The organism is Klebsiella sp. M5al, assembly GCF_002090195.1.
Taxonomy (GTDB): Bacteria; Pseudomonadota; Gammaproteobacteria; order Enterobacterales; family Enterobacteriaceae; genus Klebsiella; species Klebsiella grimontii.
Genome location: NZ_CP020657.1, coordinates 1786514 through 1843558, shown reverse-complemented (window position 1 = coordinate 1843558; position 57045 = coordinate 1786514). Strand labels below are relative to the sequence as shown.

Annotated in this window: 54 protein-coding genes, 5 tRNA genes, 1 other RNA gene and 2 pseudogenes (1 of these 62 running past the window's edge); 27 read left to right on the top strand and 35 right to left on the bottom strand. The window is 55.8% G+C overall.

Annotated features, from left to right (window positions below):
- From BWI76_RS08745 to hutI, 6 genes are all read right to left on the bottom strand, one after another.
- Positions 1–551 carry the 5' end (the start) of an amino acid permease gene (locus BWI76_RS08745; RefSeq protein WP_049086687.1) on the bottom strand. 829 nt of this gene lie to the left of the window's left edge, so only the first 551 of its 1380 coding nucleotides appear in the window; it begins with the start codon at positions 549–551; its stop codon lies beyond the left edge, outside the window.
- Between the two features lie 100 nt (positions 552–651).
- Entirely contained in the window at positions 652–2175 is a 1524-nt protein-coding gene (gene hutH, locus BWI76_RS08740; protein WP_024360149.1) for a histidine ammonia-lyase, read from the bottom strand.
- Entirely contained in the window at positions 2172–3860 is a 1689-nt protein-coding gene (gene hutU, locus BWI76_RS28425) for a urocanate hydratase (protein ID WP_004134946.1), read from the bottom strand. The genes hutH and hutU overlap by 4 nt, the downstream gene beginning before the upstream one ends.
- Positions 3861–4003: 143 nt before the next feature.
- Positions 4004–4729, bottom strand: a complete 726-nt coding sequence (locus BWI76_RS08730; protein ID WP_004134948.1) for a histidine utilization repressor — start codon at positions 4727–4729, stop codon at positions 4004–4006.
- A gap of 53 nt (positions 4730–4782) precedes the next feature.
- Positions 4783–5739, bottom strand: a complete 957-nt coding sequence (gene hutG / locus BWI76_RS08725; RefSeq protein ID WP_049086684.1) for a formimidoylglutamase — start codon at positions 5737–5739, stop codon at positions 4783–4785.
- Complete coding sequence (gene hutI / locus BWI76_RS08720) at positions 5736–6953, bottom strand: imidazolonepropionase (protein WP_004134958.1); 1218 nt, start codon at positions 6951–6953, stop codon at positions 5736–5738. The genes hutG and hutI overlap by 4 nt, the downstream gene beginning before the upstream one ends.
- Positions 6954–7183: 230 nt before the next feature.
- Between hutI and BWI76_RS08715 the strand changes: the two genes are divergently transcribed.
- The 3 genes from BWI76_RS08715 to BWI76_RS08705 all read left to right on the top strand — a co-directional run bounded on the left by BWI76_RS08715 (position 7184) and on the right by BWI76_RS08705 (position 9714).
- Positions 7184–8467 (top strand): putative acyl-CoA thioester hydrolase, encoded by a 1284-nt coding sequence (locus BWI76_RS08715; protein ID WP_004134959.1) that lies wholly within the window; start codon positions 7184–7186, stop codon positions 8465–8467.
- Between the two features lie 415 nt (positions 8468–8882).
- A complete protein-coding gene (locus BWI76_RS08710) occupies positions 8883–9101 on the top strand; it encodes a hypothetical protein (protein ID WP_004134960.1) in 219 nt (72 codons plus the stop codon).
- A gap of 58 nt (positions 9102–9159) precedes the next feature.
- Positions 9160–9714 (top strand): LuxR C-terminal-related transcriptional regulator, encoded by a 555-nt coding sequence (locus tag BWI76_RS08705; protein WP_004134961.1) that lies wholly within the window; start codon positions 9160–9162, stop codon positions 9712–9714.
- A gap of 94 nt (positions 9715–9808) precedes the next feature.
- Here BWI76_RS08705 and BWI76_RS08700 read toward each other — a convergent pair whose 3' ends face one another.
- Positions 9809–10540, bottom strand: coding sequence for a MerR family transcriptional regulator (locus BWI76_RS08700; RefSeq protein WP_004134962.1), 732 nt, complete (start codon positions 10538–10540; stop codon positions 9809–9811).
- A gap of 186 nt (positions 10541–10726) precedes the next feature.
- Complete coding sequence (locus BWI76_RS08695; RefSeq protein WP_004134964.1) at positions 10727–11950, bottom strand: diguanylate phosphodiesterase; 1224 nt, start codon at positions 11948–11950, stop codon at positions 10727–10729.
- 343 nt (positions 11951–12293) lie between these two features.
- Between BWI76_RS08695 and ycgZ the strand changes: the two genes are divergently transcribed.
- From ycgZ to BWI76_RS08680, 3 genes are all read left to right on the top strand, one after another.
- Positions 12294–12539 (top strand): regulatory protein YcgZ, encoded by a 246-nt coding sequence (ycgZ, locus tag BWI76_RS08690; RefSeq protein ID WP_004134967.1) that lies wholly within the window; start codon positions 12294–12296, stop codon positions 12537–12539.
- Between the two features lie 118 nt (positions 12540–12657).
- The gene (locus BWI76_RS08685) at positions 12658–12981 is read left to right on the top strand and encodes a hypothetical protein (protein WP_004134969.1); all 324 of its coding nucleotides are present in this window, start codon (positions 12658–12660) and stop codon (positions 12979–12981) included.
- A gap of 54 nt (positions 12982–13035) precedes the next feature.
- Positions 13036–13302, top strand: a complete 267-nt coding sequence (locus BWI76_RS08680) for a biofilm development regulator YmgB/AriR family protein (protein WP_004134971.1) — start codon at positions 13036–13038, stop codon at positions 13300–13302.
- 233 nt (positions 13303–13535) lie between these two features.
- Here the strand turns inward: BWI76_RS08680 and BWI76_RS08675 are convergent, their stop codons facing one another.
- A complete protein-coding gene (locus BWI76_RS08675) occupies positions 13536–15005 on the bottom strand; it encodes a PLP-dependent aminotransferase family protein (RefSeq protein WP_049090104.1) in 1470 nt (489 codons plus the stop codon).
- A gap of 134 nt (positions 15006–15139) precedes the next feature.
- Between BWI76_RS08675 and BWI76_RS08670 the strand changes: the two genes are divergently transcribed.
- The gene (locus tag BWI76_RS08670; RefSeq protein ID WP_004134978.1) at positions 15140–15616 is read left to right on the top strand and encodes a GNAT family N-acetyltransferase; all 477 of its coding nucleotides are present in this window, start codon (positions 15140–15142) and stop codon (positions 15614–15616) included.
- Between the two features lie 60 nt (positions 15617–15676).
- On the opposite strand, the gene pgl is transcribed toward BWI76_RS08670, so the two are convergent.
- A complete protein-coding gene (gene pgl, locus BWI76_RS08665; RefSeq protein WP_049090105.1) occupies positions 15677–16672 on the bottom strand; it encodes a 6-phosphogluconolactonase in 996 nt (331 codons plus the stop codon).
- Between the two features lie 221 nt (positions 16673–16893).
- Here pgl and BWI76_RS08660 point away from each other — a divergent pair, with 221 nt between their 5' ends.
- A complete protein-coding gene (locus tag BWI76_RS08660) occupies positions 16894–17712 on the top strand; it encodes a pyridoxal phosphatase (protein ID WP_004134981.1) in 819 nt (272 codons plus the stop codon).
- On the opposite strand, the gene modC is transcribed toward BWI76_RS08660, so the two are convergent.
- The 4 genes from modC to BWI76_RS08640 all read right to left on the bottom strand — a co-directional run bounded on the left by modC (position 17713) and on the right by BWI76_RS08640 (position 20529).
- Positions 17713–18771, bottom strand: coding sequence for a molybdenum ABC transporter ATP-binding protein ModC (gene modC / locus BWI76_RS08655; RefSeq protein WP_004134983.1), 1059 nt, complete (start codon positions 18769–18771; stop codon positions 17713–17715).
- Positions 18772–18773: 2 nt separating this feature from the next.
- Entirely contained in the window at positions 18774–19463 is a 690-nt protein-coding gene (gene modB / locus BWI76_RS08650; protein ID WP_004134985.1) for a molybdate ABC transporter permease subunit, read from the bottom strand.
- Positions 19463–20236 (bottom strand): molybdate ABC transporter substrate-binding protein, encoded by a 774-nt coding sequence (gene modA, locus BWI76_RS08645; RefSeq protein ID WP_024360159.1) that lies wholly within the window; start codon positions 20234–20236, stop codon positions 19463–19465. Before modA ends, modB begins: the two co-directional genes overlap by 1 nt.
- Positions 20237–20379: 143 nt before the next feature.
- The gene (locus BWI76_RS08640) at positions 20380–20529 is read right to left on the bottom strand and encodes an AcrZ family multidrug efflux pump-associated protein (protein WP_004134988.1); all 150 of its coding nucleotides are present in this window, start codon (positions 20527–20529) and stop codon (positions 20380–20382) included.
- A 153-nt stretch (positions 20530–20682) separates the two neighbouring features.
- Between BWI76_RS08640 and modE the strand changes: the two genes are divergently transcribed.
- The 7 genes and pseudogenes from modE (at position 20683) to gpmA (ending at position 28556) form a co-directional block, all read left to right on the top strand.
- The gene (modE, locus tag BWI76_RS08635) at positions 20683–21471 is read left to right on the top strand and encodes a molybdenum-dependent transcriptional regulator (protein ID WP_004134991.1); all 789 of its coding nucleotides are present in this window, start codon (positions 20683–20685) and stop codon (positions 21469–21471) included.
- A 67-nt stretch (positions 21472–21538) separates the two neighbouring features.
- Positions 21539–23014 (top strand): molybdate ABC transporter ATP-binding protein ModF, encoded by a 1476-nt coding sequence (gene modF, locus BWI76_RS08630; RefSeq protein WP_004134993.1) that lies wholly within the window; start codon positions 21539–21541, stop codon positions 23012–23014.
- Positions 23015–23219: 205 nt separating this feature from the next.
- Positions 23220–24231, top strand: a pseudogene (gene galE, locus BWI76_RS08625) (UDP-glucose 4-epimerase GalE).
- Positions 24232–24240: 9 nt separating this feature from the next.
- Entirely contained in the window at positions 24241–25287 is a 1047-nt protein-coding gene (gene galT / locus BWI76_RS08620) for a galactose-1-phosphate uridylyltransferase (protein WP_004130601.1), read from the top strand.
- A 2-nt stretch (positions 25288–25289) separates the two neighbouring features.
- A complete protein-coding gene (gene galK, locus BWI76_RS08615; protein WP_049090108.1) occupies positions 25290–26438 on the top strand; it encodes a galactokinase in 1149 nt (382 codons plus the stop codon).
- On the top strand, positions 26432–27475 hold the full coding sequence (gene galM, locus BWI76_RS08610; RefSeq protein WP_004134996.1) for a galactose-1-epimerase: 1044 nt from the start codon (positions 26432–26434) through the stop codon (positions 27473–27475). Before galK ends, galM begins: the two co-directional genes overlap by 7 nt.
- Positions 27476–27803: 328 nt before the next feature.
- Entirely contained in the window at positions 27804–28556 is a 753-nt protein-coding gene (gpmA, locus tag BWI76_RS08605) for a 2,3-diphosphoglycerate-dependent phosphoglycerate mutase (RefSeq protein WP_004100351.1), read from the top strand.
- A gap of 68 nt (positions 28557–28624) precedes the next feature.
- On the opposite strand, the gene aroG is transcribed toward gpmA, so the two are convergent.
- Positions 28625–29677 carry a 3-deoxy-7-phosphoheptulonate synthase AroG gene (gene aroG / locus BWI76_RS08600; RefSeq protein WP_004134998.1) on the bottom strand — a complete coding sequence of 351 codons (1053 nt, stop codon included), beginning with the start codon at positions 29675–29677 and terminating at the stop codon, positions 28625–28627.
- A 315-nt stretch (positions 29678–29992) separates the two neighbouring features.
- Here aroG and BWI76_RS08595 point away from each other — a divergent pair, with 315 nt between their 5' ends.
- Together BWI76_RS08595 and zitB are read left to right on the top strand one after the other, a co-directional pair.
- Positions 29993–30364 (top strand): YbgS-like family protein, encoded by a 372-nt coding sequence (locus tag BWI76_RS08595; RefSeq protein ID WP_004135000.1) that lies wholly within the window; start codon positions 29993–29995, stop codon positions 30362–30364.
- Between the two features lie 118 nt (positions 30365–30482).
- A complete protein-coding gene (zitB, locus tag BWI76_RS08590) occupies positions 30483–31427 on the top strand; it encodes a CDF family zinc transporter ZitB (protein WP_004135002.1) in 945 nt (314 codons plus the stop codon).
- On the opposite strand, the gene pnuC is transcribed toward zitB, so the two are convergent.
- The 19 genes from pnuC to cydA form a co-directional block, all read right to left on the bottom strand.
- The gene (gene pnuC / locus BWI76_RS08585) at positions 31424–32143 is read right to left on the bottom strand and encodes a nicotinamide riboside transporter PnuC (protein ID WP_049086250.1); all 720 of its coding nucleotides are present in this window, start codon (positions 32141–32143) and stop codon (positions 31424–31426) included. The two genes, zitB and pnuC, sit on opposite strands and share 4 nt — an antisense overlap.
- 35 nt (positions 32144–32178) lie before the next feature.
- A complete protein-coding gene (nadA, locus tag BWI76_RS08580; protein ID WP_004135004.1) occupies positions 32179–33222 on the bottom strand; it encodes a quinolinate synthase NadA in 1044 nt (347 codons plus the stop codon).
- 301 nt (positions 33223–33523) lie between these two features.
- Positions 33524–33649: non-coding RNA, RtT sRNA (locus tag BWI76_RS08575), on the bottom strand.
- A gap of 29 nt (positions 33650–33678) precedes the next feature.
- Positions 33679–33754: transfer RNA gene (locus tag BWI76_RS08570), tRNA-Lys, on the bottom strand.
- Between the two features lie 35 nt (positions 33755–33789).
- Positions 33790–33865, bottom strand: a tRNA-Lys gene (locus BWI76_RS08565).
- A gap of 144 nt (positions 33866–34009) precedes the next feature.
- Positions 34010–34085, bottom strand: a tRNA-Lys gene (locus BWI76_RS08560).
- 3 nt (positions 34086–34088) lie between these two features.
- Positions 34089–34164: transfer RNA gene (locus BWI76_RS08555), tRNA-Val, on the bottom strand.
- A 26-nt stretch (positions 34165–34190) separates the two neighbouring features.
- A tRNA-Lys gene (locus BWI76_RS08550) sits at positions 34191–34266 on the bottom strand.
- A gap of 162 nt (positions 34267–34428) precedes the next feature.
- Entirely contained in the window at positions 34429–35214 is a 786-nt protein-coding gene (cpoB, locus tag BWI76_RS08545; protein ID WP_004133399.1) for a cell division protein CpoB, read from the bottom strand.
- Positions 35215–35223: 9 nt separating this feature from the next.
- Complete coding sequence (gene pal, locus BWI76_RS08540; protein ID WP_004100337.1) at positions 35224–35748, bottom strand: peptidoglycan-associated lipoprotein Pal; 525 nt, start codon at positions 35746–35748, stop codon at positions 35224–35226.
- Between the two features lie 34 nt (positions 35749–35782).
- On the bottom strand, positions 35783–37075 hold the full coding sequence (tolB, locus tag BWI76_RS08535) for a Tol-Pal system beta propeller repeat protein TolB (RefSeq protein ID WP_004133400.1): 1293 nt from the start codon (positions 37073–37075) through the stop codon (positions 35783–35785).
- A gap of 128 nt (positions 37076–37203) precedes the next feature.
- The gene (gene tolA, locus BWI76_RS08530) at positions 37204–38541 is read right to left on the bottom strand and encodes a cell envelope integrity protein TolA (RefSeq protein WP_004133402.1); all 1338 of its coding nucleotides are present in this window, start codon (positions 38539–38541) and stop codon (positions 37204–37206) included.
- A 105-nt stretch (positions 38542–38646) separates the two neighbouring features.
- Positions 38647–39075: a colicin uptake protein TolR gene (tolR, locus tag BWI76_RS08525; RefSeq protein WP_004130580.1), complete on the bottom strand. Its 429-nt coding sequence runs from the start codon at positions 39073–39075 to the stop codon at positions 38647–38649.
- 3 nt (positions 39076–39078) lie between these two features.
- Entirely contained in the window at positions 39079–39771 is a 693-nt protein-coding gene (gene tolQ, locus BWI76_RS08520) for a Tol-Pal system protein TolQ (protein ID WP_004100332.1), read from the bottom strand.
- Positions 39768–40172 (bottom strand): tol-pal system-associated acyl-CoA thioesterase, encoded by a 405-nt coding sequence (gene ybgC / locus BWI76_RS08515; protein WP_004133404.1) that lies wholly within the window; start codon positions 40170–40172, stop codon positions 39768–39770. Before ybgC ends, tolQ begins: the two co-directional genes overlap by 4 nt.
- A 149-nt stretch (positions 40173–40321) precedes the next feature.
- On the bottom strand, positions 40322–40612 hold the full coding sequence (gene ybgE / locus BWI76_RS08510; RefSeq protein ID WP_004100327.1) for a cyd operon protein YbgE: 291 nt from the start codon (positions 40610–40612) through the stop codon (positions 40322–40324).
- On the bottom strand, positions 40612–40725 hold the full coding sequence (gene cydX / locus BWI76_RS08505) for a cytochrome bd-I oxidase subunit CydX (RefSeq protein ID WP_004100325.1): 114 nt from the start codon (positions 40723–40725) through the stop codon (positions 40612–40614). The genes ybgE and cydX overlap by 1 nt, the downstream gene beginning before the upstream one ends.
- A gap of 15 nt (positions 40726–40740) precedes the next feature.
- On the bottom strand, positions 40741–41880 hold the full coding sequence (cydB, locus tag BWI76_RS08500; RefSeq protein WP_004133408.1) for a cytochrome d ubiquinol oxidase subunit II: 1140 nt from the start codon (positions 41878–41880) through the stop codon (positions 40741–40743).
- 15 nt (positions 41881–41895) lie between these two features.
- Positions 41896–43464: a cytochrome ubiquinol oxidase subunit I gene (gene cydA, locus BWI76_RS08495; protein ID WP_004133409.1), complete on the bottom strand. Its 1569-nt coding sequence runs from the start codon at positions 43462–43464 to the stop codon at positions 41896–41898.
- Positions 43465–44679: 1215 nt separating this feature from the next.
- On the opposite strand from cydA, the gene glmS reads away from it, so the two are divergent.
- The 10 genes and pseudogenes from glmS to cobO all read left to right on the top strand — a co-directional run bounded on the left by glmS (position 44680) and on the right by cobO (position 55737).
- Entirely contained in the window at positions 44680–45129 is a 450-nt protein-coding gene (gene glmS, locus BWI76_RS08490) for a methylaspartate mutase subunit S (RefSeq protein WP_049087170.1), read from the top strand.
- Positions 45129–46517 (top strand): methylaspartate mutase accessory protein GlmL, encoded by a 1389-nt coding sequence (gene glmL / locus BWI76_RS08485; protein ID WP_049087169.1) that lies wholly within the window; start codon positions 45129–45131, stop codon positions 46515–46517. The genes glmS and glmL overlap by 1 nt, the downstream gene beginning before the upstream one ends.
- A gap of 16 nt (positions 46518–46533) precedes the next feature.
- Positions 46534–47979, top strand: a complete 1446-nt coding sequence (locus tag BWI76_RS08480; RefSeq protein ID WP_024358777.1) for a methylaspartate mutase subunit E — start codon at positions 46534–46536, stop codon at positions 47977–47979.
- Complete coding sequence (locus tag BWI76_RS08475) at positions 47979–49220, top strand: methylaspartate ammonia-lyase (protein ID WP_024358778.1); 1242 nt, start codon at positions 47979–47981, stop codon at positions 49218–49220. The genes BWI76_RS08480 and BWI76_RS08475 overlap by 1 nt, the downstream gene beginning before the upstream one ends.
- A 3-nt stretch (positions 49221–49223) precedes the next feature.
- Positions 49224–50594: an acyclic terpene utilization AtuA family protein gene (locus BWI76_RS08470; protein WP_024358779.1), complete on the top strand. Its 1371-nt coding sequence runs from the start codon at positions 49224–49226 to the stop codon at positions 50592–50594.
- Positions 50591–50908, top strand: a complete 318-nt coding sequence (locus BWI76_RS08465) for a DUF4387 domain-containing protein (RefSeq protein WP_004133422.1) — start codon at positions 50591–50593, stop codon at positions 50906–50908. Before BWI76_RS08470 ends, BWI76_RS08465 begins: the two co-directional genes overlap by 4 nt.
- A 169-nt stretch (positions 50909–51077) precedes the next feature.
- Positions 51078–52356: pseudogene (locus BWI76_RS08460) on the top strand (dicarboxylate/amino acid:cation symporter); the annotation flags it as partial.
- 103 nt (positions 52357–52459) lie between these two features.
- Positions 52460–53461 (top strand): glutaminase A, encoded by a 1002-nt coding sequence (gene glsA / locus BWI76_RS08455; protein ID WP_004133425.1) that lies wholly within the window; start codon positions 52460–52462, stop codon positions 53459–53461.
- An 11-nt stretch (positions 53462–53472) separates the two neighbouring features.
- Positions 53473–55125, top strand: a complete 1653-nt coding sequence (locus BWI76_RS08450; protein ID WP_004133427.1) for a class I fumarate hydratase — start codon at positions 53473–53475, stop codon at positions 55123–55125.
- 9 nt (positions 55126–55134) lie between these two features.
- Positions 55135–55737: a cob(I)yrinic acid a,c-diamide adenosyltransferase gene (gene cobO / locus BWI76_RS08445; protein WP_004133429.1), complete on the top strand. Its 603-nt coding sequence runs from the start codon at positions 55135–55137 to the stop codon at positions 55735–55737.
- A 185-nt stretch (positions 55738–55922) separates the two neighbouring features.
- On the opposite strand, the gene BWI76_RS08440 is transcribed toward cobO, so the two are convergent.
- Positions 55923–56825: a LysR family transcriptional regulator gene (locus BWI76_RS08440; protein ID WP_004133431.1), complete on the bottom strand. Its 903-nt coding sequence runs from the start codon at positions 56823–56825 to the stop codon at positions 55923–55925.
- Between the last annotated feature and the right edge of the window lie 220 nt (positions 56826–57045).

Below are 57045 nucleotides of genomic sequence, written 5' to 3'. Positions count from 1 at the left end.
GTTGCCGGGAAAGCGTTACCGAACCCGAAGAAAATAATACTGCCGCCCGCCACAATCATGGCGATAATCGCCACCACTTTAATCAACGACAGCCAGAACTCCATCTCGCCAAAAACGCGCACGCTGCACAGGTTCATGGCGCCGATAAAAAAGATAATGCTCAGCACCCAGATCCAGCGCGGAACATCGGGATACCACAGCCCCATATAGATGCCGAAAGCGGTAACGTCCGCGAGGGCGACGATCACCATTTCAAAAGTGTAGGTCCAACCGGTGATAAACCCCGCCAGCGGGCCAAGATACTGGCGCGCGTAGCTGCTGAAGGAGCCGGAAACGGGGTTACGCACCGCCATTTCCCCCAGCGCGCGCATCACGATAAACACCGCCGCGCCGCCGATCAGATAGGCCAGCAGTACCGCCGGACCCGCGGCTTTGATCGCCGATGCCGAGCCGTAAAATAGCCCGGTACCGATGGCGGAGCCGAGCGCGATAAAACGAATGTGCCGGGCGTTCAGCCCGCGCAGCAGGTGTGGCTTGTTTTGTTGTTGCATATGCAAGTGTCCTGATAGTTTTTATACGACGACAAATATGCGTGTAGGGCGGCCGGGAAGAAGCGATCTTCCCGGCGCGGGTACAGAGAACAGCGATGGTTTAGAGCACGGCGGGCAGCAGCCGCGTCAGATGACGCGCCGCCAGAAGCGCAATGGCGTTTTCGATATCCGGGGCGAAGAAACGATCCTCGGTGTAATGGGTGACCCGTTCGCGCAGCAGGTGCCGCGCCTCTTCCAGCAGCGGGCTACTGGTCAGGCCTTCGCGCATATCCAGCCCCTGTACGGAAGCCAGCCACTCAACGGCCAGCACACCGCGGGTATTTTCCGCCATCGCCCACAGGCGACGCCCGGCGGCTGGCGCCATGGAAACGTGGTCCTCCTGGTTGGCGGAGGTCGGCAGACTGTCCACGCTGTGCGGATGCGACAGCGCTTTGTTCTCGCTGGCCAGCGCCGCCGCCGTCACCTGGGCAATCATAAAGCCGGAGTTGACGCCGCCGTTTTTCACGAGGAACGGCGGCAGCTGCGACATATGGCTGTCCATCATCAGGGCGATGCGGCGCTCGGAGAGCGAGCCGATCTCGGCAATCGCCAGCGCGATATTATCCGCCGCCATCGCCACCGGTTCGGCGTGGAAGTTACCGCCGGAAATCACGTCATTCTCGCTGGCAAATACCAGCGGGTTGTCGGATACCGCGTTGGCTTCCACCAGCAGCACCTCCGCCGCCTGGCGAAGCTGGGTCAGGCAGGCCCCCATCACCTGCGGCTGACAGCGCAGAGAATACGGGTCCTGCACCTTGGTGCAGTTATGGTGCGACTGGGAAATAGCGCTGTCGTCGGTCAGCAGATGGCGATAGAGCGCCGCGGCGTCAATCTGCCCGCGCTGGCCGCGCGCTTCATGAATGCGCGGGTCAAACGGCCGGCGCGACCCGAGCGCCGCCTCGGTGGTTAACGCCCCGCAGACCACCGCGGAAGAGAATAGATCTTCGGCTTCGAACAGGCCGCGCAGGGCAAACGCCGTCGAGGCCTGGGTGCCGTTGAGCAGCGCCAACCCCTCTTTCGCCGCCAGAGTAATCGGCTCAAGCCCCGCCTGACGCAGCGCTTCCGTCGCCGGCAGCCACTCCCCGCCGCGCACCCGCGCTTTCCCTTCGCCAAGCAGGGTTAAGGACATATGCGCCAGCGGCGCGAGATCGCCGGACGCGCCGACCGATCCCTTCGCTGGGATCCACGGCGTCACGCCCGCGTTGACCAGGCCAATCAGCGCCTGGATCACGCTCAGGCGAATCCCGGAAAAACCGCGCGACAGGCTGTTAATTTTCAGCACCATAATCAGACGCGCGAGGTCGTCATCCAGCGGTTCGCCTACTCCCGCCGCGTGCGACAGCACCAGCGAGCGCTGCAGGTTTTCCAGGTCTTCGGTAGAGATGCGGGTTTGCGCCAGCAGGCCAAAACCGGTGTTGATGCCGTAGGCGGTGCGGCCTTCCGCCAGAATGGCGTTAACGCAGGCGACGCTGTCATCAATCGCCGCGAACGCGCTTTCGTCGAGGGCGAGCTTTAGCGGCTGACTGTAGACGTCGCGCAGCTGCGACAGGCTGAGTTGACCCGGAATCAGTGTTAAAGCGTTCATTTAGCGTGCCCCTGCGTTGCTGCCACCATCGGAAGATTCAAACCTTGTTCTGTCGCGCACTCAATCGCGATATCGTAACCCGCATCGGCATGGCGCATCACGCCGGTCGCCGGATCGTTGTGCAGCACCCGGGCGATACGCGCCGCCGCTTCATCGGTACCGTCGCAGACGATAACCATGCCGGAGTGCTGCGAAAAGCCCATCCCTACCCCGCCGCCGTGGTGCAGCGACACCCAGGTCGCGCCGCTGGCGGTGTTAAGCAAAGCGTTGAGCAGCGGCCAGTCGGAAACGGCGTCGGAACCATCGCGCATCGCTTCCGTTTCGCGGTTCGGGCTGGCGACGGAGCCGGAGTCAAGGTGGTCGCGGCCAATGACAATAGGCGCGGAGAGTTCGCCGCTGCGCACCATTTCGTTAAACGCCAGCCCCAGCTTCTGCCGCCACTCGAGGCCTACCCAGCAGATACGCGCCGGTAGTCCCTGGAAGCTGATACGCTCGCGCGCCATATCCAGCCAGTGGTGCAGGTGCTTATCGTCTTTAACGATCTCTTTCACTTTAGCGTCGGTTTTATAGATGTCCTGCGGGTCGCCGGACAGGGCCACCCAGCGGAACGGGCCGATGCCGCGGCAGAACAGCGGGCGGATATAGGCGGGTACAAAACCGGGGAAAGCAAACGCGTTGTCAACGCCCATCTCCTGGGCCATCTGGCGAATGTTATTCCCGTAGTCAAACGTCGGTACGCCCATGTCGTGGAAAGCCAGCATCGCCTGAACGTGGTCAGCCATTGAGCGCTTCGCCGCCAGGATAGTGCCCCGCGGGTCCGACTCGGCTTTAGCCTGGTACTCTTCCCAGTTCCAGCCTTTCGGCAAATAGCCGTGCAGCGGGTCGTGGGCGCTGGTCTGATCGGTCACCATATCCGGGCGCACGCCGCGCTTGACCATTTCCGGCACGATGTCGGCCGCGTTGCCGCACAGGGCGATCGAGATCGCCCGGCCTTCGGCGGTGTATTTTTTGATGCGCGCCAGGGCGTCATCCAGCGACGTCGCCTGTTCGTCAACGTAGCGGGTACGCAGGCGGAAATCGATACGGCTCTGCTGGCATTCAATATTCAGCGAGCAGGCGCCCGCTAAGGTCGCGGCCAGCGGCTGCGCGCCGCCCATGCCGCCCAGACCTGCTGTTAATACCCAGCGCCCCTTCAGGCTGCCCTGGTAGTGCTGGCGCCCGGCTTCAACGAAGGTTTCATAGGTGCCCTGCACGATGCCCTGGCTGCCGATATAGATCCAGCTGCCGGCGGTCATCTGACCGTACATCGCCAGCCCTTTAGCATCCAGTTCGTTAAAGTGTTCCCAGGTTGCCCAGTGCGGCACCAGGTTGGAGTTGGCGATCAGCACCCGCGGCGAATTTTCATGGGTTTTGAATACGCCCACCGGCTTACCGGACTGCACCAGCAGGGTTTCGTCGCTCTCCAGGTTTTTCAGCGCCTTCACGATGGCGTCGTAGCATTCCCAGTTGCGCGCCGCGCGCCCGATACCGCCGTACACCACCAGCTCATGCGGGTTTTCGGCGACATCCGGATCGAGGTTATTCATGAGCATACGCAGCGGAGCTTCGGTCAGCCAGCTCTTCGCATTTAGCGTCGTGCCACGCGGTGCACGGACGTCCTGCTGGCGGTATTTGCTTTGCGACATCGGGGGTTTCTCCTGACAATTAACGTTGTGTACGTAGATACATATACTTGTCTATACAAGCATGCGCAAGCCAGGATTTAACACAAATGATACATTTTTGTTATATTGCGTCAGCAATCACGTTTTGCCGACGCGCAGGAAGATCAGGAAGCAAAATGGCCCTGCAGACGGTAGCGGCTGCCGGGGAAAAGCAGACGCGCGTGGGAGACGATATGGGTAGTGGACCAGGTGCGGCGGCGGATCAGCAGACAGGGGTCGTGCGCGTGAATGTGCAACAGCGCGCACTCCTCAGCCGTTGCCTGCACCGCCTCGACAATATGCTCCCCTTCGGTCAGCGGGGCGATGAGCGACAGGTAGTCGTGGGGCGTGGTGGCGGTATAGTCCTGACGCAGATAGTCCGGCACCACGGCGGCGTTGACGCAGCGGTCCTCAATCTGTACCGGGACGTCGTTTTCAAAATGCACCATTAGCGAATGGAAAATCCGCGTACCGGCGGCCACGTTCAGCGCCGCGGCCTGAATCAGGTCGGCCTGCGTTTCCTCCAGCAGCAATACTTCACAGCGGTGCTGATGATGACGAGAGGCAATTTCTTCGGCGATGCTGCGCACTTCAAACAGCGCCGACTGCCCTTTCGGCTCTGCGACAAACGTCCCTACCCCCTGTAATCGCACCAGCAGGCCTTCATCAGTCAGTTCGCGCAGCGCCCGATTGATGGTCATCCGGCTAAAGCCAAACTGCGCCACCAGTTCCGCCTCCGAAGGAATGCGATCGTGCGGACGCCAGACGCCGCTGTGGATCTTTTCGCTGATAGCCTGTTTCACCTTTTCATAGAAAGGCGCAGGCGCGGAACGAGGTTGCGATGAGAACATGGCCGGGCTTCCTTGTGCGAATGGGCGCGAAACGTCCAGAATATACTGAATCGCTACTGCCACCAATGGGCGATTTGCCACGCCAGACGCGCTGCCGCGCGGGCTCCCTGGCTATCAATATCGTACTGCGGGTTAAACTCCACCAGATCCACCGCCTGGAGCTTACCGCTGCGGCACAGCGGCTCGACGATGCGCAGCAGCGTGGCCAACGGGATGCCGAGCGCGGCAGGCGCGGAGACGGCGGGCATTTCGCGCGCGGGCAGCACGTCGAGATCGATAGTCAGATACAGGCGATCGTAGCGGGCGATATTACGCGCGAGTTCCGGGATCGCTCGCGCTTCGAAAGCGTTAAGCACATCGAGATCTTCGATAATCGTCACCCCGCGGCGGGCGGCCTCGTCCAGCAGCGCCTGGGTATTGGCGGCGCGGCTCACGCCGATGCAGGCGTAATGAAAAGCGCGCCGCTGCGCTTCGCAGGCCAGCGCCAGCTGACGGAATGGCGTACCGGAGCTGGCCCGGTCGGCGATACGTAAATCCAGATGCGCGTCAAGATTAATAATGCCGACCTCTTCCCCGGGAAACGCGTCCAGAACCCCGGCGCCGTGGCCGAAGGCCGTCTCATGACCGCCGCCGAGGACCAGCGTACGCTTGCCCGCGCGTTGGCAGGCGGTTACCGCTTCGCGCAGCGCCTGCTGCGCTGCCTCCAGCGCGTCGTCCGCCACATGGATAGTCCCCATATCCACGCAGCGGTCATGTCCGTCATGGCTGGCCATATTGGCCAGCGCCCGGCGCAGGGTTTCCGGCCCCCTTTCAGCGCCGGTGCGCCCTTTATTGCGCCGAACCCCTTCATCACAGGCGAATCCCAGCAGGGCAATGTCGCCAGCCAGCATCTCCGGCTCAAAACGCTCGGCCCGGACGATAGTCTGAAACAGGCGCAGCGCGTTGGCCGCCTCCGCGCTGTCGTCGCGTCCCTGCCAAAGCGCGGCGGGGGTAGGTTGCCATAGCTTCATACGATTTCTCCACGAACGACGCGCTGCCAGAGCGGACTGCGCCCGGGCTCATAAACCATCTCCACCGGATGCTCCGCATCCCAGATAGCGAAATCGGCAACAAAGCCCGGCGCCAGCTGGCCGTGGCTCGCCTGGCGGCCCAGCGCCTGCGCCGCATGACGCGTCACGCCTGCCCACGCCTCCTCCGGCGTTAAGCCAAATTTCACGCAGGCCATATTCATCGCCAGATGCAGGCTGGCAAAGGGGCTGGTGCCGGGATTGTAGTCCGTCGCCACCGCCATCGGGACCTGATATTCACGCAGCAGTTCAACCGGCGGCCTGCGGGTTTCGTTAAGGAAATAGAACGCGCCGGGCAGGAGCACCGCCACGGTGCCGCTGCGGCTCATCGCCGCCACGCCTTCCGGCGTCAGGTATTCGATATGGTCGGCGGAAAGACCGTGATAGCGGCTCACTAATTCGGCGCCGCCCAGCGAAGAGAGCTGCTCGACGTGTCCTTTTACCGGAATACCCAATGCCTGGGCCGTGCTGTAAATCCGTTCCGTTTGCGTCGGGCTAAAGCCAACGTTTTCGCAGAAGGCATCGACGCTTTCAAATAGCCCCTCTTCCCACAGCGTGGGTAGAATGGTTTCACACACCAGATTGATATAGCCGTCCGGGTCGCCTTTATATTCCGGCGGCGTGGCGTGGGCGGAGAGCAGCGTTGGCGAAACCTCGACGGCATGCGTCGCGGCAAGCTGCTGTACGACCCGCAGCATTTTGCGCTCGTTTGCGAGATCCAGCCCGTAGCCGGATTTAATCTCGAGCGTAGTGACGCCTTCGCGCAGCAGACGAGCCAGCCGCTGCCGGGCCAGCGCCAGCAGTTCGGCTTCGCTGCTATCGCGGGTGGCGCGCACGGTCGCGTTAATGCCGCCGCCGTTGGCGCTAATGGTCTGGTAGGAGACGCCGTTGAGGCGCTGCTCCCACTCCTGCGCCCGGCTGCCGCCGAAGACCAGGTGCGTATGGCAATCAATCAGCCCCGGCGTAAGCAGTCTGCCGCCGAGGTCAATACTCTGCCCTGCGGGCGCCTCGCCTTCTGGCACAATCGCTTCGATACGTCCGTTGCGTACCAGCAGCGCATGATGATCCAGCAGCCCGTAAGGCTGAGAGGAACGGGGATCGAGTGTGGCAAGGCGGGCGTTTCGCCAGATTACGCGTTCGGAAAGGGTGTGTGTCATAGCCGTCAACTTGTCATGGGTTGTATAGACATTTATTTTGATCCCGCGCGAAATGTCAACCCGACAGCGGCGAATGTTATTTATTTGTGATCAAAAGCGATCCATTCCAGCCGCTCGCTATGTAAAGGAAACAACTTTTTTGCGCTACATCTTCCCGTTTCGTTTAAGTTGGTATAAAACAGCAGGCTTTAAAGGACTTATCCTCTTAATTTATTCTTGCCCGGAGCAATATGAACACATATTCCGTTTCCCGCCTGGCGCTGGCGCTGGCCTTTGGCGTGACGTTGTCCGCCTGTAGTTCGACGCCTGCCGATCAACAGCCCTCAACGCAGACTGCGCCGGGCACGGCCTCTCGTCCTGTTTTAACCGCCGATGAGGCGAAGAACTTTTTACCGGCGAGCTATTTCCAGTCTCTCGATCCGAACGCCGCTGCGTGGACGCCGTCCGCCATCAGCCTCCCGGCGCAGCCGGATTTTGTCGTTGGGCCTGCGGGTACCCAGGGGGTAACCCACACCACCATTCAGGCCGCGGTGGATGCAGCGATTACCCGCCATTCTAATCGTCGCCAGTTTATCGCCATTATGCCGGGCGAATATGCCGGCACCGTCTACGTGCCGGCGGCACCCGGCGCGCTGACCCTGTACGGCACCGGCGAGAAGCCGATTGACGTAAAAATTAGCGCCGCAATTGATTCAGAAATGGATCCGGTCTCCTGGCGTCATCAGGTTAATCCGGGCGGTAAATATATGCCGGGTAAACCGGCCTGGTATATGTACGACAGCTGCCAGAACAAACGTACCGCCACCATTGGTGTGATGTGCTCAGCGGTTTTCTGGTCGCAGAACAACGATCTCCAGCTGCAGAACCTGACTATCGCCAACAACCTCGGCGACAGCGTAGACGCGGGCACCCATCAGGCCGTGGCGCTGCGTAGCGATGGCGATCGGGTGCAGATTAACAACGTGAACATCCTTGGCCGCCAGAACACCTTTTTCGTGACCAACAGCGGCGTACAAAACCGCCTGCAGGATAACCGTCAGACCCGTACGCTGGTCAGTAACAGCTATATAGAAGGCGACGTCGACATCGTTTCCGGCCGTGGGGCGGTGGTGTTCGATAATACCGACTTCCGCGTGGTCAACTCACGCACCCAGAAAGAGGGTTACGTTTTTGCTCCGGCGACCCTTAAGAGCGTGACCTACGGCTTCCTCGCGGTGAACAGCCGCTTTACCGCTTCCGGCGATAACGTCGCGCAGCTGGGCCGTTCTCTGGACGTTGACGGCAACACCAACGGCCAGGTCGTGATTCGCGATAGCGTCATTAATGAAGGCTTTAATGTTGCCAAACCGTGGGCTGATGCCGTCGCTTCTAACCGTCCGTTTAGCGGCAACACCGGTACCGCGGATGCCAAAGGCAACCCGCAGCGTAACCTGAACGACGCGAACTTCAACCGCATGTGGGAATACAACAACCGCGGCGTGGGAAGCGTTGTCGTCGCAGAGCCGAAGCAGTAACGCTCAAACCGAAAGGGGGAGCCCTTCCCCCTTTGTCTTTCTGGTTTACCCTCTCCCTTCTCCATCGCCCTCACCCGCGCGCCATCATCGACACGACCGCCCGTTCGCCGCAGAACGCCGCTATGTACAAGTTTTTCACATTATCTTTACAAATAATAACTAATAAAAACAATGCTTTATTATGAGGTGTTAAAAAAACAAACTAAATGTACAAAATTAATTCGTAAAAATTGTACATCCTGAAAATCGTGACTATAGTTATTACGTAAGTTTTAAATCCTGCATTACAGCATTCTTATGATTTAAAAAAATGCGCACCATTTCCTTTGAGATGGTGAAGAACCGTATCGCAAAGATGATGGCTATCCACATCTTTGTTTGGTGATTTATTGCCTAATATGACTCGAGATATACCATGCAGACTAAAAACACCATTCCCGCAGAGTTTATTGCAAACTCGGCTTTGCTGAAAAATATCGAACATATGGTGCAGGCCCAGACGCAGAGTGAAGCCGTCAGCCACGATCGTTTAATCGTTGAGGTGCAGCGTCGCCTGAATATCGAGAAAAATGAAATTCTCGCCGACTTATATATCCAAACGCTGCATATGCTACGCGCCAAAAGTCATCACTAAGCGTGATATGTGATTTGTTAAATTAAGCCAGCATTAACATTTCTGCCTCGGAGGACAAATGAACAACGACAAGCAAGGTCACTTTTTTAATCATTACGATCTTTGGATTAACAATAACCTTCTTCGTCAAGGATTACAGCTGGTACTGGATTCGTTATCACCAGGCTGTTTTCATGGAAAATATGTCTTTTTCACCAGCGATAACTATTATGCGGTGCTCAATCATCATTATGATCGCAAAAGAGTTCGTTTTGTCCTGCTCACCGATGGCAATGATTTAAACTTTCTGAGCGAGCTGCCGATGTACAGAATTCCTGCGCGCGCCACGCCGGCTGAGATAAAATCTTTTATTCTCCGCCCTACCTTGTTCGGTAAGAAGCCTGACAGGGAATCAGAAAATATTATTTTTACCAGTCGTGAAAAAGAAGTGATTCGTCTGATGAACGATGGCGAAGCGATGGTAAATATAGGGAAGTCACTGAATTTACATATTAAAACAATTTATCAAATTCGCCTGACCTTAATTAAAAAACTTGGCTGCTCGGGCCGGACAGATTTTTTTAATATTAGCCGCAGCGAAACATTTAAAGCCTGGACCCAGCGCAATTTCTGACAGTTTACCGAACGGCCAACCTGGTCACGCATCGGGAAGACAAGCGGCGGAATAACATCTCTAAAAATGTTCCGCTGCTAACCCCCTCTCTCGCTTACTCTCCGTGAAACTCGATAGTGTAGCCCTGGCTTTGCCAGTGGCTCAGTAATTCTGCCTGCAAAGGGGTCAGCGCGCGGCCAGTCCAGACAAAAATATGCTGTCCGGGGAATAATTCCGGGCGGGGAGAGTCAAGCGGCTCTGCCAGCACGTTGACGTGCCAGGCGCGCTGCGATAAACGCCACGCTTCCAGCCACAACCGGGTACGATCTTCGTTTCCCCAGCCAACCAGCAGGGTCTCTTTACCCACCTTTTTGCGCGACTCCGCAAGAATAAGCGCCACGCAATCAATCAGGATACCGTCCAGCATACTGATGATGGCCAGGGAGGTGTTCTGATCGAGATTGAGCTTGCTGCGCACCGGGACAAAAAGCCGGTCAATAAGTTTATCTACGGGATATTCATGGCTGAGAGACATGATGCGGGTACGTAATTTCGCGGGCTGTACAAGTCGCAGAAGAGACATCATCTCTTCCTGGAGCAGAACGGCTGCGTCGTGCGATTCAGGCTGCTGGCCTTCCAGTAGCGCCTTTACCTTGCCAACCGAAACCCCCCGATCGATCCAGCGTTTGATTTCCTCAATGCGCTGAACGTCCTCCTCGTCAAACTGGCGGTGCCCTCCCTCGCTTCTCTGCGGCTTGAGCAAACCATATCTCCGCTGCCATGCACGCAAAGTCACGGGGTTGATTCCGCAACGTTCGGCAACTTCACCGATGCTGTAATATGCCATTAGCGCCCTCTAACCTGAAAATACTTTCCCGACTAAATTAACTAATTTAGCCAGGTTGTACAATTAACTTTTCTTGTACAGTTAAAATAAACAGGTCGGACGCCAATGTACAGGTCAAAAAAGAATAATTATTTTACCGTTCACTACGTTTTTTTACGTAAACATGCACTCCACCGCAGAAAAAATTTAAAGAAGCTCCCACGCTGTTTTTTTCTCAGGCCATGCTACCGCGGGAATTCCCCCCAGACACGGTCTGGCAAATAAATTACCCTGGAAATGGATAATGCCCGCGGACTCCAGCCACATCCACTCCTCCGGCTGCTCAACGCCCACCGCTGAAATGGCGATTTCCAGCGAATTACAGCATTTAATAATGGCCTGCACGATGGCCTGTTTTGGGCCGTGCTTATGGATATCTTTAACCAATTGGCGATTAATCTTAATGCGGTCCGGCTGAAACTGGGCCAGCAGCAAAAGCCCGGCAAATCCGGCGCCAAAGTGATCGATCGCCACGCGAATTCCCGCGGACTTGAGCTTTCGTACGGAATCGGTGAATTCATCAACGCGGGAAATGGCTTCACTCTCGGTGAATTCCACGATAATTTGTTCTGGAATCAAACCATTGGATTCAATTTCCGTCAGCAGAAATTCGACAGCCCCGGGAATATTAACCAACGTCATCGGTAGCAGGTTAATCGACAGAGTGCGTCCACGCAGGCGCAGACGTCCCGCCATAGCAAAGGCAATACGCTTGCTGAGGAGGTCCGTCGAGTACATTTCCTCTCGCGACAGCCCATCAAAATAGACCGCCGGCGATTCGCCGGAAGGAGTACGCAGCAGCGCTTCCACGGAGACGATCTCTTTCGCAAACGGGTCGATAACCGGCTGGAACGCGAAACTGCATTCGGCCCGCGCCAGCGGCGTATCAGGATACGAGGCTTCCCCTTCCGTCACAAAATCCCAGCTTTCGGCCGCTGGAATCTCGTAATAGTTCTCCTTTTCCGTTGCTTCCACGAAGGTACGGAAAAAATGGAGCGCTCTGTCGTCATAGGTGAGTTGATATTTCGTGGTCCCTTTATCCAGCACAACCTGCAGCACTTCATCGCGGTCATACTCTCGTAAATCAAAGAGTTCCATACCTATTTTGCCAAAGCGCCGCGTCGGACCATGATCCCTGAGTAGTTCAACAAGATTATGGTGCCGCGGGTCTGTGCAGATACGGCGATAAATTCCCTCGACCTTCTCTTCAGGCCCTTCTAATAATTGAAAAAAATGGGTGCCGTTAAAAAGCAAAATACCCGACACCTCTTCCTGGCCATTTTTTACATTTGCTTCAGCAACCATGCTGTCAAGCGATTTAATTGACACGTTGTCGCAGATATGGCTGCGATAAATGATGGTAGTGAGCATGAAATTTCCGACAGAAGAGATAAAAACTAATGAGATATTACAGTAGCAGTTCCACCGCAATAAGTCCTGTAAAACAACCGGTCTTATTAACAAATAATTTATATTAATCAACTCATTTCACTGCGATTCTTGCCTGCCTGTACACCTGTACACCTGTACAAGCCGTACATCTTATGCTGACGATACCCTTACGACAACAAAGATTAAAATACATTTAAAATCAATAAGTTATAAAAAATATTAAAAAACTTAACATATTTTTTTCATTTTTTATGTACAAGTTGACGATCATTGTATAACTTTAATCGCAAGTTTACTGATGATTGAACTGACAGGAGCACATATGCAGCAGAACGGTTACATTCCTGACACGGCTAACGCTATTGCCCACTACTTCAATAAAGCGTCACTGCCTTCGCAGCAGGAAACATTAGGGCAGATTGTTATGGATATCCTTAATGAAGGACGGAACCTCAATCGCAAATCTCTGTGTACAAAACTGCTGGGTCGCCTTGAAGTCGCTTCTGGGTCTGAAGAAGAAATGCATTATCAAACGCTGATCGGCCTCCTGTTTGAGAACCAGCAATAAAAGTTCCGCCGGCTATCTGGTGATTTAAGTCGTTACTGAATGAGGAAATATAAGGGATGGGCCAGAATCTGACACGGATTACCGGCTTGCGACTAAATTCCCAGTCATGGAGATGACGATGATCAGAGATACAGTTATGAATAGCGATGATTTTGATCCATTAACAGATTTACTGATTGGAGAAGCGGTCTTATCCCTACTTAAAAGTAAGGGGCCTATAAGTCAACAGGCGCTGATCGGTAAACTCCAGGCTATGCAGGCGGGAGAAATGGATTCAAAGCGGCGGAACGCCCTGGGGCGTATTATCGATGAAATCAGTAACAGGGTAGCTCGCCGTAGTAAGAAAATAACTCTGGGTACTTCAGGCGCTAAAAATAATTGGGCTGAACAAAATGCTTTATTAGGTTCTCCCCCGCGGCCTGGTACAAATAAAATCCACTGACCCTTCACGGTCAATCTTTTAACTAACATAGTAGAGAATATGATGAGACAGACTATGCATCAGCAACCGGATATTTACGCAGGCCTGAACGATAACGCACTCTCTGAATATTTCCGCAACGCAGGCGACAGGCTGATCGATGAATCCGCGGTCATGTCGCTGGCTATCAGCAGTATTCTTGAGTCTGAAGGACATCTCAGCAACAAGGCGATTATTCTGTGGTTAATTACCGCTCTCGAGACCACCCGCGACGTGGTAACCGCGGACGTCATCCGCAAAACTCTGGAAATCGTCGTCAGCTATACCATGGATGATATCTAATTTATTAACCGCTCCGCATTAAACAGGGAAGTCGCATATCGCGAACCGAGGGATTATTTTATTACCAAAGCGGCGGGTATATGTTAAATCCTCGCGCGGTGTCATTTTTTTAAAACTCGCCCCCTGACATCAGATCAATTATCTGAACGGGGCGAGTTTTAAATCAAGATAAGTATGCTAACCCGGCACTCAACGTTATTCATCCCGAGGAAAAGACCGCCGATATCACTGCGCTACAGCACCCCGGCCAGGCGGCGAACGCCGTCGAGCAGCACCTCTGGCGGATGGTTGGCAAAACCGAATAAAACCCCCTCGCGCGACATCGGCCGCTGGCAATATCGCTCAAAACTCTGCACGCCTAAACCGATCTGGCGCGCCTTAGCGACGACCTCTTTTGCCTTTAGACCATCCGCTAACCAGCAGACGATATGCACTCCCGAATCCGTTGGATGCACCCGCATGCGCCCGGCAAAATAGCGCTCAATCGCCGCCTCCAGCGCGCTTTTTCGCTCAAAACAGGCTTTACGGATACGACGAACATGGCTGGCATAGTGTCCCTCGCGGATAAAACGCGCCAGAACGGCCTGTTCCAGATATCCGCTACAGAGATCGGTGTAATATTTCGTCATGGCGAACTGTTCGCGCAAATGCTCAGGGACCACTAAAAAACCCAGACGAAACTCGGGGTACATCATCTTAGAAAAGGTACCGGAATAGATGACCCGCTGATGTTTATCCAACCCTTGCAACGCCTGTAAAGAGCGGGCGGCATAGCGGAATTCGCTGTTGTAATCATCTTCAAATATCCACGCCCGATTGGCTTGCGCCCATTCCAGCAAAGCAAGCCTTCTTGGCAGGCTAAGCGTTCCACTGAGCGGGAACTGATGCGACGGCGCGGTATAGACCAGCTTAGCTTGCGGGTAATGACGTATTCCATCCTGAATATCCATGCCTTCACCGTCAACGCGAACGGGCCGGACCACCGCTCCCCGGGCGGCGAATGCGCCGCGCGCGCCATTATAGCCGGGATCGTCGAGCCAGACTTCATCGCCCTTTTCCAGTAAAACCTGAGCGGTAATGGCCAGCGCCTGTTGAATACCATTGACAATAATAACCCGATCTTCATGGCAATTTACGCCGCGCGTCGCCTGAATATAGTGGCTAATCGCCTGTCGTAAAGGTAGATATCCATAAGCCGTGGCGTGCGCCCCCAGTTCGCGGCGCGATTGCCGCCAGACGCGCCCCAGCAGCCGCCCCCATAACGCATGCGGGAAGAGATCGGTACAGCCGATACCGACGGCAAAAACCTGACGCATTTCACCGCTCTCTTCCCTCTCGGACCATGATGGCAGCAATGCGGCAACGTCAGGATTAAGCGGCCCTGCGGCGGCTATTGCCGTTTCCGGCTGTGGCGACGATTCATACTCGCTAATGACGCTATCCGGAATATGTTCGCAGACAAAGGTGCCCGCGCCCTTACGCGTCACCAGATACCCCTCATCCATCAGGCGGTCAAAACCAGAGATAACCGAATTCCTGGAGATCGCCATCATCTCTGCCAACGCCCGGCTGGAGGGAATTTTTGAACCCGCCGTTAAGCGCCCATCCAGAATCGCGTTACGCAGGGCGTGATACACCTGATCTTTGATAACGCCGCGCGGGAGCAACAGTTCCTGAAACAGCGGTGCAATAGGTTTTGGCATAGAGGCAATGGCGATCGTTAAGCTAAAAGTGGACCCTATAAATATACATAAAGTGTCACTTTTTAGGAACCAGAAGAGCGCCTACCATAGCGGCAGGTAAAGACCATCCCGGTTTATAAAAGTAAGGAACCGCCATGAATAGCCAAAATAGCGACGTTAATCACGGGCAAATCACCCTCCTCCCCGCAGCTGATAGCGACTTTGCCCAGTGGCTGCCGCTGTGGAAAAGCTACCAGACGTTTTATCACGTCGACATTCCGGAGGAGGTGACGCGCCTGACCTGGAGTCGGTTTTTAAATCCGGTCGAACCGATGTTTTGCGCCGTGGCAAAACGTGAGGGAAAGATAGTAGGATTCGTTCATTATCTCTTCCACCGCTCCACCTGGGCCGAAAGCGACTATTGCTATCTGGAAGATTTATTCGTTGATCCGGACGTCCGGGGTCAGCATATCGGTAAACAACTGATTGAGTACGTTCAACGGCAGGCGCGGAAACGCCATTCGGCCAGCCTGTACTGGCATACGCATGAGACCAACCTTCGGGGCCAGCGTCTATATAACTGGGTCGCGGAAAAAAGCGGCATGATTGAGTATCGTATGCGGGTGAAGTAGCCCTTTCGTCAGGCGTAAAAAAACCTCGCCGCGGCGAGGTTTCTGTCACGCACGGCGGGTTTAGTAAGCGTTTACCACCACCCACATTGGGCCCTGGCCTACGGCATAGCGCCCTTTTTCCTCTAGCAGCCCCTGCTCGCCTTCGATTTCATACACCGCGATATGATGCGACTTCTGACCGGCGGCGATCAGATATTTGCCGCTATGATCGAGGTTAAAGCCGCGCGGCTGGGTCTCGGTATTCTGATAACCTTCAATCGACAGCACGCTGCCGTCTTCCGAGACGCTGAAGATGGTGATAATGCTGGCGGTACGATCGCAGGCGTAGAGGTGACGGCCATCCGGGGTCAGATGGATATCCGCCGCCCAGCGCACGCCGGCGAAATCAGGCGGCATCATGTCCAGGGTCTGTACGCACTCGATTTTGCCGTGCGGATCTTTCAGCTCCCAGACGTCAACGGAGCTGTTCAGTTCGTTGACGCAGTAGCCGTACTGCTGGTTCGGGTGGAACACCATATGACGCGGGCCTGCGCCTTCAACGGTGGTCACTTCAGCCGGCTCCTGCTCTGCGAGAAAACCGTCGTCGCTCAGGGTAAACAGGCAGATACGATCCTGCTTCAGCGCCGGCACCCACAGGGTGCGATTGTCCGGGGAGATATTTGCCGAATGGCAGCCTTCCAGCCCTTCGACAACCGCCACCGCTTCTCGCGGCAGGCCGTCCACCAGCGGCGTGACGCTCACGCAGCCTGCGTTATAGGACGCGCTAAACACAAAGCGCCCCTGATGATCGGTAGAAATATGCGTTGGGCTACCCGGCAGCGGGGCTTCGCCAGCGAAGGTCAGGGCGCCGTTATCGGGCGCAATGCGGTAGGCCAGTACGCGAAACTCCGGACGCACGCCGACGTAGAGATACTCTTTGTTCGGGCTCACCACCATCGGCTGGACCTGCCCGGGGGCATCGACAACCTGCACCAGGGTCAGTTTCCCCGCAAGATCCAGATCCCAGACGTGGATCTGCTGGCTTTCCGGGCTGGCGGTATAAACGGTTTGTTTCATGAATACTCCTTCCTCACTGCACGTGGAAATTTCATTTTTCAGACTAACGGCACCCTGAAAAACACAATATGCATACACCATGCTATTCAGGTTGCCTCCTCGCAGCCTGAAAGATCAAGTGTATCGGCTCTTTAGCGGTAGATGCTGAAAAGTTTGCCCGAATGGCGCAGCGGTGTACCATCATAGCCTGCTAACTTTTCATCATTAACCGGAAACAACACATGACCTCACGCGTGATTGCCCTGGACTTAGACGGCACCCTACTCACCGGCAAAAAAACCATTCTCCCCGCCTCGCTCGACGCGCTGGCACGCGCCAAAGACGCGGGATATCAGATCATCGTCGTCACCGGTCGACATCACGTCGCTATCCATCCTTTTTATCAGGCGCTGGCTCTGGATACACCTGCAATTTGCTGTAACGGCACTTATTTGTATGATTATCATGCAAAAAAGGTTCTGGAGTCCGATCCTATGCCGGTAGACAAAGCCCTGAGCCTGACCGAAATGCTTAACGAGCACGCTATTCACGGTCTGATGTACGTCGATGACGCCATGCTGTATGAGCAGCCGACCGGGCACGTTATCCGCACCGCCAACTGGGCGCAGTCGCTGCCCGTCGAGCAGCGTCCGGTGTTCACTCAGGTCGATTCTCTGGCGCAGGCGGCCCGTGAAGTCAAGGCCGTGTGGAAATTTGCCCTGACCGATGAAGACACCGCAAAACTACAGCGCTTTGCCCAACATGTTGGCCAGACGCTGGGTCTGGAATGCGAATGGTCGTGGCACGATCAGGTGGATATTGCCAGGGAAGGCAACAGCAAAGGCAAACGCCTGGCCCAGTGGGTCGCGTCGCAGGGGCTGTCGATGCAGGATGTTATCGCTTTCGGCGACAATTATAACGACCTCAGCATGCTGGAAGCCGCCGGTACCGGCGTGGCGATGGGCAACGCGGTGGAGGACGTCAAAGCGCGCGCCAACGTCGTGATCGGCGAAAACGAGACCACCAGCATCGCCGACTACATCTATCGCCACCTGTTGTAATCAGGCGGCTATCGACACGCTTTTTATCTGCGCATACAGCCGCTGGCCTGGGACAACCCCCAACTCATCGCGAGCCCAGGGGCTGATGCGCGCCCATAGCGTACGGCCGCTAATCTCCAGCCTGACCTCAACCTGGCCATGGCTTTCAATACACTGCATGACCTGCGCGGGCAAAATGTTGCGGATACTGGTTTGCTGAGCGGGCTGCAGCACCAGAGAAACGTCCGAGGCCTGAATGCGGATCCGCGCGCTTTCGCCCTGCGGCCTGTCGAGCCGGTTGACCCATATCTGCCGATCGCCCAGCGCCAGCGCGGTCATGGCATACCGCGGATGCTGAGCGGCGACGGTTACGTTCAGGATAGTGCTTTGCTGATCCTGGGGAAGCCAGGGGTGCATTACGCTACTGCTCCACACCTCTTCCAGGCAACCAAAGGCTTTGACTTTCCCCGCTTCCAGCACCAGGACGTTATCCGCCAGATGCTGAATCTCATCCAGAGAGTGGCTGACGTACAGCATCGGGATATTGATTTCGCGCGCCAGACGCTGCAAATAGGGCAATAGTTCGCGCTTGCGCGGGATATCCAGCGACGCCAGCGGCTCATCCAGCAGCAGCAGTTCCGGGGCGGTAAGCAGCGCCCGGCCAATCGCCACCCGCTGTTTTTCTCCGCCGGAGAGACCGCCCGGCAGGCGGTCAAGCAGCGGCGCAATGCCGAGCAGCGCCACCAGCTTGTCAAACTGCGCCGCCATATTCTTCGCCATGCCATATTGCAGATTGCCGCGCACCTTATAGTGCGGGAACAGGCGAGCGTCCTGAAAAACGTAGCCAATACGGCGTCTTTCCGGCGCCAGGCAGATACGTTTTTCAACATCATTAAGCACTCTACCGTTAAGCACGATGCGCCCCTGCTGCGGGCGCGTCAGGCCGCTAATGGCGTTAATCAGCGAGGTTTTACCCGCGCCTGAGACGCCGAAAACCGCGGTGATGCCGCTGGCGGGAAGCGTCTCGCGAATTTGCAGGCAGTGGGTGCCCAGCGTCTGGCTAAAGTCGAGTTCGAGCATGATTATTTCCCCATCCGCTGACGGCTAAGGCGGGCCAGCCATTCGGAAATCAGCAGCGATACCAGCGCCAGCGCAATCGAAATCAGGCATAAACGCGCGGCCGCGCCTTCGCCGCCGGGAGTCTGAATCAGGGTATACATTGCCGAAGGGATGGTGCGCGTTTCCCCAGGAATATTGGCAACAAACGTGATGGTGGCGCCAAACTCGCCCAGCGAGCGGGCGAAAGCCAGCACGGTGCCGACGATAATGCCGGGTAGCGTCAACGGTAGCGTAATCGTGAAAAACACCCGCCAGCGGCCGGCGCCGAGGGTACGCGCCGCCTGCTCAAGCTTGATGTCGACCCCTTCCAGCGCGAGGCGAATGGCCCGCACCATCAGCGGAAAGGACATCACCGCCGCCGCCAGTACCGCGCCGCGCCAGCTAAACGCAAAGCTCAGACCAAACCAGTCGTACAGCCAGCTGCCGATAAAACCCCGTCTTCCCATCGCGATCAGCAACAGATACCCCACCACCACCGGCGGTAATACCAGCGGCAGGTGGAGAAGGCTATCGAGCAGCGCTTTACCGGGGAAATCCCGGCGAACCAGCAGCCAGGAAAAAAAGATGCCAAAAGGCAAGCTCAGTAACACCGCCAGGGATGAGACTTTCAGGCTCAGCAGTACCGCCTGCCATTCAGGATCGCTTAAGAACATTAGTGGGTAGAAAATCCGTAACGTTTAAAGATGGCGGAAGCTTCCGGCCCTTTAAGATAGTCATAAAACGCGCTGACCGTGGCATTTTTATGCCCGTCGACGATGGCCAGCGGATATTCCACTTTCTTATGGGAATCTTCCGGGAAGGTACCGACAACTTTTACGCCCTTGCTGGCGACCGCATCAGAGCCGTACACGATCCCCAACGGCGCTTCGCTGCGCTCAACCAGAGCCAGCGCGCCGCGCACGTCTTCCGCCGGAGCCAGCTTCGGCGACAGCGTCTCCCAGGCACCCAGTTTTTGCAGCGCTTCTTTCGCATAGATGCCGGCCGGCACGTGCTCCGGGTCGCCAACGGCCAGACGACCGCCTTTCAGCAGGCTGGTCCAGTCGGTTTTATCATTAATACTGATATCGCCCTGAGCGCTGGCCTTCGGCGCCACGACCACCAGGCTATTGCCGAGCAGCGTCGCGCGTGATGCGGTATCAATGCTTTTTTTCTCGACCGCGTAATCCATCCATTTCTGGTCGGCGGAGATAAACAGATCCGCCGGCGCGCCCGCTTCAATCTGTCGCGCCAGGGTCGATGAAGACGCAAAAGAAGAGACAACATCAACGTTCTTCTCTTTCTTATACTCTTTAGCGATATCCTGCATGGCGTTGGTGAGCGATGCCGCGGCAAAAACCGTCACCTTGCCCTCTTCCGCCAGCGCGTGACCCGCAACGGAAAACGTTAACGTTGCCCCAGCGATAAAGCGTAACCATTGACCTGTCATCTGAAACTCCCGTCGGTTCGTTATGTAGTAGACAATATAACGATAGCGCTAAGATTTTCCCAGCGAAAATTAGGGGTAATCAGTAACGGCTCAATGGAGGGGGGACAAATAAAAACGCCCGGGAGAACCGGGCGCGGGGGAAATCAGTGGTTTTGCGGTCTGCTGTCTTTATGACCGGCTCCGGAGAAGAGGTTAAACACTTCGCCCAGCCCGTAAATCAAGCCCAGGATGATAGCCATCACCACAGGGACCATGACTACGGCAAAAACCAGACTTTTCAATAGCTCTAACATGGTTGGCTCCAGAAAGTACGGATAGTTTATTGTAACTAATTCAGCCGGAAAAACACGCCCCATTTGTGCGGTGCCTCACTGGCCACCGTGAGAGATGCATCTTGCAAGATGACCGCTATCGGTCACAATACTCTTTTTCATCAGGATATGATTATGCAGGCTGAAATCCTTCTTACCCTCAAATTACAGCAGCGCCTGTTCGCCGATCCCCGCCGTATCGCCCTGCTGAAACAGATTGACCAGACCGGCTCAATTAGCCAGGGGGCAAAAAACGCGGGCATCAGCTATAAAAGCGCATGGGATGCGATTAATGACATGAATCAGCTCAGCGAGCAGCCACTGGTCGACCGTGCGACCGGCGGCAAAGGCGGCGGCGGCGCGGTCCTCACCCGCTACGGGCAGCGGCTGATTCAGCTTTACGACCTGCTGGCGCAGATTCAGCAGAAAGCGTTCGATGTCCTGAGCGATGATGATGCCCTTCCCCTCGACAGCCTGCTGGCCGCCATTTCGCGATTCTCTCTGCAGACCAGCGCGCGCAACCAGTGGTTCGGCACCATTACCGGCCGCGACCATCAGCAGGTCCAGCAGCACGTTGAAGTCCTGCTGGCCGATGGGCAAACCCGCTTTAAAGTCGCCATTACCGCCCAAAGCGCCGATCGTCTGGGCCTTGCTGAAGGCCAGGAAGTATTAGTGCTGCTCAAAGCGCCGTGGGTCGGCATGACCCAGGATGCGGCCCTGGCGCAACAGGCCGACAACCAGCTGGCCGGACGTATCATCCACATCGAACGCGGGCCGGAGCAGTGCGAAGTGCTCATGGCGCTCCCGGATGGGCAGAGCCTCTGCGCCACCCTGCCGCTAGAACAGACGCGCGATCTGGCGGAAGGGGCGGAGGCGATAGCATATTTTAACGCCGATCGCATCATTCTTGCCACGTTGTGCTAACGGCATTGACATTGCGCTCACGAAGACGTATCCCTGAAGTACATCGCTGCAAAAAGTGGGATACACAATGTCATTGTTGCAAATTTCGCAAGGCACGTTTCGTCTTAGCGATACCAAAACGTTAAATATTGAACACCTCAGCGTGCGGGCTGGCGAAAGCTGGGCTTTCGTCGGCAGCAACGGTAGCGGGAAGTCGGCGCTTGCGCGGGCGTTATCCGGCGAGCTGCCCCTGCTAAGCGGGCAGCGCGAGTGCACCTTCTCGCGCATCACCCGTCTCTCTTTTGAGCAGCTGCAAAAGCTGGTCAGCGATGAGTGGCAGCGTAACAACACCGATTTGCTCAGCCCGGGAGAAGAAGATACCGGGCGCACGACGGCGGAAATTATCCAGGATGAGTTTAAAGACGCCACCCGCTGCGCTCGCCTTGCTGAACAATTTGCCATTAGCCACCTGCTCGAGCGCCGCTTTAAATACCTCTCTACCGGTGAAACGCGCAAGACCCTGCTGTGCCAGGCGCTGATGGGCGATCCCGACCTGCTTATCCTTGATGAGCCGTTCGACGGCCTCGATGTCGCCTCGCGCCAGCAGCTCGCCGAGATGTTGGCCAGGCTGAACGACGAAGGTATCGCCCTTGTTCTGGTTCTCAATCGTTTCGACGAGATCCCGGCGTTCGTGCAGTATGCCGGGGTGCTGGCGGACTGCGTGCTGAGCGACACCGGCGAAAAGCAGGCTCTGCTGCAGCAGGCGCTGATTGCCCAGCTCGCGCATAGCGAAAAGCTTGGCGGCATGACGCTGCCAGAACCCGACGCCCCCGCCGCGCGCCTTGCGCTAGACAGCAAAGCGCCGCTCATCGTGCTAAACGACGGTCTGGTTTCTTACAACGACCGCCCGATCATTAATCGCCTCAGTTGGACGGTCAATCCCGGCGAGCACTGGCAGATCGTCGGCCCCAACGGCGCCGGTAAATCGACGCTACTCAGTCTGGTCACCGGCGACCATCCCCAGGGATACAGTAACGATCTGACCCTGTTTGGCCGCCGCCGCGGCAGCGGTGAAACCATCTGGGATATCAAAAAACATATTGGTTACGTCAGCAGCAGCCTGCACCTTGAATACCGCGTCAGCACCAACGTGCGTAACGTGATTCTCTCGGGCTACTTCGACTCGATCGGCATCTACCAGGCCGTTTCCGATAAGCAGCACAAGCTGGTGCAAAACTGGCTGGATATTCTGGGTATCGACCAACGCACCGCCGACGCGCCGTTCCACAGCCTCTCCTGGGGGCAGCAGCGGCTGGCGCTGATCGTCCGCGCCCTGGTCAAACACCCGACCCTGCTGATTCTCGATGAACCGCTACAGGGGCTGGACCCGCTCAACCGTCAGCTGGTGCGTCGCTTCGTTGATGTGCTGATTAGCGAAGGGGCGACGCAGCTGCTGTTTGTCTCCCATCACGCCGAAGACGCCCCGGACTGCATTACCCACCGTCTGGCCTTTGTGAGGAGTGGAGACGGTTACACTTACCAGCAGGGTCCGCTGCAAAATTAAGCCTGTACAGGGGTCTGCGGATCCCTGATTTTTTCAGAATAATAGCTATCACACACCCCATCACTCTGTTTTTACAATGAAAAAACCAAAATGGCCCGATTGGAAATTTTAGTGTAAACGATTCCACCAATTTGGCCTGTGTCACACTTTTGGCTTCTTTGGTATGCTATCTTCTTCTCACACGATAAGCCTATTGGAGCGAATCATGAAAGTACTGGTTACAGGTGGTAGCGGTTACATTGGAAGTCACACCTGCGTTCAACTGCTACTGCAGGGACACGAAGTGATTATTCTCGACAATCTCTGCAACAGTAAACGCAGCGTACTGCCAATCATTGAACGTCTCGGCGGGAAAAGCGCCACCTTTGTCGAAGGCGACATTCGTAACGAAGCGCTGATGACGGAAATCCTTCACGATCACGCTATTGAAGCGGTGATCCATTTCGCCGGCCTGAAAGCCGTCGGCGAATCCGTCGCCAAGCCGCTGGAATACTACGACAACAACGTGACCGGCACACTGAAACTCGTTTCCGCCATGCGCGCCGCGGGCGTGAAAAACTTTATTTTCAGCTCCTCCGCCACCGTGTACGGCGACCAGCCAAAAATCCCTTATGTCGAAAGCTTCCCGACCGGGACTCCGCAGAGCCCGTACGGTAAAAGCAAGCTGATGGTCGAGCAGATCCTCACTGACCTGCAAAAAGCGCAGCCGGAGTGGAGCATCGCACTGCTGCGCTACTTCAACCCGGTCGGCGCGCATCCGTCGGGCGATATGGGTGAAGATCCGCAGGGCATCCCGAACAACCTGATGCCGTATATCGCGCAGGTCGCGGTCGGCCGTCGTGAATCGCTGGCGGTATTCGGCAACGACTACCCAACCGAAGATGGCACCGGCGTGCGCGACTACATTCACGTGATGGACCTGGCCGACGGCCACGTCGCGGCGATGGAAAAACTGGCTGATAAAGCCGGCGTGCATATCTATAACCTTGGCGCAGGCGTCGGCAGCAGCGTGCTCGACGTGGTCAACGCTTTTAGCAAAGCCTGCGGCAAACCGATTAACTACCACTTCGCGCCGCGAAGGCGACCTCCCGGCCTACTGGGCGGACGCTGAAAAGGCCGATCGCGAGCTGAACTGGCGCGTGACGCGCAACCTTGACGAAATGGCGCAGGACACCTGGCACTGGCAGTCCCGTCATCCGCAGGGTTATCCAGACTAAGGAACCTTCATGAGCGTATTTAACCCCGTCGACCATCCACATCGTCGTTATAACCCGTTAACCGGGCAGTGGATTCTGGTTTCTCCGCATCGCGCCAAGCGCCCCTGGCAGGGGGCGCAGGAAACGCCGGCAAAACAGAGCTTGCCCGCGCACGATCCGGACTGTTTCCTGTGCCCGGGTAATACCCGCGTCACCGGCGACAAAAACCCGAACTACACCGGTACGTTTGTTTTTACCAATGACTTTGCGGCTTTGATGACCGATACCCCAGATGCCCCGGAAAGCGACGACCCGCTAATGCGCTGTCAGAGCGCCCGCGGCACCAGCCGGGTCATCTGCTTCTCGCCAGACCACAGCAAAACGCTGCCGGAACTGAGCGTAGAGGCGCTGGAAGGCGTGGTTAAAACGTGGCAGGAGCAGACCGCCGACCTTGGAAAAACCTACCCGTGGGTGCAGGTTTTTGAAAATAAAGGCGCGGCAATGGGCTGCTCCAACCCGCACCCGCATGGCCAGGTGTGGGCAAACAGCTTTCTGCCTAACGAGGCGGAACGCGAAGATCGTCTGCAAAAAGCGTACTTCACCGAGCACGGCGCGCCGATGCTGGTGGATTACGCGCAGCGCGAATTAGCCGACGGTAGCCGCACCGTCGTCGAGACCGAACACTGGCTCGCGGTGGTCCCTTACTGGGCGGCGTGGCCCTTTGAGACGCTGCTGCTGCCGAAAGCGCACGTACAGCGCCTGACTGATTTAACCGACGACCAGCGCAGCGACCTCGCGCTGGCGCTGAAAAAACTGACCAGCCGTTACGACAACCTGTTCCAGTGCTCATTCCCCTACTCGATGGGCTGGCACGGCGCGCCGTTTAACGATGAAGAGAATAATCACTGGCAGCTGCACGCGCATTTTTATCCGCCGCTGCTGCGCTCCGCGACGGTGCGCAAATTTATGGTCGGCTATGAAATGCTGGCCGAAACCCAGCGTGACCTGACGGCCGAGCAGGCCGCCGAACGTCTGCGCGCTGTGAGCGACGTCCATTTTCGCGAATCCGGAGTATAACCATGAGTCTGAAAGAGAACACCCAAGCCCTGTTTGCTGAGAAATTTGGCTATCCGGCCAGCCATGTTATCCAGGCCCCAGGCCGCGTTAACCTGATCGGCGAGCATACCGACTATAACGACGGGTTCGTACTGCCCTGCGCCATTGATTACCAGACGGTCATCGCCTGCGCGCCGCGCGACGATCGTACCGTGCGGGTGATTGCCGCCGATTACGCCAATCAGACCGATGAATTCTCTCTCGACTCGCCGATTACCAGCCACGATACCCAGCAGTGGTCGAACTATGTTCGCGGCGTGGTTAAGCACCTGCAGCAGCGGAATAACGCTTTCGGCGGCGCAGATCTGCTGATCAGCGGCAACGTGCCGCAGGGCGCCGGATTAAGCTCCTCGGCTTCGCTGGAAGTCGCCGTCGGCACCGTGTTCCAGCAGCTGTATCATCTGCCGCTCGACGGCGCGCAGATCGCGCTGAACGGCCAGGAAGCGGAAAACCAGTTCGTCGGCTGCAACTGCGGCATTATGGACCAGCTGATCTCCGCGCTCGGTAAAAAAGATCATGCCCTGCTAATCGACTGCCGCACCTTAGGAACGAAAGCGGTGTCGATGCCGAAAGGCGTGGCGGTAGTGATTATCAACAGTAACTTTAAGCGCACCCTGGTCGGCAGCGAGTACAACACCCGCCGCGAGCAGTGTGAGACCGGCGCGCGTTTCTTCCAGCAGCCCGCCCTGCGCGATGTGACTTTACAAGAATTCAATGCCGTCGCCCACGAGCTTGACCCGGTGGTCGCCAAACGCGTTCGCCACGTGCTGACCGAGAACGCGCGCACCGTAGAAGCCGCCGCCGCGCTGGAAAAAGGCGACCTGCAGCGGATGGGCGAACTGATGGCGGAATCTCACGCTTCCATGCGCGATGATTTTGAAATCACCGTCCCACAGATTGATACCCTGGTGGACATCGTCAAGGCGACCATCGGCGATAAAGGCGGCGTACGCATGACCGGCGGCGGTTTCGGCGGCTGTATCGTTGCGCTGGTGCCGGAAGATTTGGTCGATACCGTACAGCAGGCCGTTGCCAAAGAGTATGAAGCGAAAACCGGTATCAAAGAGACCTTCTACGTCTGCAAACCGTCTCAGGGAGCTGGACAATGCTAAACCCAACAACGGAGCTGGCGCCGGACGGCCAGCCGTGGAATCTTCTCACCCTGCGTAACGACGCAGGCATGACGGTCACGGTGATGGACTGGGGCGCGACGCTGCTCTCCGCGCGCGTGACGCTGGCTGACGGCAGCGTACGCGAAGCGCTGCTCGGCTGCGCGAACCCTGGCGACTATACCCGACAGGCCGCCTATCTCGGCGCCTCCGTCGGCCGTTACGCTAACCGTATTGCCAACAGCCGCTTTACCCTTGATGGCCGCACCGTCAATCTGACGCCTTCCAACGAGGCGGGGCATCAGCTGCACGGCGGTCCGGAAGGTTTTGACAAGCGCCGCTGGCAGATTGTCAGCGCCGACGATCGTCACGCGCTGTTTTCACTCTCATCCCGCGATGGCGATCAGGGGTTCCCCGGTAATCTGACGGCAACGGCGCGCTACCGCCTGACCGACGATAACCGGATAGCCATCGAATATCGCGCCACCGTTGACCAGCCGTGCCCGGTGAACCTGACCAACCACGTCTATTTTAACCTCGATGGCGTGCAGAGCGACGTGCGTAGCCATAAGCTGCAAATCTTTGCTGATGCGTATCTGCCCGTTGAGAGCGATGGTATTCCGGGAGGCGATTTGCAAAACGTCACCCTGACCAGCTTCGATTTCCGCACGCCGAAGGTGCTGGCGGACGACTTCCTGCGCGATGAAGACCAGCAGAAAGTGAAAGGTTACGACCACGCCTTTCTGCTCCAGGCGCTGGGCGATGCCAAAAGCCCGGCGGCCCACGTCTGGTCGCAGGATGAAAAGCTGCAGATGACGGTCTATACCTCCGCGCCGGCCCTGCAGTTCTACTCCGGCAACTATCTCGCCGGTACGCCGTCGCGCACGGCGCAGCCGTACGACGACTGGCAAGGCCTGGCCCTGGAGAGCGAGTTTCTGCCGGATTCGCCAAACCATCCGGAATGGCCGCAGCCGGATTGCGTGCTGCGCCCCGGCGAAGAGTACGTCAGCCTGACGGAATATCAGTTTATTGCGCAATAATCCCCCGCCCTCCCGATGGAGGGCTTTTTTTATCCTTTCGCTGAAAATTACGCCACTTACAGACAAAAACATAACCTCTGTTTTACAAGCACCTTACACTGAGCGACTATTTTCGCTATGGTTAGGGATAAGCATTGCCGTGAGGTAAATCACGGCAATATAATGAGAATAGTTATCAATCAATAAATATATACACTACCGCATTCGGGTCGCATCAAGGCGGCACATGAGCGAATCCTGGCAGCATAGTCAACTATGTCGCCAGGGTGAGTAAAAGTAGCCAACGAGGAAGCGGCGCGAAGGATGACGTGTATTGAGGAGTAAGTGTATGGCTGTAACTAAGCTGGTACTCGTTCGTCACGGCGAAAGCCAATGGAACAACGAAAACCGTTTCACCGGTTGGTATGACGTTGACCTGTCTGAAAAAGGCGTGGGTGAAGCAAAAGCGGCCGGTAAGCTGCTGAAAGAAGAAGGCTTCAGCTTCGACTTTGCTTATACCTCTGTGCTGAAACGCGCCATCCACACCTTGTGGAACGTGCTGGACGAACTGGATCAGGCCTGGCTACCGGTTGAGAAATCCTGGAAACTGAACGAGCGTCACTACGGTGCGCTGCAGGGTCTGAACAAAGCGGAAACCGCTGAAAAATATGGTGATGAGCAGGTTAAGCAGTGGCGTCGCGGCTTCGCGGTAACGCCGCCGGAGTTGACTAAAGACGACGAGCGCTATCCGGGCCACGATCCGCGCTACGCAAAACTGACCGACGCAGAACTGCCGACGACCGAGAGCCTGGCGCTGACCATCGACCGCGTCGTACCGTACTGGAACGAAACGATTCTGCCGCGTCTGAAAAGCGGTGAGCGCGTGATTATCGCCGCTCACGGCAACTCCCTGCGCGCGCTGGTGAAATACCTCGACAATATGGGCGAAGCAGAGATCCTCGAACTGAACATCCCGACCGGCGTACCGCTGGTGTATGAGTTCGACGAGAACTTCAAGCCTATCAAACATTACTATCTGGGTAACGCCGACGAGATCGCCGCGAAAGCCGCGGCCGTAGCCAACCAGGGTAAAGCGAAGTAATTTTCGCGGGATGTAAAAAAAGCGTGGAGCTATCCACGCTTTTTTTATTTTGAGACTCGGCGTAAAGCTTAGCCGCGACGCGCTTTTACCGCATTCGCCAGCTGACGAAGAAGCGTATCGGTATCTTCCCAGCCAATACAGGCATCGGTAATGCTTTTGCCGTAGGCCAGCGGCTCGCCGCTGTCGAGACTCTGATTGCCTTCCACCAGATGGCTTTCGATCATCACGCCCATAATCGACCGCTCGCCGCCGGCAACCTGCTGGCATACGTCTGCGCCGACCTCCATCTGCTTTTTAAACTGCTTGCTGGAGTTGGCGTGGCTGAAATCGATCATGATCTGAGCGGGCAGGCCTGCTTTCGCCAGACCGACCTTCACTTCGGCCACGTGCTGCGCGCTGTAGTTCGGCTCTTTACCGCCGCGCAGGATAATATGGCAATCGCTATTACCGCTGGTATTCACAATCGCCGAATGCCCCCATTTGGTCACCGACAGGAAACAGTGCGGCGCGCCGGCGGCGTTGATAGCGTCAATCGCGACTTTGATGGTTCCATCAGTGCCATTTTTAAAACCTACCGGACAGGAGAGGCCGGAAGAGAGCTCGCGATGCACCTGTGACTCAGTGGTACGCGCGCCAATCGCGCCCCAGCTCATCAGGTCGGCAAGATACTGCGGGGTGATCATATCGAGGAACTCCCCGGCCGCAGGCAGACCGCTGTCGTTAATATCCAGCAGCAGCTTACGCGCGATCCGCAGGCCATCGTTGATGCGGAAGCTGTTATCCATATGCGGATCGTTGATCAGCCCTTTCCAGCCCACGGTGGTGCGCGGTTTTTCAAAATAAACGCGCATCACGATTTCCAGCTCCCCTTTAAGCTCCTCGCGAAGCTTAAGCAGGCGTTCGGCATACTCTTTCGCCGCCGCCGGATCGTGGATGGAGCACGGGCCAATCACCACCAGCAGCCGATCGTCGTTACCTTTCAGGATCTGGTGGATCGCTTTGCGCGCATGCGCAACGGTATTGGCGGCATTTTCGGTAGCAGGGAATTTTTCCAGGAGCGCAACGGGAGGTAATAATTCGTTGATCTCTTTAATGCGTAAATCGTCGTTCTGATAATTCATCTTATTTCCAGCGTTGCCATACTTATCTAGTTAATTGCAATCCCTCCAATCTATCTCTTCGGTCAAAAAGTGTAAACATGATTTTACAGTAGCGGCAGAATATTCCTGGAAATAGGCTAAAAAACGCCATAAAGTCGCGGAATAATGGCCACAAGCTATAATTTTTAACTGTTAGAACTTAATTTTCTTTAGCATTCAGCATTATATATTAATGCCGTTCGCTAATACCGAAGCTTAAACCACAACGAGTAGAACCTCCGGCAAATGCACTGTTGGAAGAGGTAATGCGATAAATCGACATAACAGGAGCATCCAATGAAAATGAACAAGCTAACCAGTCTTCTCCTCGCAGCAACCCTGGGTCTGGCCAGCGGCGCGGCGCTGGCTGCCGATACCGGCGCGCAGTCGAATAATGGGCAGGCCAATTCAGCGGCAGACGCGGGTCAGGTCGCCCCCGACGCGCGTGAAAACGTGGCGCCCAACAACGTCGATAACGGCAAGATCAACTCCGGTTCCACTGATACCGGCGGCACAATGCTCCACCCTAACGGCTCGACCATGAACCATGACGGGATGTCGAGCGATGAAGTGCACAAGAACTCAATGTGTAAGGATGGCCGCTGCCCGGATACCGATAAAAAAGTCGGCCAGGAAGACGCGACAAAAACTGATGGTACCACGCAGTAATCAAGGTGGGATGCCAGCGTTAAGGAGAGCTAAGGCTCTCCTTTTTTCATTTTATTCACCCCAAAATGCGAATCATGTCATAAAGTAATCATCAAAATAATAATGTAGGGATGTCACCATGGGGCAATCGCACTCGCATCGTTCTCCACCATCCGCCGAAGATAAGAATGCCCGTCGGCTGCTGCTGGCGTTCTGCGTCACGGCCGGATTCATGTTGATTGAGGTCGCAGGCGGACTCATTTCAGGTTCGCTGGCGCTGCTGGCCGATGCCGGACATATGCTGACGGACGCCGCGGCGCTGCTGTTCGCCTTTCTGGCCGTGCGTTTCGCCAGTCGCCCGCCCAACGCCCAACACACCTTTGGCTGGCTGCGCCTGACGACCCTTGCGGCCTTCCTCAACGCCATCGCCTTAGTGGTCATTACTATTTTGATCGTCTGGGAGGCCATTCAGCGCTTTCATCATCCGCAGCCGGTTGCCGGTAAAACCATGATGATCATCGCCGTTGCCGGGCTGCTGGCCAATATTCTGGCCTTCTGGATCCTGCATCGCGGCAGCGAGGAGCGTAACCTCAACGTGCGCGCCGCCGCGCTGCACGTGCTGGGGGATTTGCTCGGTTCGGTTGGCGCCATTATTGCCGCGATAGTGATCCTCACCACCGGCTGGACGCCTATCGATCCTATTCTGTCCGTGCTGGTGTCGTGCCTGGTTCTGCGCAGCGCCTGGCGTCTGCTGCAGGAGAGCGTCAATGAACTGCTGGAGGGCGCGCCGCGTTCGCTTAACGTCGACGCATTAAAACGCGATTTGCGCCGCTCGATACCGGAAGTTCGCGACGTACACCACGTTCATGCCTGGCTGGTAGGAGAAAAAACGGTGATGACGCTGCACGTGCAGGTGGTACCGCCGCACGATCACGACGGTCTTCTGGACCGGATCCTCGACTTCCTGGAGCATAAGTATGAGATTGAACATATTACGGTGCAGATGGAGTATCAGCCCTGTAGCGGCCCGGAGTGCCGTCTGAACATGACGCACGCCGGGCATGGACATCATCACCACCATTAACGGGAAAACGCGTGAGAGCCGCGCTCACGCGCGCTGTTAATCCACATACGGCTGCCGTTGAGCGCGATAAATGTCAGCAGCAGGTATTCGAGCGACATCGCATAGACGCCCTGCAGGGCGAAAATCACCACGCTAATGACGTTTATAATCACCCACAGCAGCCAGTTTTCGACATATTTGCGCGTCATCAGAATCATCGCTACGACGGAGAGCACCATCATGCAGGAGTCCCAGAACGGGAAGGCGTCCGGCTGCAGCTCCGGCATGGCGACCTGCAGGCCCAGGGTTTGCATCAGCGCCACGGCAATCCGCGTCAAAAACGCGAACACCGGGTTAATAAATATCGTCATCAGGCCAATCGCCACCACGCAGGCCGCCAGCCAGCCTAACGCTTTCGGCAGCGGTAGCCAGCGGATTTGCAGTTCCGCCTGATTATCACTGGTTTGCCGCGACCAGGCGTACCAGCCGTAGACGTTGGCCGCGAAGAAAAAGATCTGCAGCAGAAGGCTGGCGTAGAGCTGGATCTGAAAGAAGATAATGGCAAACAGCGTGACGTTGATCAGCCCGAAGGCATAGTTAGCGATCTTCTCCAGGCTCGCCAGCCAGATGCACAGCAGGCCAGCGACGGTGCCGACCGCTTCAATCCACGACAGGTCATATCCCCCGGCGCCAATTGGTATATGCACTAATATGTTCTGCGTACTAAAAAAATCCATCTTATCCCCAGAGCGTTCTGTAACGCAGTAATGATCTATCCCCGAAGTGTAGCCGCAAAATCGAGCATTCTGTTTAGCGGAACCAGCGCCCCGGTCCGCAGCTGCTCATCAACATGAATTTCATGTTCAGCGCCCCCCTTCTCCAGCGCTTCAGCAATCGCCTGCAGGCCGTTCATCGCCATCCATGGACAGTGCGCGCAGCTCCGGCAGGTTGCCCCTTCGCCTGCCGTGGGCGCTTCCAGCAGCTCTTTTTCCGGTACCGCCTGCTGCATTTTGTAGAAAATACCGCGATCGGTGGCGACGATGAGCTGCGTGTGCGGCAGCGTTTTAGCGGCATTGATCAACTGGCTGGTTGACCCCACCGCGTCAGCCATATCAACAATCGCCTGCGGTGATTCCGGGTGAACCAGCACCGCGGCCTGGGGATAAAGCGCCTTCATTCTTGCCAGCGCTTGAGTTTTGAATTCATCATGAACTATACAGGCGCCCTGCCAGCACAGCACGTCTGCGCCGGTCTGTTTTTGCACATAGCTGCCTAAATGGCGGTCCGGCGCCCAGATGATTTTTTCACCCAAGCTATCAAGATGCTCAATGAGTTCCACGGCGATGCTCGACGTCACAACCCAGTCGGCGCGCGCCTTGACCGCCGCTGAAGTATTGGCGTAGACCACGACCGTACGATCCGGATGAGCATCGCAGAAAGCGCTAAACGCCTCGATCGGACAGCCCAGATCGAGCGAACACTCCGCATGCAGCGTGGGCATCAGGATGGTTTTTTCCGGACTGAGGATTTTTGCCGTTTCTCCCATAAAGCGCACGCCGGCAACCAGCAGCGTTGAGGCGGAATGTCGGGCGCCGAAGCGCGCCATCTCCAGGGAATCGGAGATACAGCCGCCGGTCTCTTCGGCCAGCTGCTGGATTTCGGGGTCGGTATAGTAATGAGCCACCATCACCGCATCGCGCTCGCGCAGCAGGCGTTTAATTTTTTCACGATAAAAGTGCTTCTCATCGCGGTTTAACGGCATTGGCTTCGGAGGAAAAGGGTAAATCGCCGCTTCCGGGTCAAACATTACGCTCATCTTGCAGTCTCGTTTCGCTGGCTTAACTTTCAGACCGTGATAATGCCTGCAGAGAGGTATTAGTCGGCCATAGTGTTTTATATGCTAAACAAGATAGCCGATTGTGCGGAAAATGTCGTGAGGAATTTTGCCCCTCAGGGAGCAGGAGCATTTCCCGGAGGCGATGCTGCGCATCTGTCCGGGCTACCGGCCCGTGCACGGGTGCGCACAACGATAAGATGGAATAGCGCAGTATGGGATAGTTGTAATATTTAAGCGAAGGCTGGATAGCAAAAAAGCGCCGCCAGCGCCATTTTTACATTGGTGGGTCGTGCAGGATGACTCGCTTCGCTCGCCCTTCCGGCCGTCGCCGCAGGCGGCTCCGTTGTCTCTCTTCGTTCGACTCAAACCTGCGGCAGGTTCGAATCTTGGATATCGCAGATAGCAAAAAAGCGCCTTTAGGGCGCTTTTTTACATTGGTGGGTCGTGCAGGATTCGAACCTGCGACCAATTGATTAAAAGTCAACTGCTCTACCAACTGAGCTAACGACCCCTTGCGGGTTTACTGCTAACTGGAACGATTCAGGATGGTGGGTCGTGCAGGATTCGAACCTGCGACCAATTGATTAAAAGTCAACTGCTCTACCAACTGAGCTAACGACCCGCTCGGGTACTTCCTGAATATTCTTCACTCGTCACCAATTTATAATTGGTGGGTCGTGCAGGATGACTCGCTTTCGCTCGCCCTACGGGCCGTTGCTGGCGCAACGTTATCCTTCACGCTTAACATCTGAGTTCGATGTTAAATTGGTGGGTCGTGCAGGATTCGAACCTGCGACCAATTGATTAAAAGTCAACTGCTCTACCAACTGAGCTAACGACCCGAGTGGTGGGTGATGACGGGATCGAACCGCCGACCCCCTCCTTGTAAGGGAGGTGCTCTCCCAGCTGAGCTAATCACCCGATACTGCGCTGGATACATCTTTTAGTGGTGGGTCGTGCAGGATTCGAACCTGCGACCAATTGATTAAAAGTCAACTGCTCTACCAACTGAGCTAACGACCCACTATTTTTGCCGCTTTGGGCTTATTCGATATCCCTTGGCAACGGCGGCATATATTACTGATTTAAGAATTCAGCGCAACAACAATTTAGATAAAGATTGCTTAACTGCTTAGGATTCATGCGACAAGACCAGAAATGATGCGATTTCTGGTCATGCCATAATCATCCGAGTGCGTTAAGGCGTTTTTGCGCTTGTTTGGCCCCATCGGTGCCAGGAAATTTACTGACCACCTGCTGGTAAACCGCCTTCGCTTTTGCGGTATCGCCTTTGTCCTGCATGATAACGCCGACTTTAAACATCGCATCGGGCGCCTTCGGGGATTTAGGGTAGTTTTTCACCACGGAAGCGAAATAGTACGCCGCATCGTCTTTTTTACCCTTGTTGTAATTCAGCTGACCGAGCCAGTAGTTGGCGTTCGGCTGGTAGGTTGAATCAGGATACTTTTTGACGAAGTTCTGGAAAGCCGCCATGGCGTCGTCCTGGCGGGAAGGATCCTTCACCAGCGCAATAGCCGCGTTGTAATCGGTGTTGGCATCGCCGGTTGACGCCGGAGCGCCTGACGAAGCCGCCGGCGCGCTAGCCGCAGCCCCCTGATCGCCCGCTGAGGTCTGGGTTTGCGCACCCGTTGCGCCGCCGCCGCTGCTCAGACCATCGATCTGCAGCAGGATCTGCTTCTGGCGCTCAACAACCTGATTCAGCTGATACTGGCTTTCCTGGATTTGACCGCGCAGGGAATCAATATCGGACTGATTATCGGAGAGTTGCTGCTGGAGTTGGGTTAAAAGCTGGCTGTGCGCATTGGAAATACGCTCGAGTTGAGTGACGCGGTCTTCGACCGAGCCTGAGCCGACACTACTGATTGGCGCCTGAGCAAAAGCGGCCCAGGGGGCCGCTATGCCAACCAGTAACGACAGACTCAACAGATGATGTCTGAAGTTACTGCTCATGCAATTCTCTTAGTAAACCAGTACGGCGCGACGGTTTTTGGCGTAAGCCGCTTCGTCGTGGCCCAGTACTGCAGGTTTTTCTTTACCGTAAGAAACGATGGAGATCTGGTCAGCAGAAACACCTTTGCCCTGCAGATACATCTTAACGGCGTTAGCACGACGCTCACCCAGAGCGATGTTGTATTCCGGCGTACCACGCTCATCCGCATGACCTTCTACGGTCACTTTGTAAGACGGGTTGCTACGCAGGAAGTTTGCGTGCGCGTCCAGCATTGCAGCGAAGTCAGAACGGATATCGTATTTGTCCAGATCGAAGTAAACGATATTGTTCTGCTGCAGCTGTTGCATCTGCAGACGAGCCTGCTCTTCGGAAGACATGTTGCCGCCGTTAGCGTTACCGTCCATACCAGTGCCGGCACCCAGCATGCCTTCACCGCTCTGGTCGTTGCTGGCGTTCTTGTTAGAAGAACATGCCGCGATTGCCATAACCGGCAGAGCGATCAACAGCCCTTTCAGCACTTTGTTCAGTTGCATTTCTTTGATTCCTTTAATAATCAATTATTTATTATCACAGATACGGCGACCAGGCAGGTGATTTTACCTGTCCATCAGTTGCCGGAAGACGCGCTTTGAAACGCCCATCTGTAGAAACCAGATTCAGCACGGATCCCATCCCCTGAGAAGAGCTGTAGATTACCATAGTGCCGTTAGGTGCCAGACTTGGCGTTTCATCTAAAAACGTTGATGACAGAACCTGTACACCACCCGCTTCCAGATCTTGTTTGGCAATGTGCTGCTGACCGCCGGCCGAGCTTACCATTACCATAGTTTTACCATCAGCGCTCACGTCAGCGTCCTGGTTTTGTGAACCTTCCCAGGTAATACGCTGCGGCGTACCGCCGTTAATATTGACTTTATACACCTGCGGACGACCCGCCTGGTCGGAGGTAAAGGCCAGGTTCTGGCTATCCGGGAACCAGCTTGGTTCGGTGTTGTTGCTACGACCGTTGGTCACCTGACGAATCTGACCAGAGCCCAGATCCATCACGTACAGGTTCAGGCTACCGGTTTTCGACAGGGCGAAGGCCAGTTTGCTGCCGTCCGGCGAGAATGCCGGCGCGCCGTTGTGCTGCGGGAACGAAGCAATCTGACGAACGGAGCCGTTAGCCAGCGTCTGCACAACCAGCGCAGAACGACCGCTTTCGAAGGTTACATAGGCCAGCTTCGCGCCGTCCGGAGACCAGGCCGGAGACATCAGCGGCTGGGTGGAGCGGTGAACGAGGAACTGGTTGTAGCCATCGTAGTCGGATACGCGCAGTTCGTACGGGAACTGGCCGCCGTTGGTCTGCACCACATAGGCGATACGGGTACGGAAGGCGCCCTTGATGCCGGTCAGCTTCTCAAATACAGCGTCGCTGGCAGCATGCGCGGCATAGCGCAGATACTGTTTTGTGACTTTAAATGAGTTCTGCGCCAGCACGGTACCCGGCGCGCCGCCGGTATCAACCAACTGGTAGGCCACGTTGTAGGAGCCGTCAGGGTTTTGCGTAACCTGACCCACTACGACGGCGTCAACGCCCAGCGCAGACCATGCCGCTGGCTGCACTTCCTGAGCGCTGCCCGGCTGCTGAGGCAGACGCGAGCGATCGAGCGGATTAAACTTGCCGCTGTTGCGCAGGTCAGCCGCCACGATACCGCCCACATCTTCCGGCGCAGCACCCTGCCCCGCCCACTGGAACGGCACAACGCCGATTGGGCGTGCCGAGTCGACCCCTTGGGTAATCTCGATGCGTACTTCTGCGTGCAGCACTGCCGCCCACAGCATTAAAAAACCAAATGCTACTCGTAATGCCTGCTTCATCATATCTCCCTTATCCAGGCGGAAAGCCCACGATAATTTAGCAGAATGTTAACAAACTCAAATACACAAAACTACCAAAACCCTGGGACTACCGAAGTTTGTTTTCCCCGCATAAACGGGGAAAACGATTACTGAGGTTTGAAGTCCAGTGGCGCATTTTTGAATGTTTCATAAACAGCCTGCGACGGCGGTTTAGGGAACTTCGTCATCCGGCTCGTTGCCGCCAGCATTTGCTGACAGAACGCCGGATCGCCGCCTTCCGATTTCACACTTAACAGCGTTCCATCCTGAGCCAGATTCACACGTAAAGTACAGGTTTTACCCTTATAGGTATCCCAGTCATAGAGATGACCTTTAATCGCAGCCTGAACCTGTGAAATATAGCTATTAATCTCAGCCTGGGATGCCCCACCCTGCCCCTGCTTACTTCCTTTAGCAGGAGATGAGCCCCCAGCGCTACCGCTGGTATTACCTTTCGGCGCATTCTTACCGGAGCTCAGGTCGCCGAGAAGATCGTCAACGCCGTTGGCCTCTTTGGCCGCAGCGGCTTTCTTCGCGGCGGCGGCCTTAGCGGCGGCGGCTTTCGCCGCTTTGTCCGCGGCGGCCTTCTCTGCTGCTGCGGCTTTAGCTGCCGCGGCTTTCTCGGCGGCGGCTTTTTCCGCTGCGGCGGCTTTGTCGGCTGCCGCTTTCTCGGCAGCGGCTTTCTGCGCGGCGGCTTTTTCTGCCGCTTTTTCTGCCGCTTTTTCGGCGGCCGCTTTTTCTGCAGCGGCCTGTTTCGCCGCTTCCTGCTGCGCTTTTTTCTCTGCCTGCTGCTGCGCTTTCTTCTCAGCTTCCTGCTGAGCTTTCTTCGCCGCATCGGCTTCGGCTTTCTTCTGCGCGTCCGCAGCCGCTTTCGCGGCTTCCGCTTCTGCCTGTTTCTTCGCATCCGCCGCCGCTTTCGCCGCGGCCGCTTCGGCGGCTTTCGCCTGAGCATCGGCCTTCGCTTTCGCGTCAGCGGCGGCTTTGGCGGCAGCTTCCTGCGCCTCTTTCGCCTGTGCGTCCGCTTTGGCTTTGGCCGCTGCGGCGGCTTTCGCCGCGGCTTCTTCCGCCTGTTTCTGCTGCTCTTTCGCCTCTTTAGCCGCTTCCTGCGCCTGCAGACGATCCTGTTCCAGCTGTTTCAGCCGTTCCTGCTCAGCGGCCTGTTTTTCACGTAGCTCTTCCGCCTGCTGCTGAGCCTGCTTTTCACGCTGCTCGGCAGCGCGGCGGGCGCTGGCCTGCTGCTGCTGTTGGCGGTCATAATTCTTTACAACCGCCCCCGGATCGACCATTACCGCATCGATAGAGGACCCCCCGCCGCCGCCGGCAGAAGCATCCAGATGCTCGTCAAACGAACTCCAGATCAGCAGCGCTATCAATACGATGTGCAGCGCGACTGATACTATGATCGCTCGTTTAAGCTTGTCGTTTTGTTCGGTTGCCTTTGACACTATCGGTTCCCAAAAACTGTTCGCCTGTTCCCGTTATACGACGTCCGCCGCGGGACGCTGTTGTCCCAAAGCCGACATGCTGACGGGCGTGCATATTGCGAGCGATTAGATCGGCTTGGTCATCAAGCCAACCGATTTAACCCCTGCGCTATGCAACAGGTTAAGCGCTTTAATAATCTCATCGTATGGCACCTCTTTAGCGCCGCCGATCAGGAACACCGTTTTCTCATTCGCCTCAAGTCGACGCCGGGCTTCCGCAATAACCTGTTCCGGCGGCAGCTGCGATAGCGTTTCCGGGCCAACTTTCACGCTGTACTGCCCGACGCCGGAAACTTCAACGATCACCGGCGGCTCATCATTGCTTTTCACCGCCTGCGATTCCGTTGCGTCCGGTAGGTCGACCTCTACGCTCTGCGTAATGATCGGCGCTGTCGCCATAAAGATCAGCAGCAGCACCAACAGGACATCCAGCAGCGGAACGATGTTGATCTCGGACTTCAGTTCGCGACGCCCGCGTCCACGTGCTCTGGCCATGGCTTACCCCTTATTGCTTTCGCTGCTGGTAAACGCCTGACGGTGCAGAATAGCGGTGAACTCTTCCATAAAGTTGTCGTAGTTCAGCTCAAGTTTGTTCACGCGCTGGTTCAGACGGTTATAGGCCATAACCGCTGGGATAGCGGCAAATAGGCCGATAGCCGTCGCGATGAGCGCTTCTGCGATACCCGGCGCCACCATTTGCAGCGTCGCTTGTTTTACCGCGCCCAGCGCGATAAAGGCGTGCATGATCCCCCAAACGGTGCCGAACAGACCGATATACGGACTGATAGAGCCGACCGTACCGAGGAACGGGATGTGGGTCTCCAGGGATTCCAGCTCGCGGTTCATCGAAATACGCATCGCGCGCGATGCCCCTTCGACAATCGCTTCCGGCGCGTGGCTGTTCGCACGATGCAGACGGGCAAACTCTTTGAAACCGCTGTAGAAAATTTGTTCCGAACCGGTCAGATTATCGCGACGGCCCTGGCTTTCCTGATACAGGCGAGAAAGCTCGATACCGGACCAGAATTTATCTTCAAACGCTTCGGCTTCACGTGACGCCGAGTTGAGGATACGCGTTCTCTGAATAATGATGGCCCAGGAGGCGATAGAAAAACAAACTAAAATCAACATGATAAGTTTAACCAGAAGGCTCGCCTTCAGGAACAAATCAAGGATATTCATCTCAGTCACTGCTTAAACTCCGCGACAATAGACTTGGGAAGCGCACGAGGCTTCATTAAGAGTGGATCAACGCACACGATAAGAACCTCAGCTTCATTCAAAACGACGTTCTCGGCGTTGACGATTCGCTGCGTGAAAACCAGAGTAGCACCGCGCATTGCGGTTATCTCCGTCTGGATTTCGAGCATGTCGTCGAGTCTGGCGGGCGCAAAATACTCGAGAGTCATTTTGCGAACCACAAAGGCAACTCGTTCAGCCAGCAAAACCTGTTGGCTGAAGTGATGATGGCGCAGCATCTCTGTGCGTGCTCTTTCATAGAAAGCGACGTAGCTGGCGTGGTAAACCACACCACCGGCGTCGGTGTCTTCGTAATAGACCCGAACCGGCCATCGAAACAGCGTTTTATTCACTTTACATCCCGGTAATGCAACAAAAGGTTAGTGCTTTCAAACTTCGCTACTATACGCGCGGGAATCGTGGTTTGGAATGGGGGAAAGTAAACGAGGAGTAAATTTTTATGGGCTTATGCAAGCCCATATGGTTAACAGAGATTTCTTATTCAAAAGAAGAAAAAGAACAGGCCTAAAACGAGCACAATATCAGCGATAAGCGGACAAAAAATTCCCTGCCAGTGAATGGCTCGCGGACGGAAGCCCACGCCGTGGATAACGCCGGTACAAACCGCCCACATCAGCAGGAAACCGTGCCAGATTTCCAGCTCGCTGGTTTTGGCCGCAAAGCGCGACGGATCCCAGAAGATGCAGCCCGCCAAAGCCAGCGCCATCAATAAGGAAAGCGCCCTTAACGGGCGCTTGTCCATTATCGCATACAGAGTAGCGATAATACTCATCAGTGTTCTTCTTTACCTGCTTTGGTCGCTTCCACGTGCTCGAGCGCCAGCGCGGTAATCACCCCAAAGGCACAAGCAAGAAGCGTTCCCAAAATCCATGCGAAATACCACATATATAGCTCCTTACCTTAGTACAGCGAATGGGTGTTCTTTTCGATGTCTTCGCGCGTAATGCGACCGAACATTTTCCAGTAACACCAGGTGGTGTAGGCCAGAATAATCGGTACGAAGACAATCGCTACGTAAGTCATCACGTTCAGCGTCAGCTGGCTGGAGGTCGCGTCCCACATGGTCAGGCTCGCGTTCATCGCCGTGCTTGACGGCATAATGAATGGGAACATGGCGATACCGGCAGTCAGAATGATGCACGCCAGCGTCAATGAGGAGAACAGAAATGCCCACGCGCCTTTGTCCGCTTTGGTCGAGATGACGGTCAGCAGCGGCAGCGCCACGCCCAGGGCAGGAATCGCCCACAGCGCCGGCATGTTATTAAAGTTCACCATCCACGCACCGGCCTCACGAGCCACTTCTTTGGTCAGCGGGTTAGACGGGCCGGTATGATCCATCACCGATTTCACCACATAACCGTCGATGCCGTAGTAGACCCAAACGCCCGCCAGTGCGAAGCCGATCAGCGTCACCAGCGCCGCCACCGTAGAAACGGAGCGGGTGCGCAGGTGCAGTTCACCCACGGTACGCATCTGCAGGTAGGTCGCGCCCTGCGTCAGGATCATCGCCACGCTGACAATACCGGCCAGCAGGCCAAACGGATTCAGCAGCTGGAAGAAGTTGCCGGTGTAGTACAGGCGCAGATATTCATCAACGTGGAACGGAACGCCCTGCAGCAGGTTACCGAACGCCACGCCAATCACCAGCGGCGGCACGAAGCTGCCGACGAAGATGCCCCAGTCCCACATGTTGCGCCAGCGGTTGTCCTCAATCTTCGAGCGGTAGTCGAAACCTACCGGGCGGAAGAATAACGACGCCAGCACCAGGATCATTGCCACATAGAAGCCGGAAAACGCGGCGGCGTAGACCATCGGCCAGGCGGCAAACAGCGCGCCGCCGGCGGTGATCAGCCACACCTGGTTTCCATCCCAGTGCGGGGCGATGGCGTTGATCATAATTCGACGCTCGGTGTCGTTACGACCGAGGAAACGGGTGAGCATCCCCACCCCCATGTCGAAGCCATCGGCGACAGCAAAACCAATGAGCAGAATGCCAATCAGCAGCCACCAGATAAAACGCAATACTTCATAATCGATCATTTGACGACTCCTGTCTTAGCGTGCCGACTGAATAGCCGCAGAGGACTGTTCAAAGTGATAGCGACCGGTTTTCAGGCTGCTTGGTCCTTTACGGGCAAACTTGAACATGAGGAACAGTTCAGCCACCAGGAACAGCGTGTACAGGCCACAGATCAGCACCATTGAGAAGATCAGGTCGCCTGCGGTCAGCGACGAGTTCGCGACAGCCGTTGGCAGCACCTCACCGATAGCCCACGGCTGGCGACCATATTCGGCGACAAACCAGCCGGATTCAACGGCAATCCACGGCAGCGGCAGACCATAAAACGCAGCGCGCAGCAGCCATTTTTTCTCACCAATGCGGTTGCGAATCACGCTCCAGAAGGAAGCGCCGATAATCAACAGCATCAGCACGCCGCACGCCACCATGATACGGAAGGCGAAGTACAGCGGCGCAACGGCAGGAATAGAGTCCTTGGTCGCCAGCGCAATCTGCTCTTCCGTCGCGTCAGAAACGTTGTCGGTATAGCGTTTTAGCAGCAGACCGTAGCCAAGATCCTTCTTCACGTCGTTAAACCGATCGCGAACGGCCTGGTCGGTTGAACCGGCACGCAATTGCTCCAGCAGCGCGTACGCTTTCATCCCGTTACGAATACGCTCTTCGTGCTGAACCATCAGGTCTTTCAGGCCGGTAACCTGTTTATCCACGGAGCGAGTCGCAATAATGCCCAACGCGAAAGGGATTTGAATCGCGAAGCGGTTCTCCTGCGCCTTCTGGTCAGGAATACCAAACAGGGTAAAGGCCGCCGGAGCAGGCTGAGTTTCCCATTCCGCTTCGATAGCCGCCAATTTGGTTTTCTGCACGTCGCCCATTTCGTAGCCGGATTCATCACCGAGAACAATAACGGAGAGAATCGCCGCCATACCGAAGCTGGCTGCGATAGCGAAGGAGCGCTTGGCGAAAGCAAAGTCGCGGCCTTTGAGCATATACCAGGAGCTGATGGCAAGAATGAACATCGCGCCGGTCACGTAGCCTGACGCCACGGTGTGAACGAACTTAACCTGAGCGACCGGGTTCAGAACCAGCTCGGAGAAGCTGACCATCTCCATACGCATGGTTTCAAAGTTGAAGTCCGACGCAATCGGGTTCTGCATCCAGCCGTTAGCGACAAGGATCCATAGAGCCGACAGGTTGGAGCCCAGCGCCACCAGCCAGGTAACGGCCATGTGCTGAACTTTGCCCAGACGATCCCAACCGAAGAAGAACAGACCTACAAAGGTAGATTCGAGGAAGAAGGCCATCAAACCTTCAATGGCCAGCGGCGCACCGAAGATATCGCCCACGTAGTGAGAGTAGTAAGACCAGTTAGTCCCGAACTGGAACTCCATGGTCAGACCGGTTGCCACACCCAGCGCAAAGTTGATACCAAACAACTTGCCCCAGAACTTGGTCATATCTTTATAAATCTGTTTGCCGGAAAGGACGTAGACCGTTTCCATGATGGCCAGCAGGAACGCCATACCTAGCGTCAGTGGCACAAACAGGAAGTGGTACATCGCGGTCAAGGCAAACTGTAAGCGCGACAGTTCGACTATATCTAACATCATGACTCCTTGCTCATCGCATGAAGACTCCGAGAGTGAACCCCGTTAGAAAGGGTCACACGCATGCCCCAATACAAATTTATTTGCTTCTTCTCACTACGCCCGTTTTCTCTTTCAAGAATGCGGAGGTACTGAAAAGTTACAAACATGTTAACAAAACACCCAAATTGATCCCGTGATTATATTACGCTGCAAAACCCTTACAATAAATAGGTTTTTATTGTGATAAATTTGCAGTTTTCGACAGCGATCAATTTTTAGCGAAAATACCAGATTTCGGTCAATTTGATCCGCGACAATTTAACTCCATTTCGCGGTCTTTTCCAAGTTTTAAACATTGATTTAAATCAATTTTCATTTTAAATGTTAATTATGTATATCGTGTGCCTCACAGGTAAACACCAAGTTAACAATATGTTTTTCAAGAGTATCATCAGTTACTGAAAATGATAGTCCATTTATTTCGTCGCTGAGGGGAATTTAATGAGCTGAACGCTGATCGCGTAAATGTGGTTATCAGTCGATAATGCCGCGTAGCTCACAGATTTTTTTTATCAAGTTAACGCCATAAATTTTTTTCTTATTAGATTTATCATTGCATTTACTTAAAATTAACACAATTGCGTAACTATCTCATTATCAAGTAAACGCAGCGCCTTTTTTTTCTTTTGGTGATGCAAAGCGTCCTTCTCTTTCGCGGTATCATCTACATCGCGCTTTTATCCTCGCCACGTGACGCTTGCCGGCCCTCCCCCTTTCATCAACAAAAATGAAATATAAATTGCACAAATCACCATTTTATATCTTTAATCTAACAAATTGCCCGCGCCACATATAAAAATCAGCACATAAATTCCGTTACTACGCTCACAGAAAAATTTAAAGAAGTGTATTCATCGCTTATTAGCGAAGGCAAAATCAAGACGAAATATAAAATAAGACCTTGCTCACAAACATCGCATTATATTTATTACCAGGATTCAAGCAGAAATAAATCCAGACAATAAATAAAAATATAACATCATGATATAAAAGAAGTTTTTCACGCAAAATCAAAAACGAGAGTTTTTTGAAAGATATTCTGAAAATAGATCAATTGCTTCCCCTCTGCGAACCACAGACACTCCAGCCCTATTAACAGGCGGCCATCATCAACGCTGCAAATATTAGAAAGTCGTTTTTATTTTTTACCATTAGCCTTACAGAGGATTACCCATGAAGAAATCAACACTTGTTATTGGCGTCATTGGTGCTGACTGCCATGCAGTAGGCAACAAAGTCCTGGACCGCGTTTTTACTGCCCATGATTTTCGCGTAATCAATCTGGGCGTGATGGTCAGTCAGGATGAATATATTGATGCCGCCATCGAAACCGGCGCGGATGCCATCGTCGTGTCGTCTATTTACGGCCACGGCGACATCGACTGCCTGGGGCTGCGCGAACGCTGCATCGAGCGCGGTATTGGCGACATCCTCCTTTACGTTGGCGGCAACCTGGTGGTTGGTAAACATGATTTTGCCGACGTCGAGGCCAAATTCAAAGAGATGGGTTTCAATCGCGTCTTTGCCCCAAGCCACGATCTGGAAGACGTCTGCCAGCTGATGGCGAACGATATCAACCAGCGCCACGGCGTTGAACAGCAGTGTCTGGAAGAGGCTATCTGATGCAAACCGTCTCTGTCGATATCGGCTCGACGTGGACCAAAGCGGCCCTCTTCGCACAGGAGGGGGATGAGCTGACGCTGGTAAACCACGTTCTGACCCCGACCACTACCCATCACCTGGCGGAAGGCTTTTTTGCCAGCCTGAACCAGGTGCTCAACGTTGCCGATGCGCGCCCGCTGCTGAACCGCGGTGACGTGACGCTGAAATACTCTTCATCGGCAAAAGGCGGCCTTGCCGTCGCGGCGATGGGGCTGGTGCCGTCTATTACCCTGGAATCAGCGAAAGTCACTGCCCACTCGGCGGGGGCCAAAATCGCCCAATACTACGCCTACAAGCTCAACCGTCACGATATCCAGGAACTGGAAGCCACGCCGCCGGATATCCTGCTGTTTACCGGCGGCACCGACGGCGGCGAGGAGAGCTACGGCCTGGCCAACGCCCACGCGCTGGCGGAGTCAAAGCTTGACTGCGCCATTATCTATGCCGGAAACCGCGATATTCAGGACGAGGTTCAGGCCATCCTCGGCCACAAAGATTTGACCACGGTAGACAATATTCTGCCCGACCTCGATCACCCGAACCCGTACGCTGCCCGCAAGGCGATTTGCGATGTCTTCTTATCCCGTATCGTCAAAGGCAAAGGGCTGGACGTTATCGTCGCTGAAACCGGCGAAGAACCGATGCCGACGCCGTGGACCGTCTACGAGCTGGTGAAAACCATCAGCCATTACGACAGCGCATGGAAAGAGTTCATGCTGATTGACATGGGCGGGGCCACCACCGACGTCTACTCCGCCTGCGCCAACACGCTCTCCCCGGATACCGTTCTGCACGGGGTGCCGGAACCGTTTGTAAAACGGACGGTGGAAGGCGATCTCGGCATGCGCGTTTCGGCGGTCGTGGTCGGTGAAAGTACCCGGGAGCTGGTGAATGCGGTGTTTGCCCACCAGCCGCAGCGTCAGGAGGCCTTTTACCGCTACCTGCGCCATCTGGTCGCGCAGCCGGATTATCTGCCGGTTAACGAGGAAGAAAAATATTTCGACACCGTGCTGGCCGGGCTGTGCGTTGGCTACGCCAGCGAACGCCACGCGGGCACCAAAAAACAGGTGTGCACCTGCGTGGGCAACGTCGATTTACAGATGGGCCGCGATCTGACCACGGTGAGCAAAGTCGTGGGTTCCGGCGGATGGCTCTCCCGCGCCAGCCGCTTCGACATCCAGAGCTGGCTGAAATATCGCGAACTGGATGACGACGGCCGACGCATTCTCTTACCGACCCGGTTTGACTATTACCGCGATGCAAAAGGCCTGCTTCCGCTGCTGGCAAACGTTGCCAGGCTCTACCCCGAGCTCGCCGCTCGCACCAGCATTCACTGTTTAACCCTATAAATGAAGGCAGCTACGAATGGAACTTCGAAATAAAAAATTAACCCATGACGAATTCATGACCGAGCGGCATCAGGTATTGCAGACCTGGCATACCGGCAAGGACGTTGAGCACTTCGAAGATGGCGTGAAGTACCAGCAAACCATTCCTGAGAAAAAACGCTTTTCTCACGCTCTGCTGAAGGCCGACCAGGAAGGTAAAACCCTGAGCCAGCCGCGCGCGGGCGTGGCGCTGATGGATGAACACATCGCGCTGCTCAAAACCCTGCAGGAAGAGTGCGATCTGCTGCCGAGCACCATCGATGCCTATACCCGCCTCAACCGCTACGAAGAAGCGGCGGTCGGGATCCAGAAATCCATCGAGGCGGGGACCTCCAAACTGAACGGCCTGCCGGTGGTTAACCACGGCGTCGCCGAATGCCGGCGGATGACCGAAGCGCTGGAAAAACCGGTCCAGGTACGCCACGGTACGCCGGACGCGCGCCTGCTGGCGGAAATCTCCATGGCCAGCGGCTTTACCAGCTACGAAGGCGGCGGTATCTCCTACAACATTCCCTACGCCAAGCGCGTCACTCTGGAGAAGTCGATTCGCGACTGGCAGTACTGCGACCGCCTGATGGGCCTGTATGAAGAGCACGGTATCCGTATTAACCGCGAACCGTTCGGCCCGCTGACCGGAACCCTGATCCCGCCGTTTATGTCCCACGCGGTGGCGATTATCGAAGGCCTGCTGGCGCTGGAACAGGGCGTCAAGTCGATCACCGTCGGCTACGGCCAGGTCGGCAGCCTGACCCAGGACATCGCAGCCATTCGATCTCTTCGCGAGCTCTCCCACGAGTACTTCGGCAATTACGGTTTCGACGATTATGAGCTGAGTACCGTCTTCCACCAGTGGATGGGCGGCTTTCCGGAAGATGAATCGAAAGCGTTCGCCATTATCTCCTGGGGCGCGGCGGTAGCCGGGATGTCCGGCGCCACTAAAGTAATCACCAAGAGCCCGCACGAAGCGTTCGGTATTCCCACCGCGGCAGCCAACGCGCAGGGGCTGAAGGCCTCCCGCCAGATGCTCAATATGGTCAGCGATCAGAAGTTCCCGCCGTGCGCCGCCGTTGATCAAGAAGTGGAACTGATTAAAAGCGAAGTCCGCGCAGTACTGAAGAAAGTGTTCGAGCTGGGCAACGGCGATATCGCCCGCGGTACGGTGCTGGCCTTCGAGGCGGGCGTTCTGGACGTGCCTTTCGCTCCGGCTTCCTGCAACGCCGGCAAAATTCTGCCGGTTCGCGACAATTCCGGCGCTATCCGCGTGCTTGAAGCCGGCGCGGTACCGCTGCCGAAAGACATCCTCGCCCTGCACCACGATTACGTCGCCGAACGCGCGCAATTTGAAGGACGCAAACCCTCATTCCAGATGGTTGTTGATGACATTAACGCGGTATCCCACAGTAAATTAATAGGAAGACCATAATGAAAATTAAACAGGCCCTTTTCACCGCTGGCTACTCTTCATTCTATTTTGACGATCAGCAGGCGATTAAAAACGGCGCGGGTCATGATGGATTCATTTATACCGGTGCTCCGGTAACGCCAGGCTTCACCTCGGTACGCCAGGCGGGTGAATGCGTGTCCGTCCAGCTGATTCTGGAAAACGGTGCGGTGGCGGTCGGCGACTGTGCCGCCGTACAGTACTCGGGCGCGGGCGGCCGCGACCCGCTGTTCCTCGCGGAAAATTTTATCCCGTTCCTCAACGATCATATTAAACCGCTGCTGGAAGGCCGCGATGTCGATACCTTCCTGCCGAACGCCCGCTTCTTCGACAAGCTGCGCATCGACGGCCATCTGCTGCATACCGCCGTCCGCTATGGTCTTTCCCAGGCGCTGCTCGATGCGACCGCGCTGGCCAGCGGTCGCCTGAAGGCGGAGGTGGTTTGCGACGAATGGCAGCTGCCCTGCATCCCGGAAGCGATTCCGTTATTTGGTCAGAGCGGCGACGATCGCTACATCGCCGTGGACAAAATGATCCTCAAGGGCGTTGACGTCCTGCCGCATGCGCTGATCAACAACGTCGAAGAGAAGCTGGGCCTGAAAGGCGAAAAGCTGCGTGAGTACGTGCGCTGGCTGTCCGATCGCATCCTGAGCCTGCGCGCCAGCCCCCGCTATCGCCCGACGCTGCATATCGACGTATACGGCACCATCGGCCTGATTTTCGATATGGACCCGGTTCGCTGCGCCGACTATATCGCCAGCCTGGAGAAAGAGGCGCAGGGTCTACCGCTGTATATAGAAGGCCCGGTGGATGCGGGTAACAAACCGGACCAGATCCGCATGCTGACCGCCATTACCAAAGAGCTGACCCGCCTCGGTTCCGGCGTAAAAATTGTCGCCGACGAGTGGTGCAACACCTACCAGGACATCATTGACTTTACCGATGCCGGCAGCTGCCACATGGTGCAGATCAAAACCCCGGATCTCGGCGGCATTCATAACATCGTGGACGCGGTGCTGTACTGCAACAAACACGCGATGGAAGCCTATCAGGGCGGTACCTGTAACGAAACCGAGATCAGCGCCCGCACCTGCGTTCACGTCGCGCTGGCCGCGCGTCCGATGCGCATGCTGATCAAGCCGGGTATGGGCTTCGACGAAGGTCTCAACATCGTGTTTAACGAAATGAACCGCACCATCGCGCTGTTGCAGGCTAAGGATTAAGAGATGGCTCGTACCTTTAAGATCTTATCGCCCACGGCTATCCTCGGCTATGGCTTCCCGGAAGAGAGCTTTCGTAAAGCCATGGAAGAGTCGCCGGATCTGATTGCCGTTGACGCCGGTTCATCCGATCCTGGCCCCCACTACCTGGGGGCGGGCAAACCCTTTACCGACCGGGCCGGGGTGAAACGCGATCTGCGCTATATGATCGTGGCTGGCGTGAAAAACAATATCCCGGTGGTGATCGGCACTGCCGGAGGATCCGGCGCCGCGCCGCATCTGGAGTGGTGTCGGCAGATAATCCATGAGATTGCGCAGGAAGAACATCTGTCATTCTCCCTGGCGTTGATTCCGTCTGATGTCGATAAAGCGATCGTTCATCAGGCGCTGGATAACGGCAAAATCACTGCCCTGGATTTTGTGCCGGAACTGACTCATGAGGCCATTGAAGAGAGCACCTATATCGTCGCCCAGATGGGGATCGAACCCTTCCAGCGGGCGCTGAAGGCCGGCGCCCAGGTAGTGCTGGGCGGGCGGGCGTACGATCCGGCCTGCTTCGCGGCGCTGCCGATCATGCAGGGCTTTGATGAAGGTCTGGCCCTGCACTGCGGCAAAATTCTCGAGTGCGCGGCCATAGCCGCCACGCCGGGCTCCGGATCCGATTGCGCTATGGGGATTATCGACGACAACGGCTTTACGCTGAAAGCGTTCAATCCAAAGCGTAAGTTTACCGAAACGTCTGCGGCGGCGCATACGCTGTACGAGAAGTCCGATCCGTATTTCCTGCCCGGTCCGGGCGGCGTGCTGAACCTGAAAGGATGCACCTTCACAGCCGTCAACGAGGGCGAAGTGTACGTCAGCGGTTCTCGTCATGAAACGACGCCGTACGCGCTGAAGCTGGAAGGCGCACGCCAGGTCGGCTTCCGCTGCCTGACCATTGCCGGAACGCGCGATCCGATCATGATTGCCGGGATCGACACGATTCTCGAAGAGGTACAGGCCAGCGTTAAGCGCAACCTCTCGCTCGCTGACGACAGCATCCGCATGACCTTCCATCTGTATGGAAAAAACGGCGTGATGGGCAATCACGAGCCGATGAAAACCGCCGGGCATGAACTGGGCATTTTGCTCGATGTCGTTGCGCCGACCCAGGATATCGCCAACAGCGTCTGCTCGCTGGTGCGCTCTACCCTGCTGCACTACGGCTATGAAAACCGCATTGCGACCGCGGGCAACCTCGCCTTCCCGTTCTCGCCTTCCGATATTCAGAGCGGCCCGGTATACGAGTTCTCAATTTATCACCTGATTGAAGCCAGCGACGCGCTGCGCTTTGACTTCCATATCGAACAGGTGACGCCAGAAGGAGTTCAGGCATGAAACAATCCCTATGCTCACTGGCGCAGGTGATCCGTTCCAAAAACGCCGGACCGTACGAACTGGTTTTAGATATTTTATTTAAAACCCGGGAGGATTATCAGCGGGTAAAACGTTCTGAACTATTAACTCCGCAGCTCATTGCCGGTTTATATAACGTGAAGCCTGATTTTATTCATCGTATTGTCTGGTTCGATCCGGCCAACGCGGTAAAAATCGTCATGCCACGGACTATTATTTCCGGCAACGTCGGAGACAATGATGTTTATGGCGCTCAGCAGCATGCGCCGTTATTAAGTATTGAGTTCGACCTGTAATTTCTAAAATACAACAACATCCATTGGGGTACAGGATTTCGCTGTATCACTGTATTCCAGACAATTTATGCGGTTGGTCACCACAGGCGTACGTCTGCGCTGCTACCTGGCGCGGGCGTACGCCGCCCTACACCACTTCACCGACTAACCCTGTTCCGATGGAGTAAATATGAAAAAAATAAGTTTAACCAAAATGATCATATTAGGCCTGATACTCGGCATGATTGCCGGGGTGATCATTAATAATATGGCATCAGCAGATACAGCAAAATCCTATGCGCAGGATATCTCCATCTTTACCACTATATTTTTACGCATGGTAAAAATGATTATCGCCCCGCTGGTAATATCAACGCTGGTGGTCGGTATCGCCAAAATGGGCGATGCGAAAACGCTCGGGCGCATATTCTCTAAAACCTTTTTCCTGTTTATTTGCGCCTCGCTGCTGTCGATTGCGCTGGGTCTGGTGATCGTCAATCTGTTCCAGCCAGGCGCGGGCATCAACTTCGTCCCCCACGATGCCGGAGCCGTGGCCGCCGTTCAGTCCGAACCCTTCACCCTGAAAGTGTTTATCTCGCACGCGGTGCCAACCAGCATCGTTGATGCGATGGCGCGCAACGAAATTCTGCAAATCGTGGTGTTCTCCATTTTCCTCGGCTGCAGCCTGGCGGCGATCGGCGAAAAAGCCGAGCCCATCGTGAAGGTGCTTGATTCACTGGTGCACGTGATGCTGAAGCTAACGGGATACGTCATGCTGTTCGCGCCGTTGACCGTTTTCGCCGCCATCTCCGGGCTGATTGCCGAACGCGGTCTGGGCGTGATGGTCAGCGCCGGGATCTTTATGGGCGAGTTCTACCTGACGCTGGGCATGCTGTGGGCGATCCTGATTGGCCTGTCGACGGTGATTGTCGGCCCGTGCATCAGCCGTCTGACCAAAGCGATCTTCGAGCCCGCGCTGCTGGCTTTCACCACATCCAGCTCAGAAGCCGCCTTCCCAGGCACCCTCGATAAGCTGGAAAAATTTGGCGTCTCTTCCAAAATCGCCAGCTTCGTCCTGCCCATCGGTTACTCCTTTAACCTGGTGGGCTCCATGGCCTACTGCTCGTTCGCCACGGTGTTTATCGCCCAGGCCTGCAACGTCCATCTTAGCATGGGCGAGCAGATCACCATGCTGCTGATCCTGATGCTGACCTCGAAAGGAATGGCGGGCGTGCCGCGCGCGTCAATGGTGGTTATCGCCGCGACGCTGAACCAGTTCAACATTCCGGAAGCGGGCCTGATTTTGCTGATGGGAGTCGATCCGTTCCTCGATATGGGACGCTCCGCCACCAACGTGATGAGTAACGCCATGGGCGCCGCCATCGTTGGCCGCTGGGAAGGCGAGCATTACGGTGAAGGCTGCCGCGGCACCGCCCCGGTCAAAAAACCGGAGCAGGATCGCCCTGCCAGCGAAACGTCCGAAGTGGCGATGTCCTGACAGCAACATGGCTATGAGCCCCAGGCCGGATACGTCCGGCCCGGTTCCCTCCAATCATCCCAACAGGACACACCATGAACGTAAAATTTCTCGGCGCCTGCATCTTAACCGCCAGCTTACTGTTTGGCGCCGCCGCGCAGGCGCAAAGCGAGCCGGACTACGCCAGCATTATCGAGCAGGCGCATCAGAAATATAAGAGCAACCACGATGGTAAAGTCGCCGACTATATCCCTGCTCTGGCGAGCTATAGCCCGAATAACTTCGCCATTACGCTCGCCACGGTCGAAGGCAAAATTTACCAGACCGGCGACGTGAAAAAAGCCTTTCCGATGGAATCCCTGAGCAAAGTCTTCACCCTGGCGCTGGCGATGGAACAGCGCGGGCCGCAGGAGGTGCTGGATAAACTTGGCGCCAATGCCACCGGCCTGCCCTTTAACTCCGGCTTAGCCGTGGAGCTCACGCAAGGCGCGCCGGAGAACCCGTTGGTTAACGCCGGCGCCATGAGTACCGTGAGCCTGATTGCGGCAAAAGACAAAACCGAACGCTGGAACAACATTCTCAACAACCTTAACGCCTGGGCCGATAGCTCGCTGCGCGTTAATGAGCCGGTATTTCAATCCGAAATGGAGACCAACCAGCATAACCAGGCGCTGGCGATGCTGATGAAGTCATACCACAGCTTTTATGGCGACCCTCAGGAAGCCGTCGAAATCTATACCCGCCAGTGTTCGGTGGATGTCACCGTCGAGCAGCTCGCCAAAATGGGGGCCGTACTCGCCAATAAGGGCAAATCGCCGTTCAACGGCAAGCAGTTGCTTAATGAACGCTACGTCCCGCAGGTGCTGGCGGAAATGGCGATTGCCGGACTGTACGACGGCAGCGGCAAATGGCTCTACACCGTCGGTATCCCGGCGAAATCGGGGGTCGCCGGCGGAATGGTCGCCGTCGTTCCCGGGCAATACGCTATCGCCGTCTACTCTCCTCCGCTGGATGCAGCCGGTAACAGCGTCCGCGCCCAGCAGACCATCGAGTATGTCGCGCATGCGACGCAGGCCAATCTCTTTATAGCGAAATAGTGAGAAGTAAAATGTCGAAACCCTTTGTCTGGCAGGAACTTTTTGTTCAGAGTAACGATAATACCGAATATGAATTACTAACAAATCAACATGTTAAAGTGACAGAGTTAGATGGGGAAGAGGTTATCAAGGTTGCGCCGGAAGCGTTAACATTGCTGGCTCAGCAGGCATTTTATGAGGCTTCATTTTTCCTGCGCGCCGGGCATTTAAAGCAGATCGCCAGCATCCTGCACGACCCGCAGGCCAGCAGCAACGATAAATACGTTGCGCTACAGCTGCTGCGCAACGCCGAAGTCTCAGCAAAAGGCGTGCTGCCAAACTGCCAGGATACCGGGACCGCCACCATCGTCGCGAGCAAAGGCCAGAACGTCTGGACCGGCGGCAACGACGCTGAGGCCCTGAGCCAGGGCATCTACACCACCTTTCAGGAAAACAATTTACGCTATTCGCAAAATGCCCCCCTTGATATGTACACTGAGGTCAACACGCAGACTAACCTGCCCGCGCAGATCGACATCAGCGCCGCGCCGGGGAGCGAATACCGCTTCCTTTTCGTCAATAAAGGCGGCGGTTCGGCGAACAAAGCCGCGCTATTTCAGGAAACAAAATCTATCCTGCAGCCGGAAAAACTCACCGCCTTTCTGACTGAAAAGATGAAAGCGCTGGGCACCGCCGCCTGTCCGCCGTACCACATCGCCTTCGTTGTGGGCGGTCTCTCGGCCGATCAGGCGTTGAAGGTTGCCAAACTGGCTTCGACAAAATATTACGACAACCTGCCGACCAGCGGAAACGAACTGGGGCAGGCGTTTCGCGATACATCGCTGGAAGCGGCGCTGCTCAAAGCCAGTCGCGAGTTCGGCATTGGCGCGCAGTTTGGCGGCAAATACTTCGCCCATGATATTCGCGTGATTCGCCTGCCGCGGCACGGTGGCTCCTGCCCGATCGCAATGGCCCTTTCCTGCTCCGCCGACCGGAACATCAAAGCCAAAATCAACAAACACGGCATCTGGCTGGAGAAGCTGGAGCATAATCCGGGCAAGTTTATCCCTGATTCTCAGCGTATCGAAAACGGGGCTCAAAGCGTTCAGCTCGATCTGAACCGGCCGCTGCGCGAAATTCTCCGCGAGATGTCAACGCTGCCCGTGGGCACCCGACTGTCGCTGAGCGGTCCGATCGTCGTCGCCCGCGACATCGCCCATGCCAAACTCAAAGAGCGCCTCGATAACGGCGAACCAATGCCGGAGTACATGCGCAATCATATCGTTTACTACGCAGGCCCGGCGAAAACGCCGAATAATCTGGCCTGCGGCTCACTCGGCCCTACCACTGGCGGACGCATGGATGGGTACGTCGATGCTTTCCAGGCGGCAGGCGGTAGTCTCATCATGCTTTCCAAAGGCAACCGCAGCCAGCAGGTAACCGACGCCTGCCATAAACACGGCGGCTTTAATCTCGGCAGTATTGGCGGCGCGGCGGCCCTGCTGGCGCAGCAGTATGTGAAAAGTTTACGCTGCCTTGAGTATCCGGAGCTGGGGATGGAAGCGGTGTGGATGATGGAAGTCGATAACCTGCCGGCGTTTGTGCTGGTCGACGATAAAGGCAATAACTTCTTCAGCCAGTTCGAGCATCAGCATCGCTGCGCAACCTGCCCGGCGGGGCATTAAGGAGGGTTTATGCACGCGCGAGGAAATCCCGACCGCCACCGTCAGCGCCAGCAAAAGCTGAAAACGCAGGTTGATACCCGCGTGGCGGCGGCTACAGAGCAAAGAGGTATTCTGATCGTCTTTACCGGCAACGGTAAAGGCAAATCCACTGCCGCCTTTGGCACCGCAACGCGCGCCGTCGGGCATGGTAAAACCGTCGGCGTCGCGCAGTACATCAAAGGCCAGTGGGATAACGGTGAATACAATACTCTGCAACCGCTCGGCGTTGAGTTTCACATCATGGGTACCGGTTTTACCTGGGAAACGCAAAACCGGGAGGCGGATATTGAGGCGGCGTCGGCCGTATGGCATGAGAGCAAGCGGATGCTGGCCGACCCGGGCTACGATCTGGTGGTGCTGGATGAACTCACCTATATGCTGGCGTATCGCTATCTGGATACTCAGGAAGTGATTGCCGCTATTGTCAATCGTCCGCCCGGGCAGAACGTGATTGTCACCGGCCGCGGCTGCCACGCCCGATTGCTTGAGCTTGCCGATACGGTCAGTGAGCTGCGCCCGGTGAAGCATGCCTTTGACAAGGGCATTCAGGCGCAGGTAGGAATTGACTGGTAGTTTTATCCGGCTCGCGCTGCGCTTAGCCGGGCTACGGGTTCACAGCGTTCTGCGGGACGGTAGCCCGGACAGGCGCGCCAGCGCCGCCTCCGGGGAATGCGCCCGGCCTGGTACCTCGGCGCGGCTTCTTCCCGGTATCGCTACGCCGACCGGGCTACGGGTTCACTGCGTTCTGCGAAACGCCATCAGGCAGCCGACACCACCGATTTTTGCAGCAGCCACTCGCGGAATACCTGTAGATGCCGGGATTCCGCTTTATCCTCCTGCCACGTCATAATAAAGCGGTTTCCGGTACGAATCGGCACATCGCAGGGGATCACCATCTCGCCGCTATCCAGGTCATGTTGAATAGCAAAACGCGGCAGCAACGCAACGCCCAGGTTCGAACGCACCGCCGCAATCAGCATCGAGAGCAGGTCAAAACGCGGACCAATGTTGATCTGCGGGCTGGTGATATTCGACAGCGCAAACCACTCCTGCCAGCCGTGAATTCGCGTGCTTTGATGCAGCAGCGGAAACTCGCTCAGCAGCTCCTCCACCGCCAGCTTCTGCCCGGGTTCGGGCAGCAGCCCGCAGCCGCACACCGGCAGAATTTCCTCTTCGAACAGATACTCAACCTCCGCCCACGGCGAGCAAAAATCCTCGCGCATAATGGCGGCATCGTACTCGCGGCTAAGAAAATCGCCAATATTCGCCAGCGAATGAATATTAACGATAATGCCCGCATGTAATTTATTAAACTCGCGCAGATTGGGGATCAGCCAGTGGGTGCTAAAGGTAGGGTTGACGGCCAGCTCAAGAACCTGCACCGTCGGTTGCCATGTCATAATCGAATTGGTATCACGCTCCAGTTTGTTAAGCGTTTCCTTAACGATAGTCAAATAATGCTTGCCAGCCTCATTTAAAAAAATCCTTTTTTTAGCATGGTTAAATAATGACGTATGGAGGAAATCCTCCAGCGCCGTGACTTGTCGGAACACGGCGCTTTGTGTTAAAGCCAACTCTTCCGCAGCTCGCGTATAACTTTCGTGGCGAGCCACAACCTCAAAGGTCACCAGTAATTCAGTTTTGGGTATTTTTCCTCTCATAACGTCTTCCATTTACGCCGTGCAAAAATTGTTTAATAGATAAAAAAAGCGCGCAAGGACATCCGGTTAGCCCCGTGTGTTATATTTTATTTTACCCTCAGATGTCATTGATCTATTCCATGATTAACGCATACTATAATCGATCAAATAATAACCAATGATACCCAGGCGCTACAATAAACACAATTTAAACAATGTGATTGCCATGCAAATAACGGCA

Bases quoted from the DNA above. Each gene is read 5' to 3' on its own strand.
- cobO (WP_004133429.1), top strand. From the start codon at position 55,135: ATGCACGCGCGAGGAAATCCCGACCGCCACCGTCAGCGCCAGCAAAAG.
- nadA (WP_004135004.1), bottom strand. From the start codon at position 33,222: ATGAGCGTAATGTTTGACCCGGAAGCGGCGATTTACCCTTTTCCTCCG.
- BWI76_RS08440 (WP_004133431.1), bottom strand. From the start codon at position 56,825: ATGAGAGGAAAAATACCCAAAACTGAATTACTGGTGACCTTTGAGGTT.
- pal (WP_004100337.1), bottom strand. From the start codon at position 35,748: ATGCAACTGAACAAAGTGCTGAAAGGGCTGTTGATCGCTCTGCCGGTT.
- hutG (WP_049086684.1), bottom strand. From the start codon at position 5,739: ATGAAGCTATGGCAACCTACCCCCGCCGCGCTTTGGCAGGGACGCGAC.
- pnuC (WP_049086250.1), bottom strand. From the start codon at position 32,143: ATGGATTTTTTTAGTACGCAGAACATATTAGTGCATATACCAATTGGC.
- ybgE (WP_004100327.1), bottom strand. From the start codon at position 40,612: ATGAGTATTATCGCTACTCTGTATGCGATAATGGACAAGCGCCCGTTA.
- BWI76_RS08465 (WP_004133422.1), top strand. From the start codon at position 50,591: ATGAAACAATCCCTATGCTCACTGGCGCAGGTGATCCGTTCCAAAAAC.
- hutI (WP_004134958.1), bottom strand. From the start codon at position 6,953: ATGACACACACCCTTTCCGAACGCGTAATCTGGCGAAACGCCCGCCTT.
- cpoB (WP_004133399.1), bottom strand. From the start codon at position 35,214: ATGAGCAGTAACTTCAGACATCATCTGTTGAGTCTGTCGTTACTGGTT.
- cydX (WP_004100325.1), bottom strand. From the start codon at position 40,725: ATGTGGTATTTCGCATGGATTTTGGGAACGCTTCTTGCTTGTGCCTTT.
- BWI76_RS08640 (WP_004134988.1), bottom strand. From the start codon at position 20,529: ATGTTAGAGCTATTGAAAAGTCTGGTTTTTGCCGTAGTCATGGTCCCT.
- ycgZ (WP_004134967.1), top strand. From the start codon at position 12,294: ATGCAGCAGAACGGTTACATTCCTGACACGGCTAACGCTATTGCCCAC.
- BWI76_RS08700 (WP_004134962.1), bottom strand. From the start codon at position 10,540: ATGGCATATTACAGCATCGGTGAAGTTGCCGAACGTTGCGGAATCAAC.
- hutH (WP_024360149.1), bottom strand. From the start codon at position 2,175: ATGAACGCTTTAACACTGATTCCGGGTCAACTCAGCCTGTCGCAGCTG.
- BWI76_RS08475 (WP_024358778.1), top strand. From the start codon at position 47,979: ATGAAAATTAAACAGGCCCTTTTCACCGCTGGCTACTCTTCATTCTAT.
- galK (WP_049090108.1), top strand. From the start codon at position 25,290: ATGAGTCTGAAAGAGAACACCCAAGCCCTGTTTGCTGAGAAATTTGGC.
- tolB (WP_004133400.1), bottom strand. From the start codon at position 37,075: ATGAAGCAGGCATTACGAGTAGCATTTGGTTTTTTAATGCTGTGGGCG.
- BWI76_RS08675 (WP_049090104.1), bottom strand. From the start codon at position 15,005: ATGCCAAAACCTATTGCACCGCTGTTTCAGGAACTGTTGCTCCCGCGC.
- glmL (WP_049087169.1), top strand. From the start codon at position 45,129: ATGCAAACCGTCTCTGTCGATATCGGCTCGACGTGGACCAAAGCGGCC.
- cydA (WP_004133409.1), bottom strand. From the start codon at position 43,464: ATGTTAGATATAGTCGAACTGTCGCGCTTACAGTTTGCCTTGACCGCG.
- galM (WP_004134996.1), top strand. From the start codon at position 26,432: ATGCTAAACCCAACAACGGAGCTGGCGCCGGACGGCCAGCCGTGGAAT.
- pgl (WP_049090105.1), bottom strand. From the start codon at position 16,672: ATGAAACAAACCGTTTATACCGCCAGCCCGGAAAGCCAGCAGATCCAC.
- BWI76_RS08595 (WP_004135000.1), top strand. From the start codon at position 29,993: ATGAAAATGAACAAGCTAACCAGTCTTCTCCTCGCAGCAACCCTGGGT.
- glmS (WP_049087170.1), top strand. From the start codon at position 44,680: ATGAAGAAATCAACACTTGTTATTGGCGTCATTGGTGCTGACTGCCAT.
- BWI76_RS08730 (WP_004134948.1), bottom strand. From the start codon at position 4,729: ATGTTCTCATCGCAACCTCGTTCCGCGCCTGCGCCTTTCTATGAAAAG.
- BWI76_RS08685 (WP_004134969.1), top strand. From the start codon at position 12,658: ATGATCAGAGATACAGTTATGAATAGCGATGATTTTGATCCATTAACA.
- aroG (WP_004134998.1), bottom strand. From the start codon at position 29,677: ATGAATTATCAGAACGACGATTTACGCATTAAAGAGATCAACGAATTA.
- modC (WP_004134983.1), bottom strand. From the start codon at position 18,771: ATGCTCGAACTCGACTTTAGCCAGACGCTGGGCACCCACTGCCTGCAA.
- BWI76_RS08705 (WP_004134961.1), top strand. From the start codon at position 9,160: ATGAACAACGACAAGCAAGGTCACTTTTTTAATCATTACGATCTTTGG.
- modE (WP_004134991.1), top strand. From the start codon at position 20,683: ATGCAGGCTGAAATCCTTCTTACCCTCAAATTACAGCAGCGCCTGTTC.
- modA (WP_024360159.1), bottom strand. From the start codon at position 20,236: ATGACAGGTCAATGGTTACGCTTTATCGCTGGGGCAACGTTAACGTTT.
- tolR (WP_004130580.1), bottom strand. From the start codon at position 39,075: ATGGCCAGAGCACGTGGACGCGGGCGTCGCGAACTGAAGTCCGAGATC.
- hutU (WP_004134946.1), bottom strand. From the start codon at position 3,860: ATGTCGCAAAGCAAATACCGCCAGCAGGACGTCCGTGCACCGCGTGGC.
- gpmA (WP_004100351.1), top strand. From the start codon at position 27,804: ATGGCTGTAACTAAGCTGGTACTCGTTCGTCACGGCGAAAGCCAATGG.
- BWI76_RS08695 (WP_004134964.1), bottom strand. From the start codon at position 11,950: ATGCTCACTACCATCATTTATCGCAGCCATATCTGCGACAACGTGTCA.
- BWI76_RS08710 (WP_004134960.1), top strand. From the start codon at position 8,883: ATGCAGACTAAAAACACCATTCCCGCAGAGTTTATTGCAAACTCGGCT.
- modB (WP_004134985.1), bottom strand. From the start codon at position 19,463: ATGTTCTTAAGCGATCCTGAATGGCAGGCGGTACTGCTGAGCCTGAAA.
- glsA (WP_004133425.1), top strand. From the start codon at position 52,460: ATGAACGTAAAATTTCTCGGCGCCTGCATCTTAACCGCCAGCTTACTG.
- BWI76_RS08450 (WP_004133427.1), top strand. From the start codon at position 53,473: ATGTCGAAACCCTTTGTCTGGCAGGAACTTTTTGTTCAGAGTAACGAT.
- BWI76_RS08470 (WP_024358779.1), top strand. From the start codon at position 49,224: ATGGCTCGTACCTTTAAGATCTTATCGCCCACGGCTATCCTCGGCTAT.
- BWI76_RS08715 (WP_004134959.1), top strand. From the start codon at position 7,184: ATGAACACATATTCCGTTTCCCGCCTGGCGCTGGCGCTGGCCTTTGGC.
- galT (WP_004130601.1), top strand. From the start codon at position 24,241: ATGAGCGTATTTAACCCCGTCGACCATCCACATCGTCGTTATAACCCG.
- modF (WP_004134993.1), top strand. From the start codon at position 21,539: ATGTCATTGTTGCAAATTTCGCAAGGCACGTTTCGTCTTAGCGATACC.
- BWI76_RS08680 (WP_004134971.1), top strand. From the start codon at position 13,036: ATGCATCAGCAACCGGATATTTACGCAGGCCTGAACGATAACGCACTC.
- BWI76_RS08670 (WP_004134978.1), top strand. From the start codon at position 15,140: ATGAATAGCCAAAATAGCGACGTTAATCACGGGCAAATCACCCTCCTC.
- BWI76_RS08660 (WP_004134981.1), top strand. From the start codon at position 16,894: ATGACCTCACGCGTGATTGCCCTGGACTTAGACGGCACCCTACTCACC.
- cydB (WP_004133408.1), bottom strand. From the start codon at position 41,880: ATGATCGATTATGAAGTATTGCGTTTTATCTGGTGGCTGCTGATTGGC.
- BWI76_RS08480 (WP_024358777.1), top strand. From the start codon at position 46,534: ATGGAACTTCGAAATAAAAAATTAACCCATGACGAATTCATGACCGAG.
- zitB (WP_004135002.1), top strand. From the start codon at position 30,483: ATGGGGCAATCGCACTCGCATCGTTCTCCACCATCCGCCGAAGATAAG.